The following is a 57,671-nucleotide window of genomic DNA, read 5'->3' as shown; positions in this document are numbered from 1 at the left end:
CCCAAATCCTATGCCTATGACTTCGTCAATGCCGAGATTTTGGCGAGCAAGGCGTCGGTGCAGGATGGCGAACTGGTCGCCGGCAAGGCCCGTTACAAGGCCCTGTATCTGGGCGGATCGAGCAAGGTCATGACGCTTGCCACCCTGCAGCGCATCGCCGCACTGGTCGAGGCTGGCGCGACCCTGATCGGCACGGCACCCGAACGCGCGCCCGGCCTGCAGGATGATCCCGCCGCCTTCCGCGCGCTCGTGGCGAAGCTATGGAGCGGCCAGCCGGTCGGCAGGGGCAAGGTGATCGCCAGCGCCGATGTCGACGCAGCGCTTGCCGGCACGGGCATCGGTGCCGATTTCCGCGTCACCGGCAGCGGCGATGCCGGTGCCTATCGCTTCCTCCACCGCGCCCTGCCCGATGGCGACCTCTATTATGTGACCAATGGCAAGGCCCAGGCCGAACATGTCGAGGCGCGCTTCCGCGCCACCGGTCGCCAGCCGGAAATCTGGCGCGCGATCGACGGCAGCGCCGCGCCGCTGTCCTACCGGACCGAGGGCAGCGACACGGTGGTCCCGCTCGACGTCGGGCCGGAGGATGCCTTCTTCATCCTGTTCCGCAAGCCGGCGCAGTCGCCCGGCCGGACGATCGCGCCGGCGACGGTGAAGCAGGTCGCCACCCTGTCGCAGCCCTGGACCGTGCGCTTCCAGCCGGGTCGCGGCGCGCCGGCCGAGATCGCGATGCCGACGCTGACGGCGCTCGACAAGAGCAGCGATCCGGGCGTGCGCTATTTCTCGGGCGAGGCGACCTATGCCAGCAGCTTTGCCCTGCCCAGGGGCGCCAAAGCCGGCGCACCGCTCTGGCTTGATCTCGGCAGCGTCGGCGATGTCGCGGAGGTGCGGATCAATGGCCAGGTCGCGGGCACAAGCTGGTTCGCCCCCTATCGGCTGGACGTCGGCAAGCTGGTGAAGCCCGGTCGCAACGCGATCGAGGTGAAGGTCGCGAACCTGTGGGTCAACCGTCTGATCGGCGACCAGCAGCCCGGCGCACAGAAGATCAGCTTCACCGCCGCCCCCACCTATCGCCCCGATGCGCCGCTGCGTCCGTCGGGCCTGATCGGGCCGGTCACGCTGTCGGCGGAACAATAAGCAGGGGCCGCGCGGATGCTCGCTTGAACGACGGAAAGTCGCCGCCTATCAGGCGGTCATCATGACCGACGATCAGCAGAGCATCCGCGCCATCCTCGACCGGCTGCGCGCCCCGGCGGGCAATCCCGTGGCCCGCGCCCGCTGGCTGGTCGAACGGCAGGTGCCCGAAGCGCGGCGCGGCCCCGGCTGGGACCGGCACTGGCGCGAGCTGGAAGCCTATCTGGACAGCCCGGTCAGCTGGTCGGGCAATCGCGATGCGGACGGGATCGAAGGGTGGGACGATGACGTCTGACCGGCTGATCGACATGATGATCGCGCGGCTGGTGATCGCCCATGGCAAGAGCAAGCATCATTGGCGCAAGGCGATCGGTCCGGTCCGAATCTACAGCCGCGCCACCCATCCCCATTGCAACTGGGCCTTCACGCCGAGCGGCACGGCGGGCGAGATATCGGTGATCGAGACGCTGCTGGACGATCTGCACCTGCGCCATCCGCTGATCGATCGGTAAGCCCGCGCGGCGCTTGAGCGTCGCAAGGTGCTGATGCGCCAGCATCACTGCACCTTGTCAAAAACAAAGGGCGCGGACGGCCTGTCGCCATCCACGCCCCCTGCGACCCCGAAGGGATTTCGATCAGCCGGCGAGCTGCGTTTCCAGTTCGCCCAGCACGCGATAGCAGTCGAACACCTTGGCGACCGAGCTGTTGGGCTCGCGGCCCTCGCGGATGGCGCTGATGAACTCGCGGTCCTGCAATTCGATGCCATTGTTGGAGATGGCGACGCCGGCCAGGTCGATCGGCTCTTCCTTGCCGTTCACCAGATCGTCGTAGCGGGCAATATAGGTGTCGGTGTCGCCGATATAGCGGAAGAAGGTGCCAAGCGGCCCGTCATTGTTGAAGCTCAGCGACAGGGTGCAGATGGCGCCGGTCTCGCTCTTGAGCTGGATCGACATGTCCATGGCGATGCCCAGTTCCGGATGGATCGGCCCCTGCATCGCATGGGCGGCGACGATCCTGCCCGCCTGATAGGCGAACAGGTCGACCGTATGCGCGGCGTGATGCCACAGAAGATGGTCGGTCCACGACCGCGGCTCGCCCTTGGCATTGATGTTCTTGCGGCGGAAGAAATAGGTCTGCACATCCATCTGCTGGACGTTGAATTCGCCCGCCTGGATGCGGTTGTGGACGAACTGATGCGACGGGTTGAAGCGGCGGGTATGGCCGACCATGCAGACCAAGCCGGTTTCCTTCTGCTTGGCGAGCACCGCCTGCGCATCGGCCCAGCTGTCGGCAAGCGGGATTTCCACCTCGACATGCTTGCCCGCATTCATGCAGGCGATCGCCTGTTCCGCGTGCATCTGGGTCGGCGTACACAGGATCACCGCATCGACATCGTCACGCGCCAGCGTCTCGTTGAGGTCGGTGGTCACATGGCCGATGCCATATTTCTCGGCGACCTTCTTCGTCGCCTCCAGTTCGCGGCCGATGATCGAGGTGACGTTGACGCCGTCGACATATTTGAGGCCATCAAGATGCTTTTCGCCAAAGGCGCCGGCACCGGCGAGGGCAATACGCATGGAATTTTCTCCATCTAAAGCCCCTCCCTTCCAGGGAGGGTTGAATAGAGACACCTGTCTCTATTCAAGGGTGGGTGCCTCCGAAGGAGGCTCGCTACGCTCGCACCCACCCCCGGCCCCTCCCTGGAAGGGAGGGGAGGCAGGAGTGCGAACCGAAATTCAGTCCGTCGGTTCGAGCACCAGGTGCCCGACCGCAGTGTTGGAAGCGGGAACATGATAATGGCGGTGCAGCGGCCGGACCTTGTCGCCCAGCGCCCCGCGCATGATCAGCCACATGACCATCTCGATCCCTTCGGACCCGGTCTCGCGCAGATATTCGATATGCTCGATCGCACGCAGCGCCTCGCCATCGTCGCTCTGGCTCATCAGGTCGAGGAAGCGATTGTCCCACTCGGCATTGATGAGGCCGGCGCGCGGGCCCTGAAGCTGGTGGCTCATGCCGCCCGTGCCCCAGATCTGCACGTTGAGATCCTCGGGGAAGCTCTCGACCGCGCGGGCGATCGCCTCGCCCAGCCGCCAGCAGCGATTGCCCGAAGGCGGCGGATAGGTGACGACATTGACCGCGACCGGGATCACCCGGCACGGCCAGGCGTCGGGCTGGCCGAACATCAGGCTCAACGGCACGGTCAGGCCATGGTCGACATCCATTTCGTTGATGATGGTCATGTCGAATTCGTCGAGGATCAGGCTCTGGGCGATGTGCCAGGCCAGGTCCGGCTCGCCGATCACATCGGGCACCGGGCGCGGCCCCCAGCCCTCGTCGGCCGGCTTGTAGCGTTCGCCACAGCCGATCGCGAAGGTCGGGATGATCTTCATGTCGAAGGCGGAGGCATGGTCATTATAGACCAGGATTACGACATCGGGCTTTTCCTGCGCGATCCATTGCCGCGACCAGTCATAGCCGGCAAACAAAGGCTGCCAGTAGGGTTCGGCGGTCTTGCCCAGATCCATGGCAGCGCCGATGGCGGGCACATGGCTGGTGGCGACGCCGGCAGTGATGCGGGCCATCAGCGTTTCTCCTTGATGGAGCGGACACCCTGAGGCGAGCGGCCGCCGGCGATCATCATCGCCTGATAATCTTCCGGGCTCATCCCGGTCATGGTGCCGACCGCCTGCAGGAAGCTGAGGCCGTCGGTCGAGAACACCTTGGCAAGGAAATAGATGTTCCCGCCCAGATCCAGGCAACGATTATAGTCGCGGTCCAGGATCGCCTGTTTCTGCGCCTCGGTCATCGGCCATTCGTCGATATAGGCGCGCTCGCCGGCCAGCCAGCGCACGCGGTTTTCCGCCTTCATCAGGCTCATCGCGAACTGGTTCATCCAATAGCCCTGACGCGCCCGCGCCGCCGTATAGACGCGGGTGCCGGGAATATCGTCGAACTCGGCAAGATATTCGTGGATATCGATGCTCATCTCATCCTCTCTTGGCATCCATCCCCCGGCCCTTCCTTCCAACAAAGGACCGGGGGATGAACGCGCCCCTCCGCGGGGATAGGTTTACAGGCCGCGCGCCTTCAATTGCGCGTCGAGCCGGGGGAAGACCCGGCGGGCATTGCCCTCGAAGATCGCGGCACGCTCGCCCTCGCTGATGTCCAGCGCATCGACATAGCGCTTGGTATCGTCGAAATAATGGCCGGTGGTGGGATCGATGCCGCGCACCGCGCCGACCATTTCCGACCCGAACAGGATATTCTTGTTGTCGATCACGTCCGCCAGCAGGTCGACGCCCGGCTGATGATAGACGCATGTGTCGAAGAAGATGTTGTTCATCAGATGGGTCGACAGGTCGGGCTTCTTCAGCATGTCGGCCAGGCCCCGGTAACGTCCCCAATGATAGGGCACGGCGCCGCCGCCATGCGGGATGATGAACTTGAGGGTCGGGAAGTCCCTGAACAGGTCGCCCTCCAGCAACTGCATGAAGGCGATGGTATCGGCGGCGATATAATAGCCGCCAGTCGCGTGCATCGCCGGATTGCAGCTGCCCGACACATGGATCATCGCCGGCACGTCCAGCTCGACCATCTTCTCGTAGAAGGGATACCAGTAACGGTCGGTGAGCGGCGGATGCTGGAAATGACCGCCGCCCGGATCGGGATTGAGGTTGCAGCCGATAAAGCCCATGTCGACGCAGCGTTCCAGCTCGGCAATGCTGTTCGCCATGTCCGCCTTGGGCGACTGGGGCAGCATGCACACGCCGACGAAACTTTCGGGGAACAGGCCGACGACGCGCGCGATCAGGTCGTTGCAGCGCATCGCCCATTCCTTCGCCACCGCCGCGTCGCCGACATGGGGGGCCATGGCCGAAGCGCGCGGCGAGAAGATGGTGAGGTCGGCGCCGCGTTCCTTGATCAGGCGCAGCTGGTTCGCCTCGATCGTCTCGCGGATTTCGGCGTCGCTGATGTCGGGATAGGCGGGGGCAGGCACGCCCGCCTTGAACGCCGCCTTCTGCTCCTCGCGCCAGGCGTCATGCCCCTTGGGCAGCACGGTATAATGGCCGTGGCAGTCGATAATCATGGTCATGCCGCGTCGGCCTTTCCTGTCTGTTCTGCTTTTGCTTGGATGATGCTGTCGATCTTGGCGCCCAGCCCTTCGGGCGGCGTCTTGAGCCCCAACGCGCCGATCGCCTGCTGGCGCTCGACCGTACCGCGCGTCATCGCGGAACCGGTGCCAAGGCCATCGAGCGTCTTGACCACCTCCGCCATCTCGGCCGCGCGGCGCAGCCCGTGGACCATCATGCGGTCGAGATTATAGTCGGCGCGGATATCCCAGGGCCGCGGCTTCTCGCTGGCGTCGAGCGATCCGATCACCTCGTCCAGCACGCCCGCCGCATCGGCCGCCAGCATGCATTCGGCGGTCAGCGCCTCCAGCCCCTTGACCATCACCGACCGGATCATCTTGATCGCCGACGCGCGGCCGACGGCCTCCCCAACGACGCGGATATTGGTGAAGCCCAGCCGGGCCAGCCCTGCCCGCGCGGCATCGGCATGGGCGCCGCTGACCAGCAGCGGCACGTTCAGCCGGGCCGGATCGACCGGCGCCATCACGGCGACATCGACATAATGGCCACCGGCCGCCTCGATCGCGCGGGCCGCCGCCTGCTTGGTCTGCGGCGCGACGCTGTTGAGATCGCAATAGAGGGCGCCGGGGGCGATATGGGCGGCGGCGGCCTGCGCAACGGCCAGCGCCTGGTCGGCGGTGACGAGCGACAGGATGAAGGGGACGGGCGCAACGGCATCGGCCAGCGTCGGCACGGCCCGGACGCCGGCCCTGACACAGCGCGCCAGCATCGCATCGCGGGTGGCGCCGGCATCGGTCTGGATATCATAGACGCGAGCCGCGTCGATCCAGTCCCCCGCCATCGCAAAGGTGGACCCCGCCTCGCCAAATCCGATCAGACCGATTTCCTGCTCCATGGCGGGTTGGATGACGGATCCTGTCTGATGCCGCCAATCGAATCCGCTGGATCATTATAAGATTTTACGAATTCATATGCGCCGCAGCCTGATCGATCGCGGCCATGAACTGCTGCTGCAACCGGGTCGGGCGCCAGTCGGCCCGCGTGGTGAGGCCGATGGTCCGGCTGATCGCGCCGGGTGCCGGGCCGATATCGATCAGCAGCCCCGCCTCCAGCTCCAGCGCCAGTTGATCGTGCGACAGCAAGGTCAGATACTCGCCGCCGACCAGCAATTGCCGGATCGTCATCACCGATCCGCATTCGATCGGCACCGCCGGCAGGTCGCCGCCCAACGCCGCGAACATCGCCTGCCACAATTGCCGCAGCGGCGTGCCTTCCGGCGGCAATATCCAGGGATAGCGGTGCAGCGCATCGGCGTCCCAGCCCGCCGCCAGCGCATGGCCGCGCCGCGCCAGGATGGTCGGCCGATCCTCGAACAGGGGCCGTTGCGTCAGGTCCAGCGCCATGGCGGGATCGCGCAGCGCGCCGACCATCATGTCGATTTCGCCATCGCGCAGCGGGCCGACCAGTTCTGCATGCGATCCTTCATGGACGCTGATGTCGACCAGCGGGAAATCGGCGCGGAACCGGCCGATCGCATCGGGGATCAGGCGCGCGCGCGACAGCGGCATGGCGCCGACCAGGATGCGCCCGCCTTCCTGCCCGCGCAGGTCGGCCAGATCCTCCAGCCCCTGCCGCAATTCCGCCAGCGCCAGCCGCAGCCGCTGCGCCAGCACCGTTCCGGCCCTGGTCAGCATCACGCCGCGCCCGCGCCGGTCGACCAGCCTTTGTCCCAGCGCCAGCCCCAGATCGCCGACCGCCCGATGCAGCGAGGGTTCGGCCACGCCGGTCGCCACCGCCGCCGCGGCATAGCTGCCGCCGCGCGCCAGGGCGACGAAGGCGCGCACCTGCGCCGCGGTCACCCGGTTGCTGCCAATCAGCCGCAGCGCCGCATCGATCCGGGGCTTCAGCCGCTCCGCCGGCTCCAGCGCGACCATACCGCCGGGCTGGCGCGCGAACAGCGGCAGGCCCAGTTGCGCCTCCAGCTTGGCGATCCCCTGGGTCACCGCCGGCTGGGTCAGGTTCACCGCGCGCGCCGCCAGGCTGACGCTGCCAAGCTCCACCACGGCCGCCATCGCGGCCAGATGTCGGATATTGAACTGGTCGGGGTTCATGTCCAACACTTAGCAAAAATTTATGCACTGGTTCCAGTTCGGATTTGAGCATCGCGCTGCACCTGTCCACATCGCTGTCAACTTATGCGCTAGGAGAAGGCTTGATGTCCGGCATTGTCGTCCAGAATATCGAACGGGCGGACTTCGCCGTCATCGATGGCCTCGCCAAGGCGGGGGTCGCCACCGTCCATGAAGCCCAGGGCCGCAAGGGCCTGCTCGCCCCCTATATGCGCCCCATCTATCCGGGCGCCCGCATCGCCGGCAGCGCGGTGACGATCTCCGCCCCGCCGGGCGACAACTGGATGGTCCATGTTGCGATCGAACAGTTGAAGGAAGGCGACATATTGCTGCTCGCCCCGACCAGCCCCTGCACCGACGGCTATTTCGGCGACCTGCTCGCCACCTCCGCCCAGGCACGCGGCTGCCGTGGCCTCATCATCGACGCGGGCGTGCGCGACGTGCGCGACCTCAAGCAGATGAACTTCCCGGTCTGGTCCAAGGCGGTCCACGCCCAGGGCACGATCAAGGGCACGCTGGGATCGGTCAATATCCCGGTTGTCTGCGCCAATGCGCTGGTCAATCCGGGCGACGTGATCATCGCCGACGATGATGGCGTGTGCATCGTGCCGCGCGCCGACGCCGCCGCCGTGCTGGAAAAGGCGCAGGCCCGCGAAGCCGCCGAGGAAGCCAAGCGCGTCCGCCTAGCCGCCGGAGAGCTGGGCCTCGACATATACAATATGCGCCCGCGCCTCCAGGAAATGGGCCTCAAATATGTCTGACGCGCTTTTCCCCACCCCGTTCGGTTCGAGCCTGTCGAGAACCCTGCGCCCCGTTCTCGACAGGCTCGAACCGAACGGAGGCAGGGCGTGACGTCGGCCAGAGTCATGTGGATGCGCGGCGGCACGTCCAAGGGCGGCTATTTCCTTTCGGAAGACATGCCTGCCGACAGAGCCGCGCGCGACGCCTTCCTGCTGCGGGTCATGGGATCGCCCGATCCGCGCCAGATCGATGGCATGGGCGGCGCCGATCCGCTGACCAGCAAAGTCGCGGTGGTGAAGAAATCCGAGCGGGCGGGCGTCGATGTCGACTATCTCTTCCTCCAGGTCTTCGTCGATCAGGCGATTGTCAGCGACGCGCAGAATTGCGGCAATATCCTGGCCGGCATCGGCCCCTTCGCGATCGAGCGTGGCCTCGTCGCCGCGCAGGACGGCGAGACCCGCGTCGCCATCTTCATGGAAAATACCGGACAGATCGCGATCGCCACGGTTGAGACCCCCGGTGGCAAGGTCCGCTATGATGGCGAGGCGAGGATCGACGGCGTGCCCGGCAGCGCCGCGCCGATCCCGCTGGAGTTTCGCGACACCGCCGGCTCCTCCTGCGGCGCACTGCTGCCGACCGGCAATGCCTTTGACGAGGTGGAGGGCGTGCGCGTCACCCTGATCGACAATGGCATGCCCTGCGTCGTCATGAAGGCGCAGGATGTCGGCATCACCGGTTATGAAGACCGCGACACGCTGGACAAGGATGCGGCGCTCAAAGCCCGGATCGAGGCGATCCGGCTTGCCGTCGGCGAACGGATGAACCTGGGAGACGTCAAGGAAAAGTCCGTGCCCAAGATGATGCTGGTCGCCCCGCCGCGCGATGGCGGCGCGATCACGGTGCGCAGTTTCATCCCGCATCGCGCCCATGCCTCGATCGGCGTGCTGGGCGCGGTCAGCGTCGCCACCGCCTGCCTGATCGACGGATCGCCCGCGGCCGAAGTCGCGTCGATCCCCGGCGGCAATCGCAAGACGCTGTCGGTCGAGCATCCGACCGGCGAGACGACCTGTGTCATGGAACTGGACGAGAGTGGCGCGGTCACCAGCGCCGCCATGCTGCGCACCGCGCGCAAGCTGATGGATGGAGAGATTTTCGCATGACCGCCCCCGAACTTGGCCGCATCATCAGCTGGCACGGCAATCCGTCCAAACCGCGCTACACCCCGCCGGCCGGCGCGATCGACGCCCATTGCCATGTGTTCGGTCCGATGGCGCAATTCCCGTTCAGCGCGAAGGCGAAATATCTGCCCGAGGATGCCGGCCCGGACATGCTGTTCGCGCTCCGCGACCATCTGGGTTTCGCCCGCAATGTCATCGTCCAGGCCAGCTGCCACGGCACCGACAATGCCGCGACGCTGGACGCCATCGCCAAATCGAACGGCAAGGCGCGCGGCGTCGCCGTGGTCGATCCGGCCATTTCGGAGGCCGATCTCGCCGCCCTGCATGAGGGCGGAATGCGCGGCATCCGCTTCAATTTCCTCAAGCGCCTGGTCGATGACGCGCCCAAGGACAAGTTCCTGGAAGTGGCCAAGCGCCTGCCCAAGGGCTGGCATGTGGTGATCTATTTCGAGGCCGACATCCTCGAGGAACTGCGCCCATTCATGGACGCGATCCCGGTGCCGCTGGTGATCGACCATATGGGCCGTCCGGACGTGACCCAGGGGCCGGATGGCGCCGACATGAAGGCGTTCCGCGCCTTTCTCGAAAGCCGTGACGACATCTGGTTCAAGGCAACCTGCCCCGACCGGCTCGATCCGACAGGCGATCCGTGGAACGCCTTTGCCGATGCCGTTGCGCCGCTGGTCGCCGACTATCAGGACCGCGTGTTGTGGGGCACCGACTGGCCGCACCCGAACATGCAGGATGCGATCCCCGATGACGGCCATCTGGTCGACATGATCCCGCGCATCGCCCCGACGGTGGAATTGCAGCGCAAGCTGCTGATCGACAACCCGATGCGGCTTTACTGGCCCGAGGAATTATAAGGGCACAGCCGGTTTCCAATCAGCACACGGCCGCTCCGTCCGGGGCGGTCGGTTGCATTTGCGCAACATGCCTTTCGCAAATGCAAGTCAACAGAATTGCGAACGAATATCAATATCGCTATGGGCGCCCCATAAACGAGTCACGGGGGATCCCATATGAAGAAGTTCATCGCATTGAGCGGCGCGGCCCTGATCGCGCTGTGCCATGGCACCGCCTGGTCGGCAGAGGCGGCCGCCGCGGACGCCCCCCGCACTGACGAAGACAGCATCGTCGTCACCGCCGCGACCACCGGGTCCAAGACCGATACGGCGCTGGTCGAACTGCCCCAGCCGATCAAGGTCATCACATCCGAACAATATCTGTCGCAGGGTGCGATCAGCATCAGCGACACGGTGAAATATGCCGCCGGCGTGCTGGCCAATCCCTATGGCCGCGATACCCGCGTCGATGGCTTCAATGTGCGTGGCCTGGACGCGCTGCAGTTCCGCGACGGCATGCGCGACATCTTCAGCTATTATGCGTCGATCACGTCGGACCCCTATAATTTCTCGCGCGTGGAAATCCTGCGCGGCCCGGCATCGGTGCTGTTCGGCCAGGGGTCGATCGGCGGCCTGGTCAACCTGGTCAGCAAGACGCCCGATTTCACCACGCGCGGCGAACTCAACCTTGTCTATGGCAGCTATGACCGCAAGGAGGCGATGGGCGACGTCAATGTCGCGCTGGCCGACAATCTGGCTGTGCGCTTCGTCGGCCGCGTCCGCGACGCCGACACCTATGTCGACCATGTCCCCGACGACCGCGTGATGTTCGCGCCCTCGATCCGGTGGCAGCCGACGCCCGATACCGACATCGTGCTGACCGGCCTCTATCAGGAGGATGACACCGGTTCGACATCGCAGTTCCTGCCGATCGTCGGCACCTTCATGCCCAACAATGTCGCGGGCGAGCAGCTGGATCGCTACACCTTCGTCGGCAAGGCCGGCTGGGATCGCTATGATGGCCGGTCGCTGCAGGGTGGCGGCTCGATCACCCACCGCTTCTCCGACAATGTGAAGCTGAGCCTCAAGGCGCGCTATATCGACAGCGACCTGGAATATAACACCCATTATGCCGACAGCTATACCAACCCGCAGGATCCCTTCTCGGTCTATGGCACCGACGGGCGCACCATCGCGCTGACGGCCGATGCCAGCGACGCGCGGATGAACGTCTTTTCGACCGACAACAACGTCCAGTTCAATTTCAACACCGGCGCCAATATCGAGCACAAGCTGCTGGTCGGCATCGACTATAGCTGGAACAAGGTGTCCAAGCGTTATGCCGGCGGCTATGAACTGGTCGACCTTTACGACATCGATTATGATGCGCTGGCGACCTATGATCCGACTGGCCCCTTCACCAGCGACAGCCAGAAGCAGCTGGGCGTCTATGTCCAGGACCAGATCCGCTTCTATGACCGGGTATCGGTCGTGCTGGGCGCCCGCCGCGATCGCGTGACCGGCTCTTCGGGCCAGAAGGACAATGCCACCACCTTCCGCGCCGGCATCATCGGCGAAATCGGCGCCGGCATCTCGCCCTTCTTCAGCTACACCGAAAGCTTCCTGCCGGTCGCCGGCCGGATCGACAATGGCGACGGCAGCTATGGCGATGCCTACAAGCCGCAGACCGGCACCCAATATGAAGCCGGTGTGAAGTGGCAGCCCGCCCCCAGCACCCTGGTCACCGCCACCGTGTTCAAGATCAAGGAGCGCAACCGCGTCCTCTATCTCGCGGCGGGCGGCACCGAACAGTCGGGCGTGCTCAACACCAAGGGCTTCGAGATCGAAGCGAGCCATACCCTGCCCGGCAATTTCGAACTGCTGGCCAATTATGGCTATTCGAAGCTGAAGTCGGAAACCAACACCAGCCTCGACTATATGCCGCGCCACACTGCGTCGCTCTGGTCCACCAAGACCTTCGGCCTGGCCGACGAGGCGCAGCTGCGCCTGGGCGGCGGCGTCGTCTATAGCGGCAAGAGCGTATCGACCAGCGCGATCTGGTCGATCGTCACGCCATCGCGCACCACCGTCGACGCGCTGGCGGAAATCACCTGGCAGGACTGGCGCTTCGCGCTCAATGCGACCAACCTGCTCAACAAGAAATTCTACGCGTCCTGTCTGGCGCGTGGCGACTGCTTCATGGGCGCGCCGCGCAACGTCATGGGCACGGTCGGCTTCCGTTTCTGAGGAGAGAGACTATGCTGAAATGGACTAGTGCGCTGCTGGCGATCGCCTGCCTGCCCGCGATGGCGCAGGCGCATGAAGTGTGGGTCGAACGGGACGGCGCCGGCCCGGCGCGCATCTATCTGGGCGAACCGGGCGATCCGCTGCCCGAGGGTGGCGATCCCGAGTTCGAGAAGCTGAAGGCGCCCAAGCTGGTGCCCGCATCCTCCGCCGCGCAGGTGCGCAAGGCCGGCTATATCGAGGTCGCCGTGCCCGCCGGCGACGTGCGCGTGATCGACGACAGCGTGTTCGATCCCTGGGGCGAGGACGGCAAGAAGGAAGGCGTGATCTATTATGCGCGCGCCGGCCGCAGCGAGGCCAAGGCCGGGATGCCGCTGGAAATCGTGCCGACCGCTGCGGGCGCCAGCAGTTTCACGCTGGTCCGCGACGGCAAGCCGCTTGCCGGGGTCAAGGTGACCGCGATCTCGCCCGACAAATGGTCGAAGGGCTTCGTCACCGACGCCCAGGGCCGCGTGACCCTGCCGATCAAGGAAAAGGGCCGCTATATCCTGACCGCGACGCAGGAGGAAAAGGGCGACCTCAGCCTGCGCGGCGCCAAGGTGGCGACGCTCTACAACATCGCCACGCTGACCTTCGTCAATAACTGACACTGGAGCGGCGCGGGCCGATGGCCCGCGCCGCCGCCTCATGCCGCAAGAGCCGCCAGATCCGCGTCCAGCGCGTCGAGCGCCGCATCGGTGAACTGCGACGGGGCAAAGGGCTGGATCGCGCGGAGCGTCATGCCCCTGGCCATCGCAATGCGCTGGTCATCCGCCACGCCCGGAAAATAGCGATCGAGCAGGCTGCGCGTCTGCGGATCGGCCAGCAGCACGCCGATCTTCGTGCGAGCGGTCGACAGCATTTCATCCTGTGGTTCCACCTGTGCTTGCGGCGCCTGCCCCGCAACGGGGAAGCTGCCCGTCTCACCCCGATCGGCCAATGCGGTGGTCGATGGCGTCAGGGTCAGGTGCAGGTCGGCCAGCCCGCGAATGATGAAACTCGGCTCGAAATGCAGGTCGCGGGCACCGGGCGGGCCATGGCGGGCCGGGTCGAGTTCGATCGCGCTGCTATGCTCCAGAAACTTCTCCAGAATGATCCGCACCTCGACACGGGCGAGCGGCGCGCCGGCGCAGACATGCTTGCCCCGGCCGAAGGCGACATGCTCGCGAATGCGGGGACGATCCAGTTGCAGGTCCGCAGGCGCGTCCCAGCGCGCAGGATCGCGATTGGCCGCCGCCAGTGCCAGCAATATGCAGGTGCCCGCCGGCACCGCCTGATCGCCGATCCGGGTATCGCGCCGCGCCACCCGCGCCGTCTGCTTGCTCGATCCCTCGATCCGCAGCACTTCCTCGATCAAGGCCGGGATCAGCGCCGGATCGGCGCGCAGCTGGTCCTGAAGGCCCGGCTGATCGACAATATGGCGCATGGCGTTGCCCAGCAGCTTGGCGCTGGTGTCCTGCCCGGCGCCGAACAGGAAGGTGGCGAGGTTGACGATCTCCGCCACGCTGGGCGTGGTCCCGTCGGCATATTTGGCCAGCGCCAGCTCGGTCAATATATCCTCGCGCGGATGACGCCGCCGATCCTCGACATAGGCGGCGAAATAGGAACCCATGACGATCAGCGGATGCCCCTCCCCCGCATAGTCATTGTCCGCCGCGTCCAGGCTGCCGGGCGGCGGCGCCGCATCGATCACATCCATGAAGCGCTGGCGATCCTCCGCCGGCACGCCCAGCAGGTCGGCGATCACCAACGTGACGAAGGGCGTGGCGATGTCCCGGATCAGCTCGGTCCGCCCCCGCGCCACCGCCTGGCGGACCAGATGGTCCGAATAATCCGATATGAACCGCTCGTTCGCCTTGAGGCGAGAGGGGGTAAACAGCCGGTTGACCAGCCCGCGCAGCATGGTGTGGGGCATGTCGTCCAGCCCGACCAGCATCGTGCCGCCGGGAAAATCGGGCCGATGCGCTTCAAGCTGCGCGCTGATGTCGCTGCCTTGCGGGTCAAAGGGCAAGGGCGCCGCGGCCCCCTGCAGCGCGTTGACGGCGGAAAAATCCTGGGCATTGGCGAGGACTTCGAGCGTTTCGTCAAAGCCCGTGACGATCAGATAGTCCCGTCCCGGCGGCTGATAGACCGGGCCATGTGCCCGGACCGCCTCGAAAAAGGCATAGGGATCCTGCAATATGCCGCGATCGGTAAAATAGTCGCGCGCCTCCAGTGCCACCATCGTCTCTCTCCCATGCTGCCGTCACGCGCGCAGGAGCGATCGCGCAACCACATATGATACACAGTAGATCATATGTGGTTGCGGTCAAGTCAGGGATGTCAGGCCGCCGCGCCCTTGAGGAAACGGATCATGGAGGAGAAATCCTTGGCACCGGCGCCCGTATTGACCAGCGCCTGATAGAGGGATTCCGCCGCCGCGCCCATCGGCACGCTGGCGTCGACGCCATGGGCGGCCTCCACCGCGAGCTTGAGATCCTTGAGCATCAGCGCATTGGCGAAGCCGCCCTCATAGTCGCGATCGGCTGGCGTTTCCGGCCCGACGCCGGGCACCGGGCAATAGCTGGTCATCGACCAGCTCTGCCCCGACGCCTTGGACGAGATGTCGAAGAAGGTCTGGAGATCGAGGCCCAGCTTCTCCGCCAAGGCGAAGGCTTCGCAGGTGGCGACCATGGTGGCGCCGAGCAGCATATTGTTGACGATCTTCGCCGCCTGCCCCGCACCGGCCGCGCCGGCATGAATCACCGCCTTGCCCATCGCCTGCAAGATCGGTTCGGCGCGGGCAAAGGCGGCATCCTCGCCGCCGACCATGAAAGTGAGCGTGCCGGCATTGGCCGCCGCGATGCCGCCCGACACCGGCGCATCGACCATGGCGAGACCGCGTTCGGCCGCCTGTTCGATGACGGCGCGGGCCGAAGCGACGTCGATGGTCGAACAGTCGATCAGCAGCGTGTCCGGCCCGACCGCGCCCAGCAATTGCTCGCCATAGACGGCGCGGACATGCTTGCCGGCGGGCAGCATGGTGACGACGATGCTGACAGCTTGAACGGCTTCCGCCGCCGATGCCGCACGGGTGCATCCGGCCGCTTCGGCGCGGGCCAGCGCGGCTTCGGACAGGTCGAAGGCGGTGACATCATGGCCCGCCTTCACCAGATTGGCCGCCATGCCGCCGCCCATATTGCCAAGGCCGATGAAGCCGATGCTGCTCATGTCCATCCTCTCCTTTTATTCTGTCAGGCGTCGACCGCCGCCTGGGGCAGCGGTGTCCAGCCCTCGCCTTCCGGCAAGGGCGCGAAGATCGCATCGACCAGCTGGTCGGTCACCGCCTCCACTGTCGGCGGGTTCCAGCGCGGCTGGTTGTCCTTGTCGACGATCAGCGCGCGCACGCCTTCGACAATGTCGGGCCGGGCGATGATGCGGCAGGCGAGATCATATTCCATCGCCATATTGTCGACGAAGCGGGTCAGGCGGCTCGCCTGCGCCAGTTGCCGCAGCGCGACCTTCATCGTCTGGGGCGACTTGGTGTCGAGCGCGGCGAGCTGCGCCTGCGCCCAGTCCGATCCGTCGGCGCGCAGCGCCGCATAGATATCCTCCAGCCGGTCGCTGGCGAACAGCCGGTCGATATCCGGCAGGCGGGCGGCGAAATGGCTGTCGGGCGGGGTGACGGCGAAGCGCGCCAGCACCGCGCCGATATCGGATGGGTCGGCGATGATCGCGGCCTTCGTCTCCTCCAGCCGGTCGCTCGGCAGATAGTCGGTGGCGAGGCCGAGCGCGATCGCGTCCGCTCCGTCGATCCGCGCGCCGGTGACGGCGAGATAGCGGCCCGACCGCCCCGGCAGGCGAGAAAGATACCAGCCGCCGCCGACATCGGGGAACAGGCCGATGCCGGTTTCCGGCATGGCATAGACGGTGCGTTCGGTCGCAACGCGATGGCGCGCCGGCTGGGCGATGCCGACGCCGCCGCCCATGGTGATGCCGTCCATGAAGGCAATCACCGGCTTCCCATAGGTGAAAAGCAGATGGTTCAGCCGATATTCGGTCGCGAAGAAATCGCGCGCCGCCATATTGTCGCCCGCCGCGCTCTCCGCGATCAGGCGGATGTCGCCGCCGGCACAGAAGCCACGCCCTTCGGCATGGTCGATCATCACCGCGCGGATCGCCGGATCATCCTGCCAGGCGAGCAGCGCGTCGGTCATGGTCGCGCACATGGCGCGGGTCAGCGCATGGATCGCCTTGGGCCGGTTCAGCCGCAGGCGGCCGACGCCGCCTTCCACCGCAATCAGAACATCGTCGGTCATGGTCATCCCCTTCAGGCCTTCAGCAGTTCGCGGACGGTGATCATGCGCATGATCTCGTTCGTGCCCTCCAGGATGCGGTGGACGCGCAGGTCGCGCCAGATGCGCTCGACCGGATAGTCCATCAGATAGCCATAGCCGCCATGCAGCTGCAGCGCGCGGTCGGCCACGGCCGAACCGGTGTCGGTCGCGAAGCGCTTGGCCATGGCGGCGAACTTGGTCTTGTCGGGCGCACCCTCGCTCACCTTGGCAGCGGCGAGATAGAGCAGGGCACGGGCGGCCTGAAGCTCCGTCTCCATGTCGGCCAGGGTGAATTGCGTATTCTGGAAATCGGCGATGGCGCGGTCGAACTGCCGCCGTTCGCGAGTGTAGCCAACCGCCTCGTCCAGCGCGCGCTGGGCGCCGCCGAGCGAGCAGGCACCGATATTGAGACGGCCCCCATCGAGCCCGGCCATGGCGATGGCGAAGCCCTGCCCTTCCGCCCCGACCCGGTTGGCGACGGGCACTCGGACGCCGTCGAAATTGACCTGGGCGGTGGGCTGCGAATGCCAGCCAAGCTTGCGCTCCTGCGCGCCGAAACTGACGCCTTCCATGTCCTTCTCGATCACCAGGCAGCTGATGCCCCTGGGGCCATCCTCGCCGGTGCGGACCATCACGACATAGATGTCATTTTCGCCGCCGCCCGAAATGAACGCCTTGGAACCGGTGACGACATAATGGTCGCCGTCCCGCACCGCGCGGGTACGCAGCGACGCCGCATCGGAACCGGCGGAAGGTTCGGTCAGGCAGTAGGAGGCGATCGTCTCGCAGGTGACGAGCGACGGGAGATAGCGCTGTTTCACCGCATCGTCGCCGAAGCGGTCGATCATCCAGGCGGCCATATTGTGGATCGAGATGAAGGCCGAGGTGGAGGGACAGCCATAGGCCATCGCTTCCATGATGAGCGCGGATTCAAGCCGGCCCAGACCGATGCCGCCGCTCTCTTCCGACACATAGATGGCGCCAAAGCCCAGTTCGGCGGCCTGGCGGATGGTGTCGCGGGGGAAATGATGATCCTCGTCCCACTTGGCCGCATGGGGCGTGATCGCATCGGCGGTGAAGCGCTGCGCCAGTTCCTGCACGGCGCGCTGCTCGTCGGTGAGGTCGAACTGGGTCATGGGGCTTGTCTCATTCTTTCCGTTCGTCATGCCGGACTTGGTCCGGCATCCATTAGCGCGACGAGGTCATGAAGCGTCAACCTGCAGCGCCATGTCCGGGGAGGCCTCATCGCCTCCCCGCTCCTCTCACCCCATGGTCGGGATGACGAAGGCGCTGTCGCCGGTCGCGCCGCCGTCGGGCCAGCGCTGGGTGACGGTCTTCACCTTGGTGAAGAATTTCACGCCTTCCATGCCATGCTGGTTGGTGTCGCCAAAGGCGCTGCGCTTCCAGCCGCCGAAGCTGTGATAGGCGACCGGCACCGGGATCGGCACGTTGATGCCGACCATGCCGACATTGACCCGCGCGGCAAATTCGCGCGCGGCATGGCCGTTGCGGGTGAAGATGGCGACGCCGTTGCCATATTGGTGGTCGCTCGGCAGACGCAGCGCATCCTCGAAGCTGTCGGCGCGCACCATCTGGAGCACAGGGCCGAAAATCTCCTCCTGATAGCTACGCATCTGCGGCGTCACCCGGTCGAACAGGGTCGGGCCGACGAAGAAGCCCTGTTCATGGCCCTGCAGCGTGAAGCCGCGGCCGTCGACCACCAGCTCGGCGCCTTCATCGACGCCCATCTGGATATAGGACTCGATCTTCGCCTTGTGCGCGGCGGTGACGACCGGGCCATAATGGGCGTCCGCATCGGTCGAGACGCCGACCCGCAGCGCGTCGATCGCCGGGATCAGCTTCTCGCGCAGGGCGATCGCCGTCGCCTCGCCCACCGGCACCACCACCGGCAGCGCCATGCAGCGCTCGCCGGCCGAACCGAAGGCCGCGCCGGCGAGGTCATTCACCACCTGGTCGAGATCAGCGTCAGGCATGACGATGCCATGATTCTTGGCGCCGCCCATCGCCTGGACGCGCTTGCCCGCCTCGACGCCACGGCGATAGACATAATGGGCGATGTCGGACGATCCGACGAAGCTGACCGCCCGAATCTCCGGATGGTCGAGGATCGCGTCGACCATTTCCTTGTCGCCATGGACGACCTGCAAAACGCCGTCGGGCAGGCCCGCCTCGCGCATCAGTTCGGCGAGGCGCACGGGCACGCTGGGGTCGCGTTCGCTGGGCTTCAGAATGAAGGCATTGCCGCAAGCAATGGCGACGCCGAACATCCACATCGGAATCATCGCCGGGAAATTGAACGGGGTGATGCCGGCGACCACGCCGAGCGGCTGGCGCATCGAATAGACGTCGATGCCGGGGCCGGCGCCCTGGGTATATTCGCCCTTGAGCACATGGGGGATGCCGCAGGCGAACTCGATCACCTCCAGCCCGCGCTGGATATCGCCCTTGGAGTCGGCAATCACCTTGCCATGTTCGGAACTGAGCAGATGGGCGAGTTCGTCCATATTCTGTTCGACCAGCGTCTTGAACGCGAACATGACGCGGGCGCGGCGCTGCGGGTTGGTCGCGGCCCAGGCCGGCTGGGCGGCCAGTGCGGCGGCCATGGCAGCGTCCAGGTCGGCCTGGGTGCCGAGGCGCAGCTGCGCCTGCACGGTGCCGCCATTGGGGTCGAAGACGTCGCTGGTGCGGCCGCCGTCACCTGCCGAATGACCGCTGATGACATGATCGATGATACGCATGGTCCATCCTCTCCAATATGCTTTGGAGCACGCTGCGATCACCCTGACGCAGGTCGCGTGCTCCAAATTCTTTTGTCGCATCGTTTGAAGCGGAAAACCGGCTCCCACTTTTCCGCACGATGCTTTCACCCCGCCTTGCAGGATATCAGAAATGCAGGCAAGCTGACGGATATGCATATCCATACTGCAAAAATGCCGCATACATGAACTGGGACGACCTGCGCCTGTTCCTGGCGGTGGCACGTACGGAGCGGCTGAGCGCGGCGGCGGCGATGACCAGGATGGACGCCACCACCATATCGCGGCGGATCAAGCGGCTGGAGCAGGCGCTGGAGCAACGCCTGTTCGAGCATACGCCGGCCGGCCATGTGCTGACCGACCATGGCACCCGCCTGCTGGAACAGGCCGAGCGGATGGAGGCGGCGGCGCTCGGCGTGCAGCGGAGCGGCAGCGCAGCCGGCGCGCAGATGGCCGGGACGATCCGCCTGAGCGCTTCGGAGGGCTTTGGCAGCCGGGTGATCGCGCCGCATCTGCGCAGCTTCACCGCCGACCATCCCCGGATCGAGATCGATCTGGTGGCGTCAAGCGGCTTCCTCAACCCCTCGCGGCGCGAGGCGGACATTGCGGTGATGCTGGCCCGGCCCAAGACCGGCCCACTGATCACCCGCAAGCTGACCGACTATCATCTGGGCCTCTATGCGACGCCCGCCTATCTGGAGGGTGCGCCGCCGTTGAAGGTCAAGGGCGACCTGCTCCGCCATGTGCTGGTCGGCTATGTCCCCGATCAGATCTATGCGCCCGAACTGCGCTATCTGGCGGAAGTCGACGCCCGGCTGGAACCGGCGATCCGGTCGAGCAGCATCAATGCCCAGGCGGAGATCATCGCCAGCGGCGCGGGATGCGGCATATTGCCCTGCTTCATCGGCGACGCCATGGCGGGGCTGGTCCGCGTGCTGCCCGAGGCGGTCGATATCCAGCGCAGCTTCTGGCTGGTGGTGCCCCGCGACCTGCGCGGCATTGCCCGGATCGACCAGTTTGTCGGTTGGCTGGTCGCGACCAGCGAGCGGTTGCGGCCGGTGATGCTGGGCGTGGGTTAGGACTGGGGGGCCGCCGCGCGGCCGATCCGGGACCGCTCGAACCACCAGAGCAGGGCGCTGGCGATCAGCCAGCCGAGTAGCCAGGGCCAGGACGGGCCGGAAACGGCGCGCGCGGCTTTGGCAGGATCGCTCTTGTGGTCGGCGCCCTGCAGCAGGGCCATGGCCTGATGCATCTGTGCGGTCCGCAGCGTCGGCAGGGCATTGGCGGGATAGATGTAGAAGGCTGCGGATGAACCATCCGTCCGGCCCAACTGGTGCCAACCTGCGCGATCAGGCCACCAGGCGGCGCAATCGCCGGTCGCCGGATCGATCGCCAACGGCGCGCCATCGACACGGGCGCCGGGCTTCAGACCGCACAGGCTGGTCCGCTCGCCAACCCAGGCCGGATCGGTGAAGGCGGGAACAGACCCCGGTGCCGGGCGCACGACGGCGGTCATCATCCGCCCCCACCAGTCGCCATAAAGATCGCCCCGGCCGCTCAGCACCAGGCCGAAACTGTCGAGGCCGGTCCAGACCGCGACCCGCCCTGCCCCAAGTGCGCGCCAGGCGGCGAGCGGCGTGCCGGCGGCGTCCTGCACCAGTGGCACCGCGTCGCGGCCGGTCGGGACGCCATCCATGCGGGTCGCTTCGGGCAAAATATCGTCGCCGATATTGAGGTCCGCGGGTATGTCGGCGCTGCCGATGCCGGCACGGGTGCGGGCGCGATCGGCGACCAGCGGCGCCGGCAGGGCGATCGGCGCGACGCCATTGCCGCCGGACAGATCGAAACCCAGCGCACGCCACTGGCCGCGCAGCGCGCCGTCGGCCGGGCCGCTGCCGCGTAGCAGCAGGCCCATGCCGCCGCGCACCGCTTCCAGCACCGCGCCGCGTCCGCCGCCCAGACCGGCCCAGGCGCGGTCATCGGCGACCAGCAGGTCATAGCGGCGCAGGCTGGCGGCGTTGATCGCCACCGGTGCGTCGCCCAGCGCGATGCCGCCGCCCGCGCTCATATTGACGGTGACGGCATAGCCGGCGTCGGCCGCCCAGCGGCGCAGATATTTGACCTCTGGCCCCGGCGCCCCGGCGAGGATCAGCAGGCGCGGCGCGGCATCGCCCTCGATCCGCAGCGGCACCACCGTCTGTTCGACCAGCCCGCCATCGGCGCGGCGCAGGCGCAGGGTGAATTCGGCGGTGCCGGCGGCGCGCGCGGTCCCGGTCAGGCTGAAGCGGCCATCGGCATCCACAGCGGCGGCATCAGTGACGCGCCCGGCGGGATCGAGCAGTTCGACCTGCGCCTTGGAGAGGCCGGCCACCTGTCCACCCACGGCGAAGGTTGCGCCCGGCGCAACCCGATCCGGCTTGGCGAGTGCAATCAGACCGGCCGCCATGGGCGGCGGCGTGTAGTCAATGGCCAGCCCCCGTGCCGCATCGCGGTCGCGGGCGACGAGCCCCTGCCCCAGGATGACGAGGCGGCGCGTGTCGGGATAGCGGCGCAGCGCGGTCGCCAGATCGGGCACCGCCTGCGCGCCCGCCATGTCCGGCGCTTCGGGCAGCGCGACCAGATGCGCGCCCTTGCCGGCCGGGGCGAAGCGCCAACTACCCTGGGTCGCGACGGTCAGGGTGCCGCCCGCAACCGGCAACGCGGGCGGGAACAGGCCGAAATAGAGGAGTAGCGCGACAAGCGGCTGGAGCAGCAACAGGGCCGCAAGCCGCCAAGGCCGTGCGCCAAGATCGCCCGCCGAACGCTGCCACAGCAGCAGCCTTGCCCAACCGACCAGCACGGCCGCGCCGAGGAGCAGCGCGGTGGTGATCTGCGCGCTCATGGCCGTCCCCCGATCGCGCCGAGATAGCGCGCGCCGGCAGCATCGGCCGGGCGCCGCCGCGCCACGCCGCCCTGCGGCCGCTCCATCGCCATCCACAATTGCGCGCGCAGCTTGTCGCGACAGGAAGCGCAGCCCGGATCGCGCCGCACGGCGTCGATCGCGCCGCTCAATGCCAGCGGATCGGGCAGGCGCGCGGCGTTGGCCCGCGCCCAGCCCTCCAGCGCGCCGAGCGACACCGGTCCCTGCGCCAGCCCGCGCCAAGCGGCGGCGGCCGGGCCGTCATCACCCTCGACCGCAACCAGCGGCTCGAAATGGCCGGCTATCCCCTCGCGCTTGCCGGTCATGCGGCGGGCGGGGTCGATCGGCGGCAATTCCGGGCCGACGCGCGACAGGAAGATGCGGGTCGCCTGCTGCACTTCCTTGATGAAGCGCAGCGCCTTGTAGGCGAAGGGCAAGGCCAGGTCGGGTCGACCCTGCTTCAACTGCATTTCCGACTGCCACATTTCATCGACCGCCTGTTTCAGGATCGCGCGGGTTTCCGGGTCCAGGCTGGACGCGGGCGACTCATCGTGCGGATGGCCGAACTCGGCGAGCACATCCTCCTTCTCGCCAAAGACATTGGGCGCCGCGACCGGCGGGCCATGATCATGGCCGTCCCCCTCGCCATGGCCATCCGCATCGGCCGTCGGCAGGCTGGGCTCGCCTTCGCTCTCGCCGCCCAGAAACTGGCTGTAGCGGCCGCGCAGGATTTTCTGATCGTTGCCGATGCCGTTGGATTGCGAGAGATATTTGTCGGCCGACAGGCTGCGTTTGCGCTTCAGCAGCGCCTCGGCATCGATGATGATCTGGCGCTGGCTGCGGAAATAGGCCGGCAGGGTGGTGTTGACCATGCCCTGCAGGCCGCCGCTTTCGGGCGCCTTGGCCGCAGGCCAGCGCAGGATGACGCTGGGGCCGCGCACCTCCTGCGGCGACGGCGCGCGATTGTCGCGCACGATGATCTGCACCACCATATCGCCGCCGGCCGAAAAGCCGAGCGCGCCGAAATCGAGGCGCGGGGCAAAGCGCCGGTCGCGCGCCGGGCCGGAGCCGGACATGGCGATCTCGCGCTCGGTGAAGCGGATATTCTCGCCCTCGCCGATCGCCAGCGTGATGCGCAGCCGGGCGGTGGCGGCGACGCCATAATCGTCGGTCGCGGCGAAGACGGGCGTCCAGCTACGCTGGCCCGGCGCCACCATATTGAGGCTGGCGGCGGGCGCGATCAGCTTCACCTGCGGCAGCGCATCGGCCACGCCGTCGATCCGGTGCAGCGGCGGCAAGGGACCGCGCCCGGAGGCCGGATCGACGCGGTAGAGGAAGGAGGCATCCAGCGTGCGGCTGGCGATCCAGTGATCGCCATCGCGGCGCAGCGCAATGCCTGCACCGCCAAGCGGCAGCAGCGCCGGCGCGCTTGCCTGCGAATCGAAGCGGAAGGTCCATTCGAGCCGTGATCCAAGCGGCGCGCGCACATCAAGCTTGGCCTCATCACGGAGCGGCAGGCCGGTGTAGGCGGGCGGAATGATGCGCAGATTTTGCGCGACCAGGCGCGGGATGCCGGGCTTTGCGGCGATGCCCTCGGAAGCGGGGGCGAGCACGACGGGCCTATCGCTGCCGCGCGGCCAGAGCAGCAGGGCGGCGATGCCGAGCAGGGCAATGATCCAGAGGATAGGGATCGCGCGGCGCGACCAGTGGGGCACCAGTTCCTCCGGCACGCCCTGTTCCAGCCGCTGGTCGAGCCGGGCGCGTTGCAGCCGTTGCAGCGGCCCCAAGCCCTGCGGATCGGCGAAGATCAGCCCGCTGCTATCCTCCAGATCGGCGCGGCTGGCATCGAGGCGGCGGACCAGCCAGGCCTGATCGAAGCGCCGGGCGCGGCGGATGACGAGGGTGCCGAGCAGGCCGGCGCCGAGCAGCAGCAGGATCACCGCCGGCACAAGTCCGGCGAAGCGCCAGACCAGCGCGCCCGCCAGCAGCAGGACCGGCAGGCCGAGCAGCAGCGTATCGAGCCGCACGCGCCGGCGACTGGGCGTCAGCCAGGTGGAGAGCAAGGCGTCAGCGCTCATGGCGCGATCGCCCGCTTGCGGCGGGTGGCGAACCAGCGTTCGACCAGCAGCAGCGCCGCGATCAGCAGCGCCAGCCAGGGGCGCAGTTCGGCCGGCGGCTGGGGATAGCTGCGTCCACCGGTGAGCGGCGCATAGGCGGCGGCATCGGCGCGCTGTGGCGCCACAGTCGGCGGCTGGATCAGCGCGCGCAGGCGGACGGGGAAATCCGCCTCCAGCAATTGTGGCATCTGTGCCGGCTGCAACGGGCGGGTGAAACGGAGCAACCGGCCCTTGCCGATCCGCATCGCCTCCAACAGCGGCCGAGCAAGATCATCCTGCCACAGGGGCGCGGGCATCGCGCCCTGGGGCAGCACCGCATCGGACGCGACGATCGCCTGCCCGCCCTGCGCAATCCACCCCTGCAGCGCTTCCGGCAGACTGCCCGCGCTCATCCAGAACAATGTCTTGTCCGTCGGAGGCAGTGGCGCGGTCAGCGGGCCGCTGTCGACATCGGCCGGCTTGCCCGCCGGTTGCCAGGCAAGTGCAGCGGCATTGAGATACCGCACTCCGGCAGCATGGCCCGCGTCGGCGCGGATCGCGATCGACGGTAGCTTCACTGGCGCCGGCTTGCCCGCCGGCATCGCGCCGGGGACGATGCGCCAGTCGACCTTGCGCGACAGGTGCGGCCGCTCCGCATCGGCGCCCTGGATGGCCTGCGGCACGATAATGGTGAGCGGTGCGCCCGGCGGCAGGTCCGCGTCCAGCTGGCGCACCAGACTGCCGAGCGGGATGGCGTCGGCCGTGATCGGCTTGCCCGGCTCGACGCGGGGATAGCCGGGCGCCAGCCAATGCGCCCGTCCCTCGGCCAGCGTCTTTTCGTCCACCGCCGCTGGATCGACGCCGGGCGTCAGCGCCACATAAGCCTGCTTGCTCGCCGCGCCGAACAGCACCGGATGGGCGAGCCACAGCGCGACCAGCGCCAGCAGGGCGAGGCGCAGGGCGAGCAACAGCCATTCGTCGAACCGTAGCCGGGACCGGGGCTTGGGCTTCTGCCGCAGCCAGCGCAGCGCGGCGAAATCGGTCGGCAATTGCTCGCTGCGCCGGGCGACATGGATCGCAAGCGGGATCAGCAGCGCCAGCAGGCCGGCCAGCGCGGCGGGGAGCAGCAAGGCGGGCGTCATGAATATTCGGCCGCGTCATGGGCACCGAACAGGCGGCGCAGCGGCAGGTCGATCGGCTCGTCCAGCACATGGGTCGCGCGGCGGATGCCGACCGCATCGAGCCGGGCATGCAACTCCGCCCGCGCCTCGCCGAAGCGGCGCAGAAATTCGGCGCGCAGCGCGGCGCCATCCCCCAGCAGCTCCTCGCCCGTCTCCGGGTCACGAAAGCGATAGCCGCCGTCGAACGGGAAATCCCGCTCGCCCACGGTCAGCATCTCGATCACCAGAACCTCGCGCCCGGCCGCCGACAGCTTCTCGACCAGATCGATCGCGCCCGGTTCGAAACAATCGCTCAGCAGGATCACCAGATCATGCGCGCCAATCCGTTCCCAGACCGGCCCCAATTGCGCTTCGGCGGCAAAGCCCCCTTCGGCCCGCAGCGGCAGCATGTCGAGCAGCAGCCGGTCGCGCTGGCGCAGGCCGGTGGCGGGCGGCAATAGCCGCAGCCCGGTGTCGGACAGCGCCATCCAGCCGAAGCGATCGCCCTGCTGCATCGCCAGTTCGGCGATGCTGGCGGCGATCCCCTTGGCCGCATCGAGCCGACTATAATCGGGCCGGATCGCGTCCGCCTGCCCCATCGAGGCGCTGGCATCCATCAATATCCAGACCGCGACCGGGCTTTCCCGTTCGGCCTCGCGGACGAAGAATTTGTCCGACCGGGCATAGAGTTTCCAGTCGATCTGGCGCAACTCGTCGCCCGGCTCATAGGCGCGATACTGCGCGAACTCCAGGCCCGCCCCCCGACTATGGCTGTGATGCAGGCCGAGGCCATGCGATCCCACCGCCCGGCGCGTGAGCAGGCGCAGGCTTTTGAGCCGGCTCCGCACGTCTGGGGGGATGAAATCGGCCATGGCGTTGCGTCCGGATCAGCCGAGCGGCACGGCGCGGACGAGCGCGGCGACGACATCGTCGGCGCTCTTCCCTTCCGCTTCTGCGGCGAAGGACAGCAGCAGGCGGTGGCGCATCACCGGCCCGGCCAGCGCGACGATATCCTCGCGCGTCGCCGCCAGACGGCCCTGCAGCAGCGCCCGCGCCTTGGCCGCCAGGATCAGCGACTGGCCGGCACGCGGGCCGGCGCCCCATTTCACATATTTGCGGATTTCCTCCGGTGCGCCCTCGCCCGGACGGCTGGCGCGCACGATCCGCGTCACCCAGCGCAGCAGATCCTCACCGAAATGCACGTCGCGCACCAGTTTCTGCAGCGCCAGCACCTCCTCGCCCTGCATCACCGCCGGCACCGCACCCGGCTTGGCGCCGGTGGTCTGGGCGAGAATGTCATGCTCCTCCTGCTCGGTCGGATAATCGACGCGGATATGGAGGAGGAAGCGGTCAAGCTGCGCCTCGGGCAGCGGATAGGTGCCGGCCTGTTCCAGCGGATTCTGTGTCGCCAGCACGAAGAAGGGCGAAGGCAGCTGATAGGTGGTGCCGCCATAGCTGACGGTCCTCTCCTGCATCGCCTCCAGCAGCGCCGCCTGCGTCTTGGGCGGGGTGCGGTTGAGTTCGTCGGCCAGCAGCAAATTGGTGAAGATCGGTCCCTTCTGGAACCGGAAGCTGCGATGGCCGGTGCCATGATCCTCCTCCAGCAATTCGGTGCCGAGAATATCGCTGGGCATCAGGTCGGGCGTGAACTGTACCCGACGGAAGTCGAGCTTCAACGCTTCTCCGAGCGAGCGGACCAGCAATGTCTTGCCGAGGCCCGGCACCCCTTCGAGCAGACAATGGCCGCCGGCGAGCAGGCCGATCAGCAACTGTTCGACCACTGCCCCCTGCCCCACGATCGCCTGGCCGATCGCCGCGCGCAATTCGCCCAGGCGCGCCAGTTTCTGCTGGATTTCCGCTTCGCTGATATCGGTCATGATAGTTCCTAGCAATTGCCGTCATCCCCGCGAAGGCGGGGATCCATCTCCGACGCTCTCCACGAGTGCGAGGTTGGGAGGTGGATTCCCGCTTTCGCGGGAATGACGAAAAAAAGGCGGCGGACGGCAGGCGTCACGACGACAGCGCGTACATCACGATATTGACCGCGAATTTCGTATTATCCTCGGCCAGGAAGCGCTTGTTGCGCCAGTCATAGTCCCACTCGCAGCCATAATCCTTGTTGCTGTAGAGAACGCCCAGGCGGCCATTGACCTCTATACCCTTGAGATAATCATGGACCAGATCATCGCCCCAGCCATTCAGCTCCAGCGCGGTATTGGGCGGCCCGTCGAACTTGAAGAAGCTGCGATAGACCGGATGGGTCCTGGGCAGCGTCTTCAAGCCCTTGGGGCCGAAAATCTTGGCCATCTGCGCCTCGAACGAGCGGGCGAACAGGCCGTCTATGTCATGGTTGCAATCATCCACCAGGACGAAGCCGCCATTGCGGACATAGCGCTCGAAATTGCGCCGCTCGGCCTCCGAAAATTCGACCAGCTTGTGCCCCGCCATGTAGCAGAAGGGCGCGGTCAGCATCTTCGGGTCCGAAAGGGCGATGACATGCTCCTTCGGATCGACCCGCAGCGTCGTATAATCGATCAGCGAGGTGATGAGGTTGGATGGCATGCGCTGGTCGACGTCCCAGTCGCCCGAGTCATAGCGCAGCCGGGTGAACCAGAAATCATAGCCTCCCGCGGCGGCAAGCGGACGGGCCAGCATTGCGCCAGCCAGACCGCCCGCCATCAACCGAAGAAACTCGCCGCGTGTCATCAAAGCTAATCGAACGCCCAATCTGCATAATCCTCCCCCATTGGGGGAGGGGGACCATTTGCGCAGCAAATGGTGGAGGGGTGTCCCGCCATCGATGGGGTGACACCCCTCCGTCTGGCCTACGGCCAGCCACCTCCCCTTCACAGGGGAGGATTATGGGTTGCTTCCTATCTTACACCGCGTCCGAGAGCGAGGTGAAGGTGAAGTCGCGCAGCTTCATCGGCGGCACGACGATGTTCATCGACACTTCGTCCGGCGGCACGCGGACCGGGCGACCCAGCTCTTCGACATTGTTGAGCATGATCACCGGGCTTTCGTTGAACCGGAAATTCTTGATCGGATATTTGATCTGGCCGTTCTCGACATAGAAGGTGCCGTCGCGGGTCAGGCCGGTCAGCAGCACGGTCTGCGGATCGACCATGCGGATATACCAGGTGCGGGTGACGAGCACGCCGCGCTCGGTCGAGCGGACCAGGTCGGCGGTGGTCTTGATGCCGCCGGTCATCAGGATATTGCCCATCTGGCCGATCGCAGGCTTGCCCTGCTTGCTCGCCCAGTAGCGGCTGTAATTGAGGTTGGTGACCTTGCCGTCCTTGACCATGTCGACGCGCTGGCGCGCGAGGCCATCATCGTCCCAGGGCAGGCAGGGCGCGACCGGATCCCACGGGTCGGTGTAGAAATTGACCTGCGGCCCGAACACCTGTTCGCCCAGCTTGTTGCCGCCGCCCTTCTTCGACAGGAAGCTGCGGCCCTCGTCCGCCTCGCGCGCGCCGAAGAAGTAGAACATGAAGCCGATCAGGCCCGCGGCCGCCATCGGTTCCAGGATCACGGTATATTTGCCCGGCTCCAGCGCCTTGGCCTCGGACGAGGCCGATGCCTTGCGCATGGCGATCTGGATGTCGCTGTCCGCCTTGAAGCGGGTGGCGTCCTGCGTGTCGGTGCCGACCCAGCCGGAGCCCCGGCCATCCTCGGTCCGGACAGTGCAGGTATAATCCAGCATGGTCGAGCGCTGATAGCCGAAATTGCCCTTGCTGTTGGCGATCGCGACGAAGCTCTGATTATCCTCCAGATAGCCGGCCGCGATCAGCTTCTGCGACTTGCAGGCGGTGATCGAGGTCGACGCCACCTGGGCGCGATATTCCGGCGTGATGTCGGCGGTCGACTGAGCGAAGGTCGGGCTGGCCTTATAGGCCTGGCTGTCCACCGCCGGCATGAATTCCGGATTGTCCGGGGCCAGATTGGCCAGCGTTTCCGCCCGGCGCACCACGCGTTCCAGCGAGGCGTCGTCAAACTGGTTGATGGTGGCGGTGCCGACCTTCTTGCCATAGGCGACCTGGACCGCCAGTTCGATATCGTCGGTCAGGCCGGCGGTCGACACGTCGTTGCGGGCGAAACGGATATTGCCCTGGATCTTGCCGGTCAGCTGCGCGGTGCATTCGTCGGCCTTCGACAGGGCGACGACCTTGGTCAGGATGGCCTTGGCCTGCGCTTCGGTAAGGATGCTCATTTTTCTGTCTCCCTAAGCGATCAGCCGAGCGAACGCGCGGTGTTGATGACGTTGATACCGTTGAAGCGCGCGGTCGAAGACCCGTGCGACACGGCGGAGACCTGGGCCGGCTGGCCCTTGCCGTCGAAGAAGGAGCCACCCAGGCGATAATCGCTCTGGTCGCAGACGCCGACGCAGGCATTCCAGAATTCCGGCGTGCGGATCTGGTAGGCGACATCCTCGATCTGCTGACCGATCTTGCCGTTCTTGATCTCGTAGAAGAGCTGGCCGCCAAACTGGGCGTTGTAGCGCTGCTGGTCGATCGAGAAGCTGCCGTCGCCAATGATGTAGATGCCGTCCTCGACACCGGAAATCATGTCCGCGACGCTCTGCTTGGTCTTGCCCGGTTCCAGGCTGACATTGGCCATGCGCTGGAACTGCACATTGGACCAGCTATCGGCATAGGCGCAGCCGTCCGATTCCTTCTTGCCCTCGATATGGGCCTGGTCACGGATCGCCTGATAGCCGACCAGCTTGCCGTCGCGGATCAGATCCCACTTCTTGGTCTTCACGCCTTCGTCATCATAGGCGACGGCGCCCAGGCTGCCCGGCTGCACCTTGTCGGCGACGATGTTCACCTTGTCGCTGCCATATTGGAAATGGGCCTGCAGCTTGTCCATCGTGGCGAAGCTGGTGCCGGCATAATTGGCCTCATAGCCCAGCACGCGATCCAGTTCGAGCGGGTGGCCGACGGATTCGTGGATGGTCAGCCAGGTGTGCGACGGGTCGAGCACCAGATCATATTTGCCGGGCTTGACCGACGGCGCCTTGAGCTTGGCGCGCGCCTGCTTGGCGGCGGCGATCGCGTCCTCCTTCATGTCATAACTGTTGCCATAGACGGTGACGCCATTGGGCAGCACGGTCTTGCCGCTGGCCGCGCCGTCGAGATATTCGAAGCCCAGGCCCATCGGCGAGGACAGGCCCTCACGCGTGCGGAACTTGCCGCTGGTCTTGTCGACCGCGGTGACCGTCATCGGTGCCCAGATGCGGTGGACATCCTGATCGATATAGCTGCCATCGGTGCTGGCGAAATATTTCTGCTCATTGACCAGGAACAGGATCGAATTGACGAAGTCGGCGCCCGCTTCCATCGCGGCGGCGTTCACGCCCATCAGCAGCTCGACCTTGTCCTTGATCGGCACGGCCATGCTGTTCTTGACGATCGGCGTCTTCCAGCTGACCTCGCCCGCGCCCCTGACCGGGGCGAGCTGGACCGGGGCGCTCTGCTGCGGCGCATTGGCCTTGGCGATGGCGACCGCCTGCTGCGCAGCCTTGGCGACCGCTTCCTTGCTCAGCTCATTGGTGGCGGCAAAGCCCCAGGCGCCATTGGCGAGAACGCGAATGCCGACACCGGTGGATTCGGTGTTGACGATATTCTCGACATTCTTTTCGCGGGTGATGACGAACTGGCGCAGGTAGCGGCCGACACGCACGTCGCAATAGCTGGCGCCGGCGCTCTTGGCCGCGTTCATCGCGGCGTCGGCCAGCCCCTTCTTGAAGCCGACGTCGAGCGCGCTGTTCAGATCCTCTGCTGCAATGACCTTGCCGAAAAAGGACGGCAGGACGAGCCCGCCGACACCCATGGTGCCAAAGGCCAGGAAGTCGCGTCTATGCAAGATAGCCTCCACTGGAATGCCCGCAGATCGCGGGTCTGTCTTGTCGCGAAGGCCACCCCCTTGGCACCCCCCGCGTGGATGGCGCGGATCATTGCGAGCCGGACAGATGAGGTCAAACGGCTTTTCCGGACGGCAGGGCGTGACATGCGGGCTTTCGACCAAAGGGCAACCAGCGCCGACGAACGACATGTGCGGCGAGCCAGCGTCCGCACGCGCGGCGTGACGGCTATAGATTCGCTATAATTGCCAGTCAGTTAGCTATAGTCAAAACGGGCAGCAGGCTCAGGCGTCGGCCCAGCGGCGCAGCAGATTATGATAGACGCCGGTCAGGCGGATCACCTGCGCATCGTCATGGCCGCGATCGAGCGCCAGTTGCTGGATCGAACTGTCGAGATCGAACAGCATCTGGCGCGCGGCATCGTCGCGGATCATCGACTGCATCCAGAAGAAGCTGGCGACGCGCCGGCCCTGCGTCACCGGTTCGACCCGATGCAGCGAGGAGGAGGGATAGAGCACCGCCTGCCCCGCCGGCAGCTTCACCTGCTGCACGCCGAAATTGGTCTCGATCGTCAGTTCGCCTCCCTCATAGCTTTCCGGCTCCTCCAGGAAGACGGTGATCGACAGGTCGGATCGCACGCGAAAGCCGGTGCCGGCCTGGATGCGCACGGCATTGTCGACATGGGTGCCGAACGCCTGCCCGCCGGCATAGCTGTTGAACAAAGGCGGAAAGATCTTGAGCGGCAGCGCGGCGGCGATGAACAAGGGCGATCGCCCAAGCGCATCGAGGATCATCTGCCCCGCCTGGCGGGCTTCCGGCGCGCTTTCGGGCAGTTGCAGGTTGCGCTTGGCCAGCGCCGACTGATGGCCGGAGGTGACATTGCCATCGACCCATTGCGCCGCATCGATCAGCGCGCGGATGTGGACGACGCCGGCGGCGTCGATCAGGTCGGGAATGACGATCAGCATGAAGGATACTCCGGGGCGGGATGGCCTGGGCCTGCGGTCGGGCGAGGCGCGCCGGTGAGGCGCTGTCTGTCAGGCCCTGTCTGTCAGGCCTTGTCGGTGCGGATGACGAAGGGGATTTCGACCACGCCCTTCACCCGCACGGCCTGACCGTCACGGATGATCGGGCGCCAGCGCCAATGTTTGACCGCATCGCGCGCGGCATCATCCAGTCGTGCAAAACCGCTGCTGCGGGCAATGCCGATGCTCTCGACGCCGCCGTCGGTGCCGACCACCAGCGCCAGGACGACCGTGCCCTGCTCGCGCTTGCGCCGGCTGTCGATCGGATAGCGGGGCGGCTTGCCCGACACCATCTGCGCGCCGATATCGCCCGCCTGGACGACCGAAGGGGCCGCGGCCGCCATGACCGGCGCGGCAGGGGCCGGCGGCGATGGCGGGGCCGACACCGCGACCGGCGATGGCGCAGGGACCGGATCGGGCGTGGTGGCGATCTGCACCGGCGGCACCGGCGTCTGAACGATCGGCGGCGGCGCCACGACCTGCGGCTGGGATGGCGGCGGCGGAGGCGCTTCGGCGGCGGGCGGCGGCGGGGGTGGCGACAGGTTCACCACCGTCAGCTTCGCCTCTTCGGCCCGGACGACATGATTGCGCACCTGGATCAGCGCGCCGATCAGCAGCGCATGCACGACCAGGATGGCGGCAATGGCGGGCAGGTTCGGGCCGCGCCGAGCGCCATAGCGTTCGGCCGGAACAGCGATGGCATGGCCGCTGGCAACGGGCATCGGACGATCGTCACCGACATCGGCGAAATCGGTCGCATAGACCTCCGCCCCGCCCTGTGCCGCCTGCAGCATTGCCCGTCCTCCGTCCGTCAGCCCCGGTCCGCGATACAGCGGACCATAATGCGAATCAATTTCATTCGCAGCGCCCTAGCCTATTTCGCCCCGGCGCAGAAGTGCGGAAGAAACGCTATAGCAATAAGGGAAAGCGGCGGGAGACGCTCAGCCCGGCGGCGAATCCTGTGTCCGGACGCGGGCGAAAAGCCAGCAGCGGATCGCGCTGGCCAGATTGGGGGGCTCGTCGGCCGCCATCCGCGTCACGTCGATGCGGGCGATCAGCGCATTGATCGGCAATTCGGCCTCGGCCGCGGCATCGCGCAGCGCCTGCCAGAAAATCGGCTCCAGGCTGATCGCGGTCTGGTGCCCGGCAATGGTCACGCTGCGCTTGACCGGAGGGGCAAAGGGCGACGCCCCGGACGCGGCTGCGCCATCGGAAACGTCGCCCTTGGCCATCAATACATGTGCTGGCCGCCGTTGATCGACAGTGTGCTGCCGGTCACGAAGCCGCCCTCGTCGCTGCAGAAGAAGGCGACGCCACGGGCGATCTCATGCGCCTGCCCCAGACGGCCGACCGGGATCTTGGCGACGATCTTTTCCAGCACCGGTGCCGGCACGGCGGCGACCATGTCGGTGTCGATATAGCCGGGCGCGATCGCATTGACGGTGACGCCATATTTGGCGCCTTCCTGCGCCAGCGCCTTGGTGAAGCCATGGATGCCCGACTTGGCGGCGGCATAGTTGACCTGGCCATATTGGCCGGCCTGGCCGTTGATCGAACCGATATTGACGATCCGGCCCCAGCCGCGCTCGCGCATGCCGCCAAAGGTCGCCTTGGCCATGTTGAAGCAACCGCCAAGGTTGATGCGCATGACTTCGTTCCAGTCGTCGAAGCTCATCTTGGCGAGCACGCCGTCACGGGTGATGCCGGCATTGTTGACGACGATGTCGACCGGGCCGAGCGCTTCCGCCACCGCAGCGCAGCCATCCAGGCAGGCCTGATGATCGCCGACATCCCATTTGAAGCTGGCAATGCCGGTGGCGTCGGTGAAGGCCTTGGCCTTTTCCTCGTTGCCGGCATAGTTGGCGGCAACCGTATATCCCATTTCCTTGAGTGCCAGGCTGATGGCTTCCCCGATACCGCGGGTTCCGCCGGTCACGATCGCTACTCTCGACATGCGCCTGTCCTCTCCTGTGCTAGACCCTCTGGTCCACCCATCCTGAAAGCTCGCGGCCGACCAGCCGCTGGTAGAGGGTGATAGCTTCGGGGGATGCGTTTAGACAGGGCAAAAAGGCAAATTTTTCGCCACCTTCCGCTAAAAAAACTTCTTTCGCGCGAAGCCCGATTTCCTCTAGGGTTTCCAGACAATCTGCCGAAAATCCGGGTGTCACGACAGCAATGTTCCGGACACCTTCCTTCACCAATCTGGTGAGCGTCGCTTCGGTCTCCGGTTCCAGCCATTTGGCCCGGCCGAAACGCGACTGGAAGCTCATATGGACGGGCAGGTCCATCGCCGCATCGAGCAGCCGGACCGTCTCCACCGACTGGTGATAATAGGGGTCGCCCAGTTTCAGCGTCCGTTCCGGCATGCCATGGAAGCTGGCGAGCAGCGCATCGGGCCTGAAGTCGAGCTGCGCCAGATGGCCGTCGATCGACGCCTTCAACGCGGCGATATAGTCGGGATCGGCATAATAAGGCGGCAGGGTGCGGATCGCCGGCTGCAACCGCATGTCGGCCAGCGCGGCAAAGGCCTTGTCCAGCGCGGTCGCGGTGGTCGCGCCGGAATATTGGGGATAGAGCGGCGCCAGCAGGATGCGCTCGCACCCCTGCGCCATCATCGCCTGGAGCCGGCTGGCGATCGACGGATTGCCATAGCGCATCGCCCAATCGACGATCAGGTCCGGCCCCATCGCCTGCTGCAACGCCTCCGCCGTCTCGCGGGTATAGACCGCCAGCGGCGATCCGCCGGGCATCCACACCTGCTGATAGGCATGGGCCGACTTTTTCGGCCGCGTCGTCAGCACCGCGCCGCGCAGGATCGGCTGCCAGATGATCTGCGGAATTTCCACCACGCGCGGGTCGGACAGGAATTCCGCCAAATAGCGGCGCACCGATTTGGCATCGGGCGCGTCGGGCGTGCCGAGATTGATCAGCAGCACGCCGGCGCGCGATGGCGTGCGAGTGTCAACTTCGCTGTCAGGCATCAGCCATTTCCCATGATCGGCAGGCTGCGGAATCGCTGCCCGGTGACGGTGAAGAGCGCATTGGCGATCGCCGGCGCGGCAAGCGGCGCGCCAAGGTCGGTGACGCCGGCCGGATCGGCCGTGCTGCGGATCAGTTCCACGCTGATCTCTCCTATGTCGCCCAGCCGCGGCAGGTTCATCCGCCCCAGCATGGCGCGCGTCGGCATGCCGCCGGCATAAGGCACCGACGCCCCCATGGCGAGCGCCAGGCCATGGATCAGCCCGCTTTCTATCTGCTGCCGCGCGATATCGGGATTGACCTGATCGCCGCAATCCACCGCCGCGACCATCCGCCGCACGCTGAGCTTGCTGCCCTCGATCCCCGCCTCGACCATCACGGCGGCATAGGCGCCGTTCATCATATGCGCGGAGATCCCCTGTCCGCTGCCGGCAATGCCACCCTGCCAGCCGCCCATGGCTGCGGCGGTGGACAAGCAATGCGCCAAGCGCGGATTGCTGCCCAGCATCTGGATGCGGAAGGACATCGCCTCGATCCCCGCCAGATGGGCGAGTTCATCCAGGAAGCATTCGGTGAAGAAGGCGCCATGGAGATGCGCATTGCCGCGCATGAAGCCGAGCGGCAGGCCAACGTCAGCGGGATAATGATCCACCGCCCAGTTCGGAATGGCATAGGGCGGCACCATGCCGGCCACCGCCAGCCGGGTCGCCTTGTCGCCAGCTTCGGCGGCAGCCTCATGCGGCAGCTTGCCATGGGCGATGCGCGACCAGGTCTGGGTCATGGCGCAGGGGGCCGCGACCTTGGCCAGCCACCCCTCGACCATCCCACCACGGCCCAGCTTGGCCGCCATGCGGGCATGGGCCGGCGCGCCGGGCCGATCCTGAATCACATCCTCCAGCCGCGACCAGAGCAGCTGCACCGGACGACCGACATCACGCGCGATCAGCGCGGCCTGCACACCGGCCTCCCAATCCATATGCCGTCCGGTCGCGCCGCCGGCATGGAGCGGGTAGAGCGTCACCGCGCTGTCCGACAGACCGAGCGCATCGGCGATCGCGGCGCGGGCCAGCGCGGGCGCCTGCGTCGCCATCCAGACTTCGGCGCCCTCCTCCGTCACCCGTGCCGTCGCGCACATCGGCTCCAGCGCCAGATGCAGGCCGGGATCGACCTGATATTCGCTGGCCAGGATCGTCGCCTTCTCGAACACCGGCAGCAGGTCGCCCTGCACATAGAGACGCCGGCCGGCATCCCCGGAAAAGGCATCCTCCAGCGCAGCATCGATGCGGCCGCTGTCGACCGGCGTGCCGCGCAGGGTGAAGCTGGGATCGATCAGGTCGAGCGCCCGGTTCGCCGCCCACCAGTTGGTGCCGACCGCCGCGATCCAGCGCTCGGTGCGGACCAGTTTCAGGAAGCCGGTGACCTTCTGCGCCTCGGCATCGCGCGCATCCTTCAGCACGGCGTCGCCGATCGGCCCCTGCCGAATCGAGGCGAAGACCATGTCGGGCAAACGGATGTCGGCGGCGAAATTATGGCTGCCGTCGATCTTGGACGGAGTGTCGAGCCGCGGCAGATCCTGCCCGGTCAGCCGGCCGTCATTGCCCTGTCGATAGGGCAGGATGTCGGGCAGGGTGAAACCGGCAGCATCTTCCACCACATCGCCCAGCCGCAGCTTGCGCTCGGCCCCGTCGGTGATGATGCCATTCTGGATGTCGCAGCTTTCCCAGGGCACGCCCCAGCGCGCCGCCGCCGCCTTGCACAGCAGCACGCGCGCCGCCGCACCAGCCCGGCGATAGGCGTCATGGAACATCGGCACCGACGTGCCCGCCCCGGTCAGCATCAGCGCGCTGCGCGTCGCATATTGGTCGATCGCCCAGCTGCCGGCATCGCCCGCCACGCGGGTCCAGTCGCTCGCCAGCCAGTCACGCGCCAGCAGGCCGTTGGCATAGAGCGGGCTGATCGGCGCGCTCTGCACCGCGACGGTGCGCCAGTCGGCGCCCAGTTCGTCCGCCAATATCTGCGGCAGGATGGTGGACACCCCCTGCCCCATTTCGGTCTGCGGCACGATGGCGATCACCTGCCCCGCCCGGTCGATCTTGAGGAAGGCGTCGAATACCTGCTCGCCCGGCCCCACATTGAGATTGGGCCGATAGCTGCGCGGCCAGGCCGCCCAGGCCAGAACCAGTCCCGCTGCCGCGCCACCACCGACCAGCAGCGTGCGACGGCTCACACCTCTGTCGCTCAAACCTCTGTCTTTGCGTCGTTTCAACGGTGCCCGCGCCATGGCCTTGCTGATAGAGGCGCTGGGCCGTGCTGCCTAGGGCTAATCCGCCGCGATCGGCGCAAGGCCAAGCCGCCGGATCTCGATCGCAGGGCAATAGTCCATCACGACCTTGAGGCCCGCCGCTTCGGCCCGCGCGGCGGCATCGGCATCGATCACCCCCAATTGCATCCAGACCGACTTGGCGCCAGCGGCGATCGCCTGGTCCACCACCTCGCCCGCGGCCTCGCTGCGCCGGAAGATGTCGACCATGTCGATCCGCACGCCGATGTCCGACAGCCGATCCCAGACGAATTCGCCATGGACATGTTCGCCGGCGATCTGCGGATTGACCGGCAGCACCCGATAGCCATGATCCTGCAGCGTCTTCATCACGCTGTAGCTCGGCCGGTCGGGGCGATCGGAAATGCCGACCAGCGCGATCGTCCGGGTTTCGTTGAGCAGATCGGCAATATCCTGCGCGGCGGTGAGCGGCATGGCGGTCCTCCTGTTCTGGCCCCCGATATGGGCAGGGCGAAGGCGCGAACAAGGGGCCTGGCGCGCGCCGCTCCTAACCAATTCCTAAGCAGCATCCGGCTAGGTCCGGCAATGCGCGATTCGCGCCGGCCGGTGGGGACGGGCCGTATTCAGGGGGTCTGTTATGAAGTCTGTCGTCATTGCCGCGCTTGCCATCATGTCCGCGACTGCCCAGCCGCTGCTGGCACAGGCCGATGCGCCGCTGCCCGTCATGCAGGCGCCTGACGCCAATCCGGCCATGGTCCTGCCCGCCAACACCGCCGTCATGCTGCGCATGAACAGCGAATTGTCCAGCAAGACCGCCAAAGAAGGGTCGATGTTCGACCTGTCGGTCGCCGACCCGGTGATGGTCGATGGCTATGTCGTCATCCCGATGAATGCCCGCGCCGTAGGCGAAGTGACCTGGCTGACCGGCAAGGGCGCCTTTGGCAAATCGGGCAAGATGAATATCGAGCTGCGCTATATCGAAGTCGCCGGGCGCCGCATCCCGATCAAGGGCAGCTTCCGCCAGGAGGGCGAAGGCAATACCGCCGCGACCATCGGCGGCGTGATCGCGGCCGGCGTGTTCGCGGGCTTCATCACCGGCAAGACGGCTATCATCCCGGCGGGCCGGGAACTGCAGGCCTTCACCCAGAATGAGATCGCGCTGGCGCCGCCGCGCCGCCCCGCACCCATGCTGGGCCAGCCGGCACCGATCCCCGCCAGCTACACGCCCGAACCCCGCGCCGCGCCGCTGCCGGCCGCCCGGCCAGCACCGCGTCGGTCGATGGTCGACCCGTCGCTGGAGATCAACGTCAAATAAGCCGGACTTGGCCGTGGCGCACCGCACGCGCCACGGCTAGACCCTGCCCATGTTCGACATTCGCCAAGACGATCTGAGCGGCGCACCGACCCGCGCGCTATTGGCCATCCATCTGGCCGGCATGCAGGCGGAATCGCCGCCCGAAAGCGTCTTCGCGCTCGACCTGTCAGGATTGCAGCAGCCGGGCATTTGCGTCTGGACCGCCTGGGATGGCGACGAGATCGCCGGCGTCGCCGCGCTGCGTGATCTGGGCAGCGGCCAGGGCGAACTCAAATCGATGCGCACCCATCCCGATCATCTGCGCCGGGGCGTGGCCGCAGCGCTACTACGCCATATCATCGGGCAGGCACGGCAGCGCGGCATGACCCGGCTCAGCCTGGAAACCGGCAGCGGCCCCGCCTTCGATCCGGCGCTGACGCTCTATCGCCGGCACGGCTTCGGCAATGGCGAGGCGTTCGGCGATTATCGCGCGAGCGCCTTCAACCAGTTCCTGCACCTCGGCCTCTGATCAGGCGGCCTTCGCCAGCCAGGCCGCGACCTTTTCGGCGACGGCGCGGAAGGCATCGGCATGCGGCCCTTCGCCGGCTGCCGGCGGATCGCCCGCGTCGGAGCGCTTGCGAATGTCGATCGCCAGCGGAATGCGGCCGATGAAGGACAGGCCAAGCTCGCCCGCCGCCGCTTCCGCGCCACCGCAGCCGAACGGATCCGACACTTCGCCACAATGCGGGCAGGCATAGCCGGCCATATTCTCGACCAGGCCGATCATCGGCACCTGTGCCTGTTCGAACAGGCTGATCGCGCGGGTCGCATCCATCAGCGCCAGATCCTGCGGCGTCGAGACGATCACGGCGCCGGCCGGCTTGTGCTTCTGGAGCATGGTCAGCTGGATATCGCCAGTGCCCGGCGGCAGATCGATGACCAGCAGGTCGGTGTCGCCCCAGTCGGCATCGATCAACTGCCCCAGCGCATTGCCGACCATCGGCCCGCGCCAGGCCAGCGCCTTGCCCGGATCGACCAGATGAGCCATCGACAGCATCGGAATGCCGAGCGGGCTTTCGACCGGGAACAGGCGCTTTTCGCGCGCCTGCGGCTTCTGGTCCTCGCTGGCGAGCAGACGCGCCTGTGACGGGCCGTAGATGTCGGCATCGACCAGACCGACCTTGTGACCCAACCGCGACAAAGCGATGGCGAGATTGGCCGACAGGGTCGACTTGCCCACCCCGCCCTTGCCCGACGCCACGGCGATGATGCGCGGCGCGCGGCGCTCGGCCGTCATGGCAATGCGCACATCGGTGACACCCGGCAGCATCAGGCCGCCCTCGCGGATCGCGGCAGCCACGGCATCGCGCCGTTCGGGCGCCAGACCGCCCACGTCGAGCGCCAGCGTCATGATGCCATCCTTCACCCGCGGCGCGCTGGCACGGCCATCGGTCAGCGTCTTCAGGCGGGCGGCAAAATCATCGATATCGGTCATGACTGGGCCCTCTAGGCAATAATCGTCGTTAAGGGCACTGTTTTTCGCGTGCAGCCATTCCTATAGAGATGACATGAGAAGATTATTCGGGTGGATGCCCGGCATCGCGAGCGCCATGGCCCAGGGTCCCTGGGGCGGCAAGGGTGACGGGCCTGAGGGCAATGACGGACCGGGCAAGAACGGGTCCGGCGGGGGCAGTGATGGCCCGCGCAATCCCTGGACCCAGCCCGGCAAGCCGGCCGGCGGCAAATCTCCCTCCGCGATCGAGGAATTGCTGCGCAAGAGCCGCGAGAGCTTTGGCCAGGGCGGCGGCTTCGGTGGCCTGCCGCCGCGCGCGAACGGCCGGGCGCTGTGGCCGATCGCCGTCGGCATTGTCGTCGTCCTGTGGCTGGTGCTGACCAGTTTCCACCGGGTCGGCCCGCAGGAACGCGGCGTCGTCACCCTGCTCGGCAAATATAGCCGCACCCTTTCGCCCGGCATCAGCCTGACCCTGCCCGCCCCGTTCGAGGCGGTGCGCACGGTCGATGTCGAGGAAATCCGCACGATCGACATCGGCTCGGCCAGCGCGGAGAGCGAAAATCTGGTGCTGACCGGCGACCAGAATATCGTCGACCTGGCCTATTCGGTGCGCTGGAACATCCGCAATCCGGAACTCTATCTGTTCCAGTTGGCCGACCCGGATGCCTCGATCCGCGAAGTCGCCGAAAGCGCGATGCGCTCGGTGGTCGCCAGCGTCAGCCTGGACGATGCGCTGGGCGCGGGCCGCACCGAGATCGAGCAGCAGGTCGAACAGCGGATGCAGGAGATTCTCGACGGCTACAAGTCCGGCATCCGCGTCCAGGGCGTGGCGATCAAGCAGGCCGATCCGCCGGCTGCCGTCAACGACGCCTTCAAGGAAGTGTCGGCTGCGCAGCAGACGGCCCAGACCTATCTGAACGAGGCGCGCGCCGCCGCGCAGCAGGTGACAGCCAAGGCGCAGGGCGAAGCCGCAGCCTTCGACAAGGTCTATGAACAATATCGGCTGGCACCCGACGTGACCCGCCGGCGCATGTATTACGAAACCATGGAGGGCGTCCTGTCCACCGTCGACAAGACGATCGTCGAAAGCGGCAACGTCACCCCCTTCCTGCCCCTTCCCGAACTCAAGCGGCGCGCCCAGGGGACACCCCAGTCGGCTGCCAATGCGACGGAGGAAGGCCAGTGAGCTTGCGCAATCCCATCGCCCTCGCCATCGGCGCGATCATCCTGCTGATCCTGGTCGGCAGCACCGTCACCATCGTGCCGGAAACCCGGCAGGGCGTGATCGTCCGCTTCGGCGAGCCCAAGCAGATCATCAACCGCTATCGCCCGAACGAGGATTTCGGCAAGACCGGCGCCGGCGTCATCCTGCGCGTGCCCTTCTTCGACCAGATCGTCTGGATCGACAAGCGCGTGCTCTCGGTCGAGATGGAGCGCCAGCAGGTGCTTTCGACCGATCAGTTGCGCCTGCAGGTCGATGCCTTTGCCCGCTATCGCATCGTCGATCCGCTACGCATGTATATTTCGGCCGGCAGCGAGGAAAAGGTGTCGGACGCGCTGCGCCCGATCCTGGGTTCGGCGCTGCGCAACGAACTGGGCAAGCGACCTTTCGCCGCGCTGCTCAGCCCCGAACGCGGCCAGGTGATGCAGAATATCGAGGCCGGGCTTGACCGGGTCGCGCGCCAATATGGCGCCGAGATCGTCGACGTGCGGATCAAGCGCGCCGACCTGCCCGATGGCACGCCGCTGGAAAGCGCCTTCACCCGCATGCGCACCGCGCGCCAGCAGGAAGCGCTGACGATCCGCGCCCAGGGCCTGAAGCAGGCACAGATCATTCGCGCCGAGGCCGACGCCAATGCCGCCCGCATCTATGCGGAAAGCTTTGGCAAGGACGCGAATTTCTATGACTTCTATCGCGCCATGCAGGCCTATCGTTATACCTTCGCCCCGGATCGGGCGGGCGGCACGACGATGGTATTGTCGAAGGACAATGAGTTCCTGAAGCAGTTCCAGGGCCGCTAACAGCAGGTTTCAGGATCATTACGGAACCAGTGTCATTCAATATCGGTTAAGGCAGGGCGGCGCATCGATAAGGCTCCCCGAGAGTCCCGCCCTTCCCGCTCCCGAATTTCTGAAGAGGACCGTCACGAGTGCGTTACGCTTATGCCATCACCGGCGCCCTGCTGCTCGGCGGCACCGCCATCGCCGTCACGACCAGTTCCAATGTCGGCGCGCAGACCGCCCAGAATGAAGGCCTGCAGGCCGCTGCTCCCGCCGGCGCGCCCGCCAGCCTGGCCGACATGGTCGAAAAGCTGCAGCCGGCCGTGGTCAACATCTCGACCAAGCAGCGCGTCACCGTGCAGAATCCCTTCGCCGGCACGCCCTTTGGCGACCTGTTCGGCCAGGGCGGCGGCAGCAAGCCGCAGACCCGTCAGGCCCAGTCGCTTGGCTCGGGCTTCCTGATCTCGGCCGATGGCTATATCGTGACCAACAATCACGTCGTGTCGGCCGGTGCGGAAGGCGCCAGCGTCGACAGCATCACGGTCACCATGACCAACAAAGAAGAATATCCCGCCAAGCTGGTCGGCCGCGATCCCGCTACCGACCTTGCGGTGCTGAAGATCGACGCGAAGAAGCCCCTGCCCTTCGTCAAGTTCGGCGACAGCACCAAGGCGCGCGTCGGTGACTGGGTCGTCGCGATCGGCAACCCCTTCGCCCTGTCGGGCACAGTGACCGCCGGCATCATCTCCGCCGTGCATCGCGGCACCGGCGGCACCTATGACAAGTTCATCCAGACCGACGCATCGATCAACCAGGGCAATAGCGGCGGCCCGATGTTCGACATGCGCGGCAATGTGATCGGCATCAACAGCCAGATCCTGTCGCCTTCGGGCGGCAATGTCGGCATCGGCTTCGCCATCCCCTCGGAACAGGCGGCACCGATCGTCGACACGCTGCGCCAGGGACAAAGCATCAAGCGCGGCTATCTGGGCGTGCAGATCAGCCCGCTGGGCGAGGACATGGCGGATTCGCTGGGTCTCGCGAAGAATCGCGGCGAGTTCGTGCAGGGCGTCGAGCCTGGCAAGGGCGCCGAAAAGGCCGGCATCAAGGCAGGCGACGTGATCGTGAGCGTCGCCGGTCAGGAAGTGACGCCGGACCAGAATCTGTCGTCGATCGTCGCCAACAGCAAGATCGGGTCGAGCGTGCCGATCGTGCTGCTGCGCAACGGCCAGCGCATGACGCTGAACGCGATCGTGGGCGAGCGCCCGAGCGAAGACGAGCTCAATAATTTCGCCCAGCAGCAGGATGATGATTTCAGCCAGCAGGGCGACCAGGGCAGCGACACCCAGGCGGCCCAGAAGTCGCTGGGCATTTCCGCCATCCCGCTGACCCCCAGCATCACCCGCCAGCTCGGTGTTGCCGGCGACACGCGCGGCATCGTCATCACCGCCGTTGACGGATCGACCGACGCCGGCGCCAAGGGCCTGCGTCGCGGCGACGTGATCCTGTCGGCCAATAACCGGCCGGTGCTGACCCAGGCGGATCTGGATGCACAGGTGAAGGCGGTGTCGGCCCAGGGTCGCAACGCCATCCTGCTGCAGGTGCTGCGTCGCGGCCAGGCGCCGTTGTTCCTGCCCATCCGCCTGCGCGACAAGTAAGTCAGCAAAAGCGACAATCGTTACGGGCCGCGCTTGCCGGATTGCCTGCCTCCCTTCTAAGAAGGAGCAGACAGTCCGGCGGGCGCGGCCCGACCCGTTTTTGAGGAGCATAAGCCCATGAGCGACGGCATCTTCCTTGGTCTGGGCGCGCCCGAAAAGGACGGCGGCATCCCCCAATTTCTGAACCTGCGCCGGGCCAATCGCCACGGCCTGATCGCCGGCGCCACCGGCACCGGCAAAACGGTGACGTTGCAGGGCATCGCCGAAAGCTTCTCGGCGCTCGGCGTTCCGGTGTTCGTGGCCGATGTGAAGGGCGACCTGTCGGGCATTTCGATGGCCGGTTCGCCGACCGCCAAAAATGCCGACAAGCTGGTATCGCGCGCCAGGGAAATCGGCATCGCCGATTACAGCTATGCCGACAATCCCGCGATCTTCTGGGATCTCTATGGCGAGCAGGGCCATGCGATCCGCACCACGGTCAGCGAGATGGGGCCGCTGCTGCTGGCCCGGCTGATGGGCCTCAACGACACGCAGGAAGGCGTGCTCAACATCGCCTTCAAATATGCTGACGAGGAAGGGCTGCTGCTGCTCGACCTGGGCGATTTGCAGGCAATGCTCGCCTATTGCGCGGAAAATGCCGATACGCTCTCGGCCCGCTTCGGCAATGTGACCAAGGCTAGCGTCGGCGCGATCCAGCGCCAGTTGCTCCAGCTTGAAACCCAGGGCGGCGACCATTTCTTCGGCGAGCCCGCGCTCGACATCCACGACTTCCTGAAGGTGGACGACAAGGGGCGCGGCTATGTGAACATCCTTGCCGCCGACAAGCTGATGCAGAGCCCAAAGCTCTACGCCACCTTCCTGCTCTGGCTGCTGAGCGAGTTGTTCGAGACGCTGCCTGAAGTGGGCGATCCGGAAAAGCCGGTACTGGTCTTCTTCTTCGACGAGGCCCATCTGCTGTTCGATGACGCCCCGGCGGCATTGCAGGACAAGATCGAGCAGGTCGTTCGCCTGATCCGTTCCAAGGGCGTCGGCGTCTATTTCGTCACCCAGAATCCGATCGACATTCCCGAAGCCATTGCCGGCCAGCTCGGCAACCGGGTGCAGCATGCGCTGCGCGCCTTCACCCCGCGCGACCAGAAGGCGATCAAGGCAGCGGCCGACACCTTCCGCATCAACCCCGATCTCGACATCGAGACCGCGATCACCGAACTCAAGACCGGTGAGGCGCTGGTGTCCCTGTTGCAGGAGGATGGTGCGCCGGGCGTGGTCCAGCGCACGCTGATCGCCCCGCCCCGCTCGCGCCTCGGCCCGGTCGATGCCAAGGAGCGCGCGATCATCCAGTCGATCTCGCCCTGCGAAGGCAAATATGACACCGCCGTCGACCGCGAATCCGCCGAGGAAATCCTGGCCGCGCGTGGCGAGGCCGCCGCTGCCGCCGCGCAGGCAGCCAAGGCCAAGGCCGAAGCCGACAAGGCCGCTGCCGCCCAGGCCAAGGTCGAGGCCAAGCAGCGCGAACAGGAGTTGAAGGAGCAGGCCCGGCGTGACGCCGCCGCCGCGCGCGAGGCGGCCAAGCCCAGCAGCCTCGACAAGGCGGTGCAGTCGGCGACCCGCTCCGCCGCCTCCTCGGTCGGCCGCCAGGTCGCCAATGAACTGGGCCGTGCCGTGTTCGGCGGATCGAGCCGCAAATCCTCGGGCGGTGGCATTGCCGGCCAGCTGGTGCGCGGCATATTGGGCAGCCTGTTCAAATAAGGATGGGCCAGTAAGCATGGACAAGGGGCCGGTCGATTATGTCCGGCCCGTTGCTATCCGCCACGGGATAAGGCTAGAGCGCGGCCATGTCTTCCTCGGCTGCTGCACCCCACCCGCTCCATTACGGCAATTTCCGCGCCTATCTGGTCGGCCGTTTCTGCGCCACGCTGGCGCAGTACAGCATGATGATCCTGCTCGCCTGGCAGGCCTATAATGTCGCGCGGGAGACGATGAGCACGGGCGAGGCATCGGCGCAGCTTGGCCTCATCGGCCTGGCGCAGTTCCTGCCGCTCTTCTTCCTGACGCCGGTGACCGGCTGGGTGGCCGATCATTTCGACCGGCGGATCATCACCCGGCTGACGCTGGCACTACTGATGCTTGCCGCCGCCGTGCTGGCCTTCGCCACCTATGAGGGCTGGGTCAGCCTGCCGCTGATCTTCGGCATCGCGGTCATCGTCGGCATCGCCCGTGCCTTCAACGGCCCGGCCTATGGAGCATTGGCGCCCAACCTGGTGCCGCCCGCCGTGCTGCCGACCGCCATCGCCCTGTCGTCGGTCGCCTGGCAGACCGGCGACATCCTCGGCAAGGCGGTGGGCGGCTATGCCTATGCGATCGAGCCCTGGGCCGCCTATGCGCTGTCGGCGGCCTTGTTCGGCGTCGGCCTCATATCGATGATGATGGTCGGGCCGGTGCCCCAGCCGCCGCGCCAGCAGGGCCGCCATCCGATCCGCCAGATGATCGACGGCTTCACCTATCTCAAGAGCAACCGGCTGGTGCTGGCGACGATCACGCTGGACCTGTTCGCGGTATTGCTGGCCGGTGCGACCGCGCTGCTGCCCGTCTATGCCCGCGACATCCTGCATGTCGGGTCGACCGGCTATGGCCATCTGGCGATCGCGCCGGGGATCGGCGCGGCGCTGACAGCGCTCTGGTTCTCCTTCCGGCCGATGAAGACGCAGGTCGGCCTCAAGATGCTGGCGGCGGTCATCCTGTTCGGCCTGGCCACGATCGCCTTCGGCTGCACCGCCTTCCTGCCGCGCGACATCGCGGTGGAGGCCGGCATCGCCGCGCTGATCGTGCTGGGCGGTGCCGACATGGTGTCGGTGTTCGTGCGCCAGTCGCTGGTGCAGTTGCACACGCCCGATGCGATGCGCGGCCGCGTCTCCAGCCTGTCGCAACTGACCATTTCCGCCTCCAATGAACTGGGCGAAGCGGAATCGGGCTTCCTTGCAGCGCTCGTTGGGCCTATCGCTGCGGTCATCGGGGGTGGCGTCGGCGCCATTCTCGTCACGATATTCTGGGCGCGGCTCTTTCCCGAACTGCGCCTTGCACGCACTTTCGACCCACCCGACTTAAGGGAGGCGGACATCAGCCAGGAGACGGCCCAATGAAAGCTGCCACTATTCTCGATACCATCGGCAATACCCCCCATGTCCGGGTCAACCGGCTGTTCGGGGACGCTGAAGTATGGATCAAGTCGGAACGGTCGAACCCCGGCGGGTCGATCAAGGACCGCATCGCGCTGGCCATGATCGAGGCGGCCGAAGCATCGGGCGACCTGAAGCCGGGCGGCACGATCATCGAGCCGACGTCGGGCAATACCGGCGTGGGCCTGGCCATGGTGGCCGCGGTCAAGGGTTACAAGCTGATCCTGGTCATGCCCGAAAGCATGTCGATCGAACGCCGCCGGCTGATGCTGGCCTATGGTGCCAGTTTCGACCTGACCCCGCGCGAAAAGGGCATGAAGGGCGCGATCGAACGGGCGCTGGAACTGGTGTCGCAGACGCCCGATAGCTGGATGCCGCAGCAGTTCGAGAATCCCGCCAATATCGACGTGCATGTCCGCACAACCGCGCAGGAGATCATCGCCGATTTCGCCGACGCGCCGATCGACGTGCTGATCAGCGGCGTGGGCACGGGCGGCCATATCACCGGCACCGCCGAGGTGCTGAAGAAGCAGTGGCCGAACCTTAAGGTCTATGCGGTCGAGCCGACCCTGTCGCCGGTCATCAGCGGCGGCCAGCCCGGCCCGCACCCGATCCAGGGCATTGGCGCCGGTTTCATCCCGGCGAACCTGCACACCCAGATTCTCGATGGCGTGATCCAGGTCGATCCGGCCGATGCGAAGGACTATGCCCGTCGCGCCGCCAGCCAGGAAGGCATGCTGGTCGGCATCTCGTCGGGCGCCACGCTCGCCGCGATCGCGCAGAAGCTGAAGGAACTGCCCGCGGGCAGCCGCGTTCTGGGCTTCAATTATGACACCGGCGAACGCTATCTCTCGGTGCCCGACTTCCTGCCCGAATAAACGGCACAAAGCCTAGGGCATGACCGGCGGCACTTTCCCTGACCGGCCACATCGCGCGATGTGGCTGATATGGCTGTTGCTGTTCGTCGGTCTGCCCATGGCGGTGGCCGGCTGGGAAAGCCGGCCGCGCGCTGGCGATGAGGTGACGCAGGGCCGCCGGCTGGCGGCTGTTGCAGCCGCCCGCCAGCGCCGACCGGCAACGCCGCCGCCCGCCGTCGAACCCGTCGCGATTTTCGCGCTCGGCCCCGAACAGGCCCGCGACCTCAACGCCCAGATCCCCTTTTCGCGCGATCCCAATCCGTCGGCCCGACCGTTCCTGTTCCGCGGATCGGAAACCGACCTGGCCCGAGCCACGGACTGCCTGGCGGCGGCCCAGCTTTACGAAGCGGGCGACGATGCGGTCGGCGAGCAGGCGGTGGCACAGGTCGTGCTCAACCGCGTACGCCACCCGGCCTTCCCCAAGACGGTCTGCGGCGTGGTGTTCCAGGGGCAGGAACGGACCACCGGCTGCCAGTTCACCTTCACCTGCGACGGCGCACTGGCCCGCACGCCATCCATCGGCGCCTGGGCGCGGGCGCGGGAGATTGCGCGCGGCGCGCTGGCCGGCAAGGTGTTCAAGGCGGTCGGCTATGCCACCCATTATCATACCGACTGGGTCGTGCCCTATTGGAGCGGCAGTCTGGACAAGATCACCGCGGTCGGCACGCACCTGTTCTTCCGCTGGCGCGGCTGGTGGGGCACGCCGCCTGCCTTCCGCCTAGGTGAAGCCGGTGGCGAGCCGCTGATCGCCCGCATCGCCCGCCTGTCCGCCGCGCATCAGGGCCTGCCGGGCAGCGGCCTTCCGGGCATGCCGCCGGTGCTGGCGACCGAAGCCGCCGCCGCGCTGGCCGCCAGGCCGGAACGCGCGATCGGATCGGACTCGCTGGGCAAGACGATCGGCGGCGTCCGGCTGATCGCGATCGCACCGGGCGGGCGCAGCTTCCTGGTCGAACTCAATCGCAGCAGCCCGCCGGAAAGCTGGCCCGCGCTGGCCGAGACCTTTTGTGCCGGCCGGCCCGAATGCCGGATCATGGGCTGGCGCGGCGGCGCCGTCCCGACCGGCCTTCCGCTCAACGACGCCCAGCTTGAGGCGATGAGCTTCGCCTATATCCATTATGTCGGCAACGGATTGCAGCGCGCGCTGTGGAACTGCAGCCAGTTCCCCCGCCCGACCAAGGCCGAATGCATGCGCCAGCGCGTGCCGACCGCGACGCCAGCGCCGCCGCCAGCCGCCGTCACCCTGCCTTCGCTGGACGGGGTACGGCGCAAGGAGCGGTTCGAGACGGTCAAGATTGCGCCGGCCCAGCCCACCGCGCCACCGATCGTGACACCGAAGGTGACACCCGTAACGCCATCCGGCTCCTGATGCGGACGGCGCTGGCGGATTTCGTGCGCAATTACGTTATGGTATAAAATCACGACATTCTTCGGGGGCAAGATGGTTACGCGGCGGGGCTTTATCGGACGGGCGGGTGGCGCGCTGGGTGTCACTTTCGGTGTCGGCCTGGGGCTGGATGGCGCGGTTGCGGCCACGACCGGACCGTCAGATGGCTGGCCCGACGAGGCGCCCTTCCGCTTCACCGGCGATATGACGGATTTCGAGGCGGCACAGCGCGCACTGCTGCCCCTCTATGACGTGGAGCGGGATTTCGCGACCTTCGACGCGGCCTATTATGGGGCGATGACCCGGCCGGTGGCGGCCAGCTATCGCGCCTATTCGCAATGGGTGAACCGCAACAATTCGCTGTTCCTGCGCAATGCCGCGCCCGGCCATCCGCGCGACGCCGTGCTGGATCGGTCGCGCGCGGCTGTGGCAAAGCTGCTCGGCGCGCAGACCGAGGAGATCGCGCTGTCGGGCGGCGGCACCGAAGCGCTCTATGCACTGATCGCCAATTATGCGCTGCTCAAGGCCGGCGACGCGGTGATCTATGCCGATGTCGACTATGACGAGATGCAATTTGCCTGCGACTATCTGGAGCAGAGCCGCGGCGCCCGCATCGTCCGCTTCAGCCTGCCCGAGCCGCATACGGAAGCGAATATCCTGGCCGCCTATGACAGGATATTGAAAGAAACGCCGCGCGCGAAGCTGCTGCTGCTCACCCATTTGTCCAACCGCAACGGGCTGGTGCCGCCGGTCAAGGCGATCGTCGCCATGGCCAAGGCACGGGGCGTCGACGTGATCCTGGACAGCGCCCAGGCGGTCGGCCACCTGCCCTTCACGATCGAGGAGACCGGCGCCGACTTCATCGGCTTCTCGCTGCACAAATGGCTGGCCGCGCCGCTCGGCACCGGCGGCATCTATATCCGCAAGGACCGGCTGCAGGACATTTCCCCATGGCTCGGCAACCGCATCCATGGGCCGGAGGATATTCGCGCGCGCATCCCGACCGGCACGGTCGACTTCGCCGCCCGCCTGACCATCCCGCGCGCGATCGCGGTGCAGGATGCGATCGGACTGGATGCCAAATATCGCCATCTCGTCCGGCTGCGCGACTATTGGGTCGAGCGGGTCCGCGACATCGTCGGGCTGGAGATATTGCTGCCGCAGGAGGCCGGCCGCTTCGGCGCCGTCACCGGTTTCCGCCTGCCCGGCATGAAGGGCCCGGATGGCGCCAAACAGGCGGCCAAGCTGTTCCTCGACAAATATCGCCTGCTGGTGGTGGCCAAGGCCGGGCTCGCATCCGGCCCGGTGCTGCGCGTGACACCTGCGCTGTTCAACAGCAGCGCCGAGCTGGACCGGCTGGTCGCCGCGATCAGGGCGGAGCGGAAACTGTTCAGCTAAGACGGTCCGCCGCCTGTGTGAGCAGGCGCCGGGCTTCGTCCGTCACCGCTATTGCGGCGGGTGAGAGCGACCGGCCGGCCCGTCGCACCAGCGCGATCTCGCTCTGTATGGGCGGGCGGTCAACCAGATCGAGAATGACCAGCGCACCGGCCGCGATGTCGGCCTGCGCCGCCGCCGGCGCCCCAACCCAGACTGCGTTCGAGCGCAGCGTCAGATCCCGCAGGATATGAAAATTGTCGCAGATGAAAGCACCGGTCATGTCCGGCAAGCCGGCCAGAACCAGATCAGACGCGCTGGCAATGGCAAAAGGGTCCAGATCCGCCCGACCAAGCCCGGTCCGCCCGGCCAGCGGGTGCCCGCTGCGCACCAGCAGTCCGACCTCGATCGCCCCGACCATCTGCACGCTGAGCCCCTGCACATCGGCCAGCGGCCAGCTATTGCCGAAGATCAGTTCGATCTGATCGTCCATCAGCGCCTGGACCAACTGGTCGGGCGTGCGGATCATGGTCCGCAGCAGAAGGCCGGGGCGGGTGCGCTGCACATAGGCGCCAAGATCGGGCAGCAGCAGGCTGGCCATCAACGGGCCAAAGCCGATCGCGACCTCTCCCGCCTCACCGCGTGCCAGGAGCCGCAGGTCGCGATCCATCCCTGATGCCAGTCCGACCAGATCGCGCGCCTGATCGATGATCTGGCGGCCGATCGCGGTCGGCATCACCCCGCTGCGGCTGCGATCGAACAGTCGCACGCCATAGCGCACCTCGAACGCGGCGATCGAGCGGCTGAGCGCCGGTTGGGTGATGTTGAGCTGCTCGGCCGCGCGCGAAAAGCTGCGGGTCTGCGCGACGGTCAGGATGTGGCGAAGGCGAAGGATATCCATGCACAGATGTTATCCTAATCGCATCCAATATGCATTGGACGATATGCATCACACACAGCACCCTGAAGCGAACCGTTCCTGAACGGACGACAGGGAGAGACCATGCACGCATTCCTCTATGCCAGCGCCGGCGCCGCTGCGCTGATGATCGCCGCCGCCAGCCCGGCGCAGACGGTGCGCACCACCCTGCCGATTCCCCCCGCGCCCTTCGACGGGGTCATTGCGCCCGATGTCGCCCATTCGCGCCCGATGCCGGTGCAGCCGGTTCGCGCGCCAGCCGGCGCGCCCAATGTTTTGCTGTTCATGAGCGACGATGTCGGCTTTGCCATGTCCAGCGCCTTTGGTGGCCCGGTGCCCACACCCAATTTCGAGCGACTGGCGGCGATGGGCCAGCGGTACAACCGCTTCCACACCACGGGCATCTGCTCGCCCTCCCGCGCGGCACTGCTGACCGGGCGCAACCATCATGCCGCGGGCAATGGCTATCTGAGCGACCTGCCGGCGGGCTTCCCCGGCTATATGGGCCGGATGGGACCGGACACCGCCACGATTGCCCAGATGCTGCGCCTCAATGGCTATAACAGCGCAATGTTCGGCAAGGACCATAATGTGCCCAAGAGCGAGCAGAGCGCGGCCGGGCCGTTCGACAACTGGCCCACCGGCCGGGGTTTCGAATATTATTATGGCTTCATCGCCGGGGATAATGATCAATATTCCCCCACCCTGTTCCGGGGGATCAGCCGGGTCGCGCCGGAGGAGAATAAGGGCGACCTGCTCGACAAGCGCCTGGCCGACGAGATCATCCGCTATGTCCATAACCAGAAGGCAGCCGCCCCGGACAAGCCCTTCCTGATCTATTATGCGCCCGGTTCCACCCATGCCCCGCATCAGGCGCCCGCCGACTATATCGCCCGCTTCAAGGGCCGGTTCGACCAGGGGTGGGACCGGATGCGGGAGGAAAGCTATCGCCGGCAACTGACCATGGGCATCCTTCCCAAGGGCACGCAATTGACCGCCCGGCCGGCCGAAATTCCCGCCTGGAACAGCTTTGATCCGCAACAAAGGGCCTTTGCCGCGCGGACGATGGAGGTCGCTGCGGCGCAATTAGTCTATCAGGACGAACAGTTTGGCCGGGTGCTCGACGAACTGGAGCGCATGGGCCTGCTGGAGACGACGCTGATCAGCGTGATACTGGGCGATAATGGCGCCGCCGCCGAAGCCGGTGTCGACGGCACCGTCAACGAGATGCAGACCGTCGGCCGCCATAATGAAAGCCCGCAATGGCTGGCATCGAATATCGACCGCATGGGCGGACCGATGACCTATGGCACCTATCCCGCCGGCTGGGCCTGGGCGATGGACACGCCGTTCCGCTGGACCAAGCAGGTGGCGTCGATGCTGGGCGGCATTCGCAACGGCATGATCATGGCCTGGAAGGGGCATGTCGCAAAGCCGGGCAGCATCTGTGCGCAGTTCGGGCATCTCAACGATATCGTGCCCACCGTGCTGGAAGCCGCCGGCCTGCCCGTACCGGCGAGCGTCAACGGAATCGCGCAGAAGCCGATCGATGGGAAAAGCCTGCTCCCCAGCCTGAGCCAGTGCCAGCCCAAGGTGCCGCGTACCCAATATTTCGAGATCGGGGGCAAGGCTGCCCTCTATCAGGATGGCTGGTTTGCCAGCATGGACGATGGCCGTGCGCCCTGGGTCGCGATGCCACCGGGTGGCGCCAATCCCCCCGTCACCTGGACACTCTATGACCTGGAGCGCGACTTTTCGCAGTCGACTGACCTGTCGACCTCTCAGCCCGACCGGCTCAAGGCGATGCAGGCCACATGGCAGACTGAGGCCGAACGCAACCAGGTCTTCCCGCTGGACCACCGCTTCGGCGCTGGTCGGGCGGAAGGCATGGCGGCCTTTATCGGCGGCGGCAGGCGCCATTATGAATATTGGGGCAAGGATATCAGCCTGCCAGCGGTCGGCCAGCCCTTCCTGGTCGGTCGATCCTTCACCATCACCGCCCAGTTGCGCTTAGACAAGCCGGACGCATCAGGCGCCATCATGGCGCTGGGCAGCCATTTTGGCGGCTGGAGCCTCTATCTCGACCATGGTCGCCCGAGCTTCATCTTCGCCCGGTCGACCAAGCCCGAAGAGGTTGCACGGGTCGCAGCGGCCACCCCTCTTTCCGCCGGCAGCACGTCGATACGGCTGCGCTTTGTCACCAGCGGCTTCGGCAAGCCGGCAGAGGTCACGCTCAGTTCCGGCGAAACACAATTGGCGCAGCTTTCGCTGCCGGTCAGCTTCCTGATGCCGGCCGGCAACGGCGAGACGCTGGACATCGGCCAGGACATTGGCGTGACCGTCACCGACTATGCGACAGCCCACGGTCGGCTGGAAGGGGATGTCCGCCATCTGACGATCGACATGGATTGATCCTGCCCCCTTCACAAAGCCGCCCCCTTTTCCTATATGGGCGGTTCGAAATCGGTCCGTTCCTGTCCTCCCCGGATGGGATGGTCCGTCCCCCTCATCGCTCGGGGTCCGGTTCGCATGGCGCACGAAACCGGCGGAATTGGGCGAGTTTGGCGGGCAACAAGACGCTGACAGTGCGGATCGGACAGTCCCGGCCCGCACTTTTTTGCGTGGAATATGGGGTGCGAATCACCCCGGATTCCAGAGCATCCGGACTGAATTTCCGTTGCAATGCGGAAAAACACGACGAACAGACGACAGGCAGGAACCGCATGGCGACCAAGGCTCTCCCAACGATCAACACCGGCGCTAAGAAGCGCATCCGCAAGGTGTTCGGCGACATCCACGAAGTGGTGCAGATGCCGAACCTGATCGAAGTTCAAAGGGAGAGCTACGAACAGTTCCTCCGTTCCAACCCCGCGATCGGCTATGTCTCGGGCCTGGAAAAGACCCTGCGCAGCGTCTTCCCGATCCGCGACTTCGCCGGCACCGCCGAAATGGACTTCGTCCATTATGAGCTGGAAGACCCGAAGTTCGACGTCGAGGAATGCCGCCAGCGTGGCATCACCTATGCCGCGCCGATGCGCGTCACCCTGCGCCTGATCGTGTTCGAGGTCGACGCCGACACCGAAACCCGTTCGGTCCTCGATATCAAGGAGCAGGACGTGTACATGGGCGACATGCCGCTCATGACGCAGAACGGCACCTTCATCGTCAACGGCACCGAGCGCGTCATCGTGTCGCAGATGCACCGTTCGCCGGGCGTCCTGTTCGACCATGACCGTGGCAAGACCCACTCGTCGGGCAAATATCTGTTCGCGGCCCGCGTCATTCCTTACCGTGGCTCGTGGCTCGACTTCGAGTTCGACGCCAAGGACATCGTCAACGTGCGTATCGACCGCAAGCGCAAGCTGCCGGTCACCGCGCTGCTGTACGCGCTCGGCCTCACCGCCGAGGAAATCCTGGGCCAGTTCTACAACAAGGTCACCTTCGTCCGTGGCGAAGGCGGCTGGCAGATCCCCTACACCGCCGAAGCCTGGCGCGGCCTGAAGCCCGCGTTCGACATCGTCGACGCCAAGTCGGGCGAAGTCGTGTTCGCCGCCGGCCACAAGATCAGCCCGCGCGCTGCCAACAAGGCGGAAAAGGATGGCCTGGCCACCCTGCTGATCCCGACCGAGGAAGTCTATGGCCGCTACAGCGCCTATGACCTGATCAACGAGAAGACCGGCGAGATCTACATCGAGGCCGGCGACGAAGTGTCGCCTGAAAACCTCGAAAAGCTGGACAAGGCGGGCATCGACCGCCTGGAGCTGCTGGACATCGACCATGTCACCACCGGTCCCTGGATCCGCAACACGCTCAAGGCCGACAAGGCCGAAGAACGCGACCAGGCCCTGAGCGACATCTATCGCGTCATGCGCCCCGGCGAGCCGCCGACGAAGGAAACCGCCGAAGCGCTGTTCGCCGGTCTGTTCTTCGATCCGGAACGCTATGACCTCTCCGCGGTCGGCCGCGTGAAGATGAACATGCGCCTCGACCTCGATGCCGAGGACACCGTCACCACCCTGCGCGTCGAGGACATCCTGGCGGTCGTCAAGGAACTGGTGAACCTGAAGGACGGCAAGGGCGAGATCGACGACATCGACAATCTCGGCAACCGTCGCGTCCGCTCGGTCGGCGAACTGCTGGAAAACCAGTATCGCGTCGGCCTGCTGCGCATGGAACGTGCGGTCAAGGAGCGCATGAGCTCGGTCGACGTGTCGACCGTGATGCCGAACGACCTGATCAACGCGAAGCCCGCCGTGGCCGCGGTGCGTGAATTCTTCGGCTCCTCGCAGCTGTCGCAGTTCATGGACCAGACCAACCCGCTGTCGGAAGTCACCCACAAGCGCCGCGTTTCGGCCCTTGGGCCGGGTGGTCTGACCCGTGAGCGCGCCGGCTTCGAAGTCCGCGACGTTCACCCGACCCATTATGGCCGCATCTGCCCGATTGAAACGCCCGAAGGCCCGAACATCGGTCTGATCAACTCGCTGGCCACCTTCAGCCGCGTCAACAAATATGGCTTCATCGAAACGCCGTACCGCAAGGTGATCGACGGCAAGGTGACCAACGACGTCGTCTATCTGTCGGCGATGGAAGAAGCCAAGCACACGATCGCGCAGGCCAACGCCGAAACCAATGCCGACGGCACGCTGGCGGAAGACCTGATCTCCGCCCGTGAAGCCGGCGAATTCCTGATGGCGCCGCGCGACAACATCACCCTGATGGACGTCAGCCCCAAGCAGCTGGTGTCGGTCGCGGCCTCGCTCATTCCGTTCCTGGAAAATGACGACGCCAACCGCGCCCTCATGGGATCGAACATGCAGCGTCAGGCGGTGCCGCTGGTCCGTGCCGAGGCGCCGTTCGTCGGCACCGGCATGGAAGGCACCGTGGCCCGTGACTCGGGCGCGGCGATCGCCGCCAAGCGCGCCGGCATCATCGACCAGGTCGACGCGACCCGTATCGTGATCCGCGCCACCGGCGATGTCGAACCCGGCCAGTCGGGCGTCGACATCTACACGCTGCAGAAGTTCCAGCGCTCCAACCAGGACACCTGCATCAACCAGCGTCCGCTGGTGAAGGTGGGCGAACTGGTGCAGGCCGGCGACGTCATCGCCGACGGCCCGTCGACCGAGTTCGGCGAGCTGGCGCTGGGCCGCAACGTGCTCGTCGCGTTCATGCCCTGGAACGGCTACAACTACGAAGACTCCATCCTGATCTCCGAGCGGATCGTGAAGGACGACGTCTTCACCTCGATCCATATCGAGGAGTTCGAGGTCATGGCCCGCGACACCAAGCTGGGTCCGGAAGACATCACCCGCGACATTCCGAACGTCGGTGAAGAAGCGCTGCGCAACCTCGACGAGGCTGGCATCGTGTACATCGGCGCCGAAGTGGAGCCGGGCGACATCCTGGTCGGCAAGATCACCCCCAAGGGTGAATCGCCGATGACCCCGGAAGAAAAGCTGCTCCGCGCGATCTTCGGTGAGAAGGCAAGCGACGTGCGCGACACCTCGCTGCGCCTGCCGCCGGGCGTTGCCGGTACGGTCGTGGAAGTCCGCGTGTTCAACCGTCACGGCATCGACAAGGACGAACGCGCCATGGCGATCGAGCGGGAGGAAATCGACCGTCTCGCCAAGGA

General features: G+C 66.3%; 49 protein-coding genes (2 of these 49 cut by a window edge). 21 read left to right on the top strand and 28 right to left on the bottom strand.

The window, feature by feature from the left end; translation table 11 throughout:
• The 3 genes from BRX37_RS02575 to BRX37_RS02565 form a co-directional block, all read left to right on the top strand.
• Window positions 1-1,137: the 3' portion of a glycosyl hydrolase gene (locus BRX37_RS02575; RefSeq protein ID WP_125985394.1), read on the top strand. Its footprint begins 2,178 nt before the window's first position; the window shows 1,137 of its 3,315 coding nt (coding positions 2,179-3,315); its start codon lies off the left edge, out of view; it ends in the stop codon at window positions 1,135-1,137.
• A 61-nt stretch (window positions 1,138-1,198) separates the two neighbouring features.
• A complete protein-coding gene (locus BRX37_RS02570; RefSeq protein WP_004208426.1) occupies window positions 1,199-1,429 on the top strand; it encodes a hypothetical protein in 231 nt (76 codons plus the stop codon).
• Window positions 1,419-1,646: a hypothetical protein gene (locus BRX37_RS02565; protein ID WP_010338905.1), complete on the top strand. Its 228-nt coding sequence runs from the start codon at window positions 1,419-1,421 to the stop codon at window positions 1,644-1,646. The genes BRX37_RS02570 and BRX37_RS02565 overlap by 11 nt, the downstream gene beginning before the upstream one ends.
• A gap of 123 nt (window positions 1,647-1,769) precedes the next feature.
• Here BRX37_RS02565 and BRX37_RS02560 read toward each other — a convergent pair whose 3' ends face one another.
• The 6 genes from BRX37_RS02560 to BRX37_RS02535 form a co-directional block, all read right to left on the bottom strand.
• On the bottom strand, window positions 1,770-2,711 hold the full coding sequence (locus BRX37_RS02560; RefSeq protein WP_125985393.1) for a Gfo/Idh/MocA family oxidoreductase: 942 nt from the start codon (window positions 2,709-2,711) through the stop codon (window positions 1,770-1,772).
• Between the two features lie 159 nt (window positions 2,712-2,870).
• A complete protein-coding gene (locus tag BRX37_RS02555; protein ID WP_122928328.1) occupies window positions 2,871-3,719 on the bottom strand; it encodes a class III extradiol dioxygenase subunit beta in 849 nt (282 codons plus the stop codon).
• On the bottom strand, window positions 3,719-4,123 hold the full coding sequence (ligA, locus tag BRX37_RS02550; RefSeq protein WP_004208430.1) for a protocatechuate 4,5-dioxygenase subunit alpha: 405 nt from the start codon (window positions 4,121-4,123) through the stop codon (window positions 3,719-3,721). The genes BRX37_RS02555 and ligA overlap by 1 nt, the downstream gene beginning before the upstream one ends.
• A gap of 84 nt (window positions 4,124-4,207) precedes the next feature.
• Window positions 4,208-5,230, bottom strand: a complete 1,023-nt coding sequence (locus tag BRX37_RS02545) for an amidohydrolase family protein (RefSeq protein WP_125985392.1) — start codon at window positions 5,228-5,230, stop codon at window positions 4,208-4,210.
• The gene (locus tag BRX37_RS02540; RefSeq protein ID WP_125985391.1) at window positions 5,227-6,123 is read right to left on the bottom strand and encodes an NAD(P)-dependent oxidoreductase; all 897 of its coding nucleotides are present in this window, start codon (window positions 6,121-6,123) and stop codon (window positions 5,227-5,229) included. Before BRX37_RS02540 ends, BRX37_RS02545 begins: the two co-directional genes overlap by 4 nt.
• Before the next feature lie 64 nt (window positions 6,124-6,187).
• The gene (locus tag BRX37_RS02535) at window positions 6,188-7,339 is read right to left on the bottom strand and encodes a LysR substrate-binding domain-containing protein (RefSeq protein ID WP_125985390.1); all 1,152 of its coding nucleotides are present in this window, start codon (window positions 7,337-7,339) and stop codon (window positions 6,188-6,190) included.
• 104 nt (window positions 7,340-7,443) lie between these two features.
• Between BRX37_RS02535 and ligK the strand changes: the two genes are divergently transcribed.
• The 5 genes from ligK (at window position 7,444) to BRX37_RS02510 (ending at window position 13,012) form a co-directional block, all read left to right on the top strand.
• A complete protein-coding gene (gene ligK, locus BRX37_RS02530) occupies window positions 7,444-8,118 on the top strand; it encodes a 4-carboxy-4-hydroxy-2-oxoadipate aldolase/oxaloacetate decarboxylase (RefSeq protein WP_125985389.1) in 675 nt (224 codons plus the stop codon).
• Window positions 8,119-8,223: 105 nt separating this feature from the next.
• Window positions 8,224-9,258, top strand: a complete 1,035-nt coding sequence (locus BRX37_RS02525; RefSeq protein WP_125985423.1) for a 4-oxalomesaconate tautomerase — start codon at window positions 8,224-8,226, stop codon at window positions 9,256-9,258.
• A complete protein-coding gene (locus BRX37_RS02520; protein ID WP_125985388.1) occupies window positions 9,255-10,142 on the top strand; it encodes an amidohydrolase family protein in 888 nt (295 codons plus the stop codon). Before BRX37_RS02525 ends, BRX37_RS02520 begins: the two co-directional genes overlap by 4 nt.
• A 156-nt stretch (window positions 10,143-10,298) precedes the next feature.
• Window positions 10,299-12,368 carry a TonB-dependent siderophore receptor gene (locus BRX37_RS02515; protein WP_004208437.1) on the top strand — a complete coding sequence of 690 codons (2,070 nt, stop codon included), beginning with the start codon at window positions 10,299-10,301 and terminating at the stop codon, window positions 12,366-12,368.
• 11 nt (window positions 12,369-12,379) lie between these two features.
• Window positions 12,380-13,012: a DUF4198 domain-containing protein gene (locus BRX37_RS02510; RefSeq protein ID WP_125985387.1), complete on the top strand. Its 633-nt coding sequence runs from the start codon at window positions 12,380-12,382 to the stop codon at window positions 13,010-13,012.
• A gap of 38 nt (window positions 13,013-13,050) precedes the next feature.
• On the opposite strand, the gene BRX37_RS02505 is transcribed toward BRX37_RS02510, so the two are convergent.
• The 5 genes from BRX37_RS02505 to BRX37_RS02485 all read right to left on the bottom strand — a co-directional run bounded on the left by BRX37_RS02505 (window position 13,051) and on the right by BRX37_RS02485 (window position 19,479).
• Window positions 13,051-14,628 (bottom strand): cytochrome P450, encoded by a 1,578-nt coding sequence (locus BRX37_RS02505; protein WP_125985386.1) that lies wholly within the window; start codon window positions 14,626-14,628, stop codon window positions 13,051-13,053.
• A gap of 98 nt (window positions 14,629-14,726) precedes the next feature.
• Window positions 14,727-15,614, bottom strand: coding sequence for a 3-hydroxyisobutyrate dehydrogenase (mmsB, locus tag BRX37_RS02500; RefSeq protein WP_125985385.1), 888 nt, complete (start codon window positions 15,612-15,614; stop codon window positions 14,727-14,729).
• A gap of 23 nt (window positions 15,615-15,637) precedes the next feature.
• Window positions 15,638-16,702, bottom strand: coding sequence for an enoyl-CoA hydratase/isomerase family protein (locus BRX37_RS02495; protein ID WP_206434096.1), 1,065 nt, complete (start codon window positions 16,700-16,702; stop codon window positions 15,638-15,640).
• An 11-nt stretch (window positions 16,703-16,713) separates the two neighbouring features.
• The gene (locus BRX37_RS02490) at window positions 16,714-17,856 is read right to left on the bottom strand and encodes an acyl-CoA dehydrogenase family protein (protein ID WP_125985383.1); all 1,143 of its coding nucleotides are present in this window, start codon (window positions 17,854-17,856) and stop codon (window positions 16,714-16,716) included.
• 126 nt (window positions 17,857-17,982) lie between these two features.
• Window positions 17,983-19,479: a CoA-acylating methylmalonate-semialdehyde dehydrogenase gene (locus tag BRX37_RS02485; RefSeq protein WP_125985382.1), complete on the bottom strand. Its 1,497-nt coding sequence runs from the start codon at window positions 19,477-19,479 to the stop codon at window positions 17,983-17,985.
• 203 nt (window positions 19,480-19,682) lie between these two features.
• Here BRX37_RS02485 and BRX37_RS02480 point away from each other — a divergent pair, with 203 nt between their 5' ends.
• The gene (locus BRX37_RS02480; RefSeq protein WP_125985381.1) at window positions 19,683-20,576 is read left to right on the top strand and encodes a LysR family transcriptional regulator; all 894 of its coding nucleotides are present in this window, start codon (window positions 19,683-19,685) and stop codon (window positions 20,574-20,576) included.
• Here the strand turns inward: BRX37_RS02480 and BRX37_RS02475 are convergent.
• From BRX37_RS02475 to BRX37_RS02405, 15 genes are all read right to left on the bottom strand, one after another.
• On the bottom strand, window positions 20,573-22,378 hold the full coding sequence (locus BRX37_RS02475) for a carboxypeptidase regulatory-like domain-containing protein (RefSeq protein WP_125985380.1): 1,806 nt from the start codon (window positions 22,376-22,378) through the stop codon (window positions 20,573-20,575). The genes BRX37_RS02480 and BRX37_RS02475 overlap by 4 nt on opposite strands.
• The gene (locus tag BRX37_RS02470; protein ID WP_125985379.1) at window positions 22,375-24,474 is read right to left on the bottom strand and encodes a DUF4175 family protein; all 2,100 of its coding nucleotides are present in this window, start codon (window positions 24,472-24,474) and stop codon (window positions 22,375-22,377) included. The genes BRX37_RS02475 and BRX37_RS02470 overlap by 4 nt, the downstream gene beginning before the upstream one ends.
• Complete coding sequence (locus BRX37_RS02465) at window positions 24,471-25,634, bottom strand: BatA domain-containing protein (protein WP_125985378.1); 1,164 nt, start codon at window positions 25,632-25,634, stop codon at window positions 24,471-24,473. The genes BRX37_RS02470 and BRX37_RS02465 overlap by 4 nt, the downstream gene beginning before the upstream one ends.
• Window positions 25,631-26,524, bottom strand: coding sequence for a DUF58 domain-containing protein (locus tag BRX37_RS02460; RefSeq protein ID WP_125985377.1), 894 nt, complete (start codon window positions 26,522-26,524; stop codon window positions 25,631-25,633). The genes BRX37_RS02465 and BRX37_RS02460 overlap by 4 nt, the downstream gene beginning before the upstream one ends.
• Before the next feature lie 15 nt (window positions 26,525-26,539).
• On the bottom strand, window positions 26,540-27,529 hold the full coding sequence (locus BRX37_RS02455; RefSeq protein ID WP_017502379.1) for an AAA family ATPase: 990 nt from the start codon (window positions 27,527-27,529) through the stop codon (window positions 26,540-26,542).
• A gap of 133 nt (window positions 27,530-27,662) precedes the next feature.
• Window positions 27,663-28,331, bottom strand: coding sequence for a DUF4159 domain-containing protein (locus tag BRX37_RS02450; protein ID WP_318276570.1), 669 nt, complete (start codon window positions 28,329-28,331; stop codon window positions 27,663-27,665).
• Window positions 28,332-28,530: 199 nt separating this feature from the next.
• Window positions 28,531-29,865 (bottom strand): TldD/PmbA family protein, encoded by a 1,335-nt coding sequence (locus BRX37_RS02445; protein WP_125985375.1) that lies wholly within the window; start codon window positions 29,863-29,865, stop codon window positions 28,531-28,533.
• A gap of 20 nt (window positions 29,866-29,885) precedes the next feature.
• Window positions 29,886-31,520 (bottom strand): TldD/PmbA family protein, encoded by a 1,635-nt coding sequence (locus BRX37_RS02440; protein WP_125985374.1) that lies wholly within the window; start codon window positions 31,518-31,520, stop codon window positions 29,886-29,888.
• 282 nt (window positions 31,521-31,802) lie between these two features.
• Window positions 31,803-32,486, bottom strand: a complete 684-nt coding sequence (locus BRX37_RS02435; protein ID WP_125985373.1) for a Fe2+-dependent dioxygenase — start codon at window positions 32,484-32,486, stop codon at window positions 31,803-31,805.
• Between the two features lie 83 nt (window positions 32,487-32,569).
• The gene (locus BRX37_RS02430; RefSeq protein ID WP_125985372.1) at window positions 32,570-33,337 is read right to left on the bottom strand and encodes an energy transducer TonB; all 768 of its coding nucleotides are present in this window, start codon (window positions 33,335-33,337) and stop codon (window positions 32,570-32,572) included.
• 147 nt (window positions 33,338-33,484) lie between these two features.
• Complete coding sequence (locus BRX37_RS02425; protein ID WP_125985371.1) at window positions 33,485-33,775, bottom strand: ribbon-helix-helix domain-containing protein; 291 nt, start codon at window positions 33,773-33,775, stop codon at window positions 33,485-33,487.
• On the bottom strand, window positions 33,775-34,497 hold the full coding sequence (gene phbB, locus BRX37_RS02420; protein ID WP_004208456.1) for an acetoacetyl-CoA reductase: 723 nt from the start codon (window positions 34,495-34,497) through the stop codon (window positions 33,775-33,777). The genes BRX37_RS02425 and phbB overlap by 1 nt, the downstream gene beginning before the upstream one ends.
• 19 nt (window positions 34,498-34,516) lie before the next feature.
• A complete protein-coding gene (gene hemH / locus BRX37_RS02415; protein WP_125985370.1) occupies window positions 34,517-35,524 on the bottom strand; it encodes a ferrochelatase in 1,008 nt (335 codons plus the stop codon).
• A complete protein-coding gene (locus BRX37_RS02410; RefSeq protein ID WP_125985369.1) occupies window positions 35,524-37,803 on the bottom strand; it encodes a molybdopterin cofactor-binding domain-containing protein in 2,280 nt (759 codons plus the stop codon). Before BRX37_RS02410 ends, hemH begins: the two co-directional genes overlap by 1 nt.
• A 39-nt stretch (window positions 37,804-37,842) precedes the next feature.
• Window positions 37,843-38,277 (bottom strand): CoA-binding protein, encoded by a 435-nt coding sequence (locus BRX37_RS02405; RefSeq protein ID WP_017500408.1) that lies wholly within the window; start codon window positions 38,275-38,277, stop codon window positions 37,843-37,845.
• A 163-nt stretch (window positions 38,278-38,440) separates the two neighbouring features.
• Here BRX37_RS02405 and BRX37_RS02400 point away from each other — a divergent pair, with 163 nt between their 5' ends.
• Window positions 38,441-39,118 (top strand): hypothetical protein, encoded by a 678-nt coding sequence (locus BRX37_RS02400; RefSeq protein ID WP_125985368.1) that lies wholly within the window; start codon window positions 38,441-38,443, stop codon window positions 39,116-39,118.
• A gap of 49 nt (window positions 39,119-39,167) precedes the next feature.
• Complete coding sequence (locus tag BRX37_RS02395) at window positions 39,168-39,626, top strand: GNAT family N-acetyltransferase (RefSeq protein WP_125985367.1); 459 nt, start codon at window positions 39,168-39,170, stop codon at window positions 39,624-39,626.
• Here the strand turns inward: BRX37_RS02395 and BRX37_RS02390 are convergent, their stop codons facing one another.
• Window positions 39,627-40,592 carry an Mrp/NBP35 family ATP-binding protein gene (locus BRX37_RS02390; protein ID WP_017500405.1) on the bottom strand — a complete coding sequence of 322 codons (966 nt, stop codon included), beginning with the start codon at window positions 40,590-40,592 and terminating at the stop codon, window positions 39,627-39,629. It lies immediately after the preceding gene.
• A 73-nt stretch (window positions 40,593-40,665) separates the two neighbouring features.
• On the opposite strand from BRX37_RS02390, the gene hflK reads away from it, so the two are divergent.
• The 8 genes from hflK to BRX37_RS02350 all read left to right on the top strand — a co-directional run bounded on the left by hflK (window position 40,666) and on the right by BRX37_RS02350 (window position 51,144).
• The gene (hflK, locus tag BRX37_RS02385; protein ID WP_004208463.1) at window positions 40,666-41,796 is read left to right on the top strand and encodes an FtsH protease activity modulator HflK; all 1,131 of its coding nucleotides are present in this window, start codon (window positions 40,666-40,668) and stop codon (window positions 41,794-41,796) included.
• Window positions 41,793-42,632 (top strand): protease modulator HflC, encoded by an 840-nt coding sequence (gene hflC, locus BRX37_RS02380; RefSeq protein WP_004208464.1) that lies wholly within the window; start codon window positions 41,793-41,795, stop codon window positions 42,630-42,632. Before hflK ends, hflC begins: the two co-directional genes overlap by 4 nt.
• Before the next feature lie 128 nt (window positions 42,633-42,760).
• Complete coding sequence (locus tag BRX37_RS02375) at window positions 42,761-44,269, top strand: Do family serine endopeptidase (RefSeq protein ID WP_125985366.1); 1,509 nt, start codon at window positions 42,761-42,763, stop codon at window positions 44,267-44,269.
• A gap of 117 nt (window positions 44,270-44,386) precedes the next feature.
• Window positions 44,387-46,018, top strand: a complete 1,632-nt coding sequence (locus tag BRX37_RS02370; RefSeq protein WP_125985365.1) for a helicase HerA-like domain-containing protein — start codon at window positions 44,387-44,389, stop codon at window positions 46,016-46,018.
• Between the two features lie 86 nt (window positions 46,019-46,104).
• Entirely contained in the window at window positions 46,105-47,409 is a 1,305-nt protein-coding gene (locus tag BRX37_RS02365; RefSeq protein ID WP_125985364.1) for an MFS transporter, read from the top strand.
• Window positions 47,406-48,323 (top strand): cysteine synthase A, encoded by a 918-nt coding sequence (cysK, locus tag BRX37_RS02360; protein WP_010338110.1) that lies wholly within the window; start codon window positions 47,406-47,408, stop codon window positions 48,321-48,323. Before BRX37_RS02365 ends, cysK begins: the two co-directional genes overlap by 4 nt.
• A 19-nt stretch (window positions 48,324-48,342) precedes the next feature.
• The gene (locus tag BRX37_RS02355; protein ID WP_125985363.1) at window positions 48,343-49,728 is read left to right on the top strand and encodes a cell wall hydrolase; all 1,386 of its coding nucleotides are present in this window, start codon (window positions 48,343-48,345) and stop codon (window positions 49,726-49,728) included.
• 72 nt (window positions 49,729-49,800) lie between these two features.
• Window positions 49,801-51,144, top strand: a complete 1,344-nt coding sequence (locus tag BRX37_RS02350) for an aminotransferase class V-fold PLP-dependent enzyme (protein WP_125985362.1) — start codon at window positions 49,801-49,803, stop codon at window positions 51,142-51,144.
• Here BRX37_RS02350 and BRX37_RS02345 read toward each other — a convergent pair.
• On the bottom strand, window positions 51,137-52,021 hold the full coding sequence (locus BRX37_RS02345) for a LysR family transcriptional regulator (protein ID WP_125985361.1): 885 nt from the start codon (window positions 52,019-52,021) through the stop codon (window positions 51,137-51,139). The genes BRX37_RS02350 and BRX37_RS02345 overlap by 8 nt on opposite strands.
• Window positions 52,022-52,123: 102 nt before the next feature.
• Here BRX37_RS02345 and BRX37_RS02340 point away from each other — a divergent pair, with 102 nt between their 5' ends.
• The gene (locus BRX37_RS02340) at window positions 52,124-54,451 is read left to right on the top strand and encodes an arylsulfatase (protein WP_318276566.1); all 2,328 of its coding nucleotides are present in this window, start codon (window positions 52,124-52,126) and stop codon (window positions 54,449-54,451) included.
• A 311-nt stretch (window positions 54,452-54,762) separates the two neighbouring features.
• Window positions 54,763-57,671, top strand: partial view of a DNA-directed RNA polymerase subunit beta gene (gene rpoB / locus BRX37_RS02335; protein ID WP_037508426.1) — the 5' portion only. It continues 1,249 nt past the right edge of the window; the window shows 2,909 of its 4,158 coding nt (coding positions 1-2,909); it begins with the start codon at window positions 54,763-54,765; its stop codon lies off the right edge, out of view.

It is taken from the genome of Sphingomonas sp. S-NIH.Pt3_0716 (assembly GCF_003950715.1).
GTDB classification, from domain to species: domain Bacteria; phylum Pseudomonadota; class Alphaproteobacteria; order Sphingomonadales; family Sphingomonadaceae; genus Sphingobium; species Sphingobium yanoikuyae_A.
Note: the sequence above shows the minus strand (reverse complement) of the source record. Positions and strands in the feature narration are given on the sequence as shown.

Excerpts from the sequence above, each read along its gene's own strand:
- BRX37_RS02475 (WP_125985380.1), bottom strand. The coding sequence starts at position 22,378 with ATGAGCGCGCAGATCACCACCGCGCTGCTCCTCGGCGCGGCCGTGCTG.
- BRX37_RS02365 (WP_125985364.1), top strand. The coding sequence starts at position 46,105 with ATGTCTTCCTCGGCTGCTGCACCCCACCCGCTCCATTACGGCAATTTC.
- BRX37_RS02410 (WP_125985369.1), bottom strand. The coding sequence starts at position 37,803 with ATGGCGCGGGCACCGTTGAAACGACGCAAAGACAGAGGTTTGAGCGAC.
- ligA (WP_004208430.1), bottom strand. The coding sequence starts at position 4,123 with ATGAGCATCGATATCCACGAATATCTTGCCGAGTTCGACGATATTCCC.
- BRX37_RS02435 (WP_125985373.1), bottom strand. The coding sequence starts at position 32,486 with ATGCTGATCGTCATTCCCGACCTGATCGACGCCGCCGGCGTCGTCCAC.
- BRX37_RS02350 (WP_125985362.1), top strand. The coding sequence starts at position 49,801 with ATGGTTACGCGGCGGGGCTTTATCGGACGGGCGGGTGGCGCGCTGGGT.
- BRX37_RS02425 (WP_125985371.1), bottom strand. The coding sequence starts at position 33,775 with ATGGCCAAGGGCGACGTTTCCGATGGCGCAGCCGCGTCCGGGGCGTCG.
- BRX37_RS02390 (WP_017500405.1), bottom strand. The coding sequence starts at position 40,592 with ATGACCGATATCGATGATTTTGCCGCCCGCCTGAAGACGCTGACCGAT.
- BRX37_RS02540 (WP_125985391.1), bottom strand. The coding sequence starts at position 6,123 with ATGGAGCAGGAAATCGGTCTGATCGGATTTGGCGAGGCGGGGTCCACC.
- phbB (WP_004208456.1), bottom strand. The coding sequence starts at position 34,497 with ATGTCGAGAGTAGCGATCGTGACCGGCGGAACCCGCGGTATCGGGGAA.
- BRX37_RS02510 (WP_125985387.1), top strand. The coding sequence starts at position 12,380 with ATGCTGAAATGGACTAGTGCGCTGCTGGCGATCGCCTGCCTGCCCGCG.
- mmsB (WP_125985385.1), bottom strand. The coding sequence starts at position 15,614 with ATGAGCAGCATCGGCTTCATCGGCCTTGGCAATATGGGCGGCGGCATG.
- BRX37_RS02490 (WP_125985383.1), bottom strand. The coding sequence starts at position 17,856 with ATGACCCAGTTCGACCTCACCGACGAGCAGCGCGCCGTGCAGGAACTG.
- BRX37_RS02535 (WP_125985390.1), bottom strand. The coding sequence starts at position 7,339 with ATGAACCCCGACCAGTTCAATATCCGACATCTGGCCGCGATGGCGGCC.
- BRX37_RS02405 (WP_017500408.1), bottom strand. The coding sequence starts at position 38,277 with ATGCCGCTCACCGCCGCGCAGGATATTGCCGATCTGCTCAACGAAACC.
- hemH (WP_125985370.1), bottom strand. The coding sequence starts at position 35,524 with ATGCCTGACAGCGAAGTTGACACTCGCACGCCATCGCGCGCCGGCGTG.
- BRX37_RS02520 (WP_125985388.1), top strand. The coding sequence starts at position 9,255 with ATGACCGCCCCCGAACTTGGCCGCATCATCAGCTGGCACGGCAATCCG.
- BRX37_RS02450 (WP_318276570.1), bottom strand. The coding sequence starts at position 28,331 with ATGGCGGGCGGTCTGGCTGGCGCAATGCTGGCCCGTCCGCTTGCCGCC.
- BRX37_RS02480 (WP_125985381.1), top strand. The coding sequence starts at position 19,683 with ATGAACTGGGACGACCTGCGCCTGTTCCTGGCGGTGGCACGTACGGAG.
- BRX37_RS02445 (WP_125985375.1), bottom strand. The coding sequence starts at position 29,865 with ATGAGCATCCTTACCGAAGCGCAGGCCAAGGCCATCCTGACCAAGGTC.
- BRX37_RS02545 (WP_125985392.1), bottom strand. The coding sequence starts at position 5,230 with ATGACCATGATTATCGACTGCCACGGCCATTATACCGTGCTGCCCAAG.
- BRX37_RS02430 (WP_125985372.1), bottom strand. The coding sequence starts at position 33,337 with ATGCTGCAGGCGGCACAGGGCGGGGCGGAGGTCTATGCGACCGATTTC.
- BRX37_RS02460 (WP_125985377.1), bottom strand. The coding sequence starts at position 26,524 with ATGGCCGATTTCATCCCCCCAGACGTGCGGAGCCGGCTCAAAAGCCTG.
- BRX37_RS02340 (WP_318276566.1), top strand. The coding sequence starts at position 52,124 with ATGCACGCATTCCTCTATGCCAGCGCCGGCGCCGCTGCGCTGATGATC.
- cysK (WP_010338110.1), top strand. The coding sequence starts at position 47,406 with ATGAAAGCTGCCACTATTCTCGATACCATCGGCAATACCCCCCATGTC.
- BRX37_RS02560 (WP_125985393.1), bottom strand. The coding sequence starts at position 2,711 with ATGCGTATTGCCCTCGCCGGTGCCGGCGCCTTTGGCGAAAAGCATCTT.
- ligK (WP_125985389.1), top strand. The coding sequence starts at position 7,444 with ATGTCCGGCATTGTCGTCCAGAATATCGAACGGGCGGACTTCGCCGTC.
- BRX37_RS02465 (WP_125985378.1), bottom strand. The coding sequence starts at position 25,634 with ATGACGCCCGCCTTGCTGCTCCCCGCCGCGCTGGCCGGCCTGCTGGCG.
- BRX37_RS02505 (WP_125985386.1), bottom strand. The coding sequence starts at position 14,628 with ATGGTGGCACTGGAGGCGCGCGACTATTTTACCGATCGCGGCATATTG.
- BRX37_RS02345 (WP_125985361.1), bottom strand. The coding sequence starts at position 52,021 with ATGGATATCCTTCGCCTTCGCCACATCCTGACCGTCGCGCAGACCCGC.
- BRX37_RS02355 (WP_125985363.1), top strand. The coding sequence starts at position 48,343 with ATGACCGGCGGCACTTTCCCTGACCGGCCACATCGCGCGATGTGGCTG.
- BRX37_RS02485 (WP_125985382.1), bottom strand. The coding sequence starts at position 19,479 with ATGCGTATCATCGATCATGTCATCAGCGGTCATTCGGCAGGTGACGGC.
- BRX37_RS02400 (WP_125985368.1), top strand. The coding sequence starts at position 38,441 with ATGAAGTCTGTCGTCATTGCCGCGCTTGCCATCATGTCCGCGACTGCC.
- BRX37_RS02455 (WP_017502379.1), bottom strand. The coding sequence starts at position 27,529 with ATGACCGATATCAGCGAAGCGGAAATCCAGCAGAAACTGGCGCGCCTG.
- BRX37_RS02525 (WP_125985423.1), top strand. The coding sequence starts at position 8,224 with ATGTGGATGCGCGGCGGCACGTCCAAGGGCGGCTATTTCCTTTCGGAA.
- BRX37_RS02570 (WP_004208426.1), top strand. The coding sequence starts at position 1,199 with ATGACCGACGATCAGCAGAGCATCCGCGCCATCCTCGACCGGCTGCGC.
- BRX37_RS02495 (WP_206434096.1), bottom strand. The coding sequence starts at position 16,702 with ATGACCGACGATGTTCTGATTGCGGTGGAAGGCGGCGTCGGCCGCCTG.
- hflK (WP_004208463.1), top strand. The coding sequence starts at position 40,666 with ATGAGAAGATTATTCGGGTGGATGCCCGGCATCGCGAGCGCCATGGCC.
- BRX37_RS02470 (WP_125985379.1), bottom strand. The coding sequence starts at position 24,474 with ATGAGCGCTGACGCCTTGCTCTCCACCTGGCTGACGCCCAGTCGCCGG.
- BRX37_RS02555 (WP_122928328.1), bottom strand. The coding sequence starts at position 3,719 with ATGGCCCGCATCACTGCCGGCGTCGCCACCAGCCATGTGCCCGCCATC.
- BRX37_RS02565 (WP_010338905.1), top strand. The coding sequence starts at position 1,419 with ATGACGTCTGACCGGCTGATCGACATGATGATCGCGCGGCTGGTGATC.
- BRX37_RS02395 (WP_125985367.1), top strand. The coding sequence starts at position 39,168 with ATGTTCGACATTCGCCAAGACGATCTGAGCGGCGCACCGACCCGCGCG.
- BRX37_RS02370 (WP_125985365.1), top strand. The coding sequence starts at position 44,387 with ATGAGCGACGGCATCTTCCTTGGTCTGGGCGCGCCCGAAAAGGACGGC.
- BRX37_RS02515 (WP_004208437.1), top strand. The coding sequence starts at position 10,299 with ATGAAGAAGTTCATCGCATTGAGCGGCGCGGCCCTGATCGCGCTGTGC.